This is a genomic window from uncultured Ruegeria sp. (assembly GCF_947497005.1).
Taxonomy (GTDB): Bacteria; Pseudomonadota; Alphaproteobacteria; order Rhodobacterales; family Rhodobacteraceae; genus Ruegeria.
The window spans coordinates 172,608-230,278 of sequence record NZ_CANMFF010000006.1; the positions used below are offsets into that span (position 1 = coordinate 172,608).

Genomic DNA, 57,671 nt, shown 5'->3' on the forward strand with positions numbered 1-57,671 from the left:
TCGTGGGCTGTCGGCCCGATTTTTCTAAGCCGCAAAATGAAAAGAACGGGCGGAATGAAATGAGCCACAACCAGGCTGTCGGTGCGACGCACGACGAACCAAAAATCGAGGGATTGCAGCCAGGCGCAAAACTGTTGCGCGGGCAATATGAAATTCTCCGCTATCTTAGCAACGGTGGATTTGGGATCACCTATCTGGCGCGCGACAGCCTGGAGCGTGACGTTGTGATCAAAGAGTGCTTCCCCGGTGCGCTGTGTCGCCGCAACGGTGATCTGGTCGAGCCGAATGACCCCTCCTACAAGGACGACTTGCGCGCCATCATTGATCTGTTCATTCAAGAAGCACGCAATCATGCGCGTCTGGTACATCCGAACATTGTCGATGTGCATCAGGTGTTCGAAGACAACGACACAGCATATATCGCAATGGATTTGATCCGCGGTTGCGATCTGTTGGACTACGTCGAAAACCCGGAAAACGACGGGGGCCCTAATTTCATCGTTCAGGTCACCGAAAAGATGCTGTCTGCGGTTTCGTTCATTCACCAAAGTGGCATGTTGCACCGGGACATTTCGCCGGACAACATCCTGATTGATGAAAACGGAGATCCGGTTCTGATCGATTTCGGGGCCGCGCGTGAACAAGCAGCAAACAAGTCGGCGGCTCTGCTCACCCTGCGTGTCATCAAGGATGGATACTCACCGCACGAATTCTATGTTCGCGGCGCCGATCAAGGCCCCAGCAGTGACCTCTATGTTCTGGCAGCTACTCTTTATCACGCAATCAGTGGCGAGCGGCCAATCGACGGCCAAACCCGGCTGAACGCATTCAACAATGGCCAGGATGACCCCTACACGCCTTTGGCTGGCCGTTTCGAAGGATACCCCAAGGGGTTCCTGGAAGCGATCGACAGAGCAATGGAAGTACACGCAACGGATCGTCTGCAATCCGCATTGGACTGGTTGCGCATGTTCCGTGGGCCTGGCGTCATGTTCGATACTTTTGCGTATCGTCCAGTGTCCGTGATTGTTGGTATGGACCGGAAGGACAAAGAGGAAGAAAGGGCCCGGATCAAAGCAGAGAGTGAAAACGCAGAAGCGGTCGTGACTGCCCTTTTGGCAGGGAATTCAGATATTGTTCTTGGCAACGACGACAAAAAAGATGACGACCTGGCCAAAATCTCAGCGAAAGAAGAACCTGCTGTAGCTGTGGATACCGTCGTCCAGAGCGGTTCAGGTGGCAGTGGCAAGCTCGTCGCCGGAGTGGCGGTTGTTGCAGTTGCTTTGGCCGCTGGTGGTTTCCTTGTGATGTCCGGCGACAAGGCTGAAAAACAGGCAGAGACACCTGTTGTGCAGCCCGCAGCGGAAGTGCAATCCGCAGAGGCAGGGTCGGCCGTCACGGAGACTTCCGCCACAGAGACACTCGAGCCGGAGCCTGAAGTGGCTGCCGCGCCTGAAGCTAAACCAGAAGAGCCTGTCGAGCGGGCATTACCAGTACCTGCGGAGCCAGCTGCCACAGAAACAGCCTCCGCAGACACTGAACCTTCTGAGGTTCAATCGCAATTGGCGGTCGCTTCTGATGTTGCTGCAGAACCGGAGATCGAAGAGCCTGCAACCGAAGCTATTGCAGACGCCGGGGTTCCGGCGGATCAGCAAGTGTCCTTTACCCACTGGGATGTCGAGATCCCATTCCAGACTTCCCGCCGTCGCGGGTCAACCGGTGCCACAATTGCGGTTACAGGGGTGGACGCTGACCAAGACATGAGCGTGATTGGTGATTGGGTGCAGCGTGGCGCAGTCATCTTTACCCTGAATGGCAAGCCGGTACGTCAGGACGCGCCCTTCGCCGCACAGGTTCTGGACAATTTGAACGTCGACTCCGACGGGTTCACCCGGGTTGCGGCCCGCTATCGCCCGCTGGGTCAAACCCGGGCGCAAAACGGTCTTCTGGCCCTTCCCGTCATGCGGTCAGTGGGTTTGGAAAACGGCTACGCCTTTACCGTCAGCAGCGATGGTGACGGCGGATGGCAAACAAAGGTGAACGCGGTTCCGGTGGAAGCGGCGGGAAATCTGCAGAAGGGGGATGTTCTGCTGAGCGAAGACCAAACCGGCGCGACATTTGATAGCTCGGAAAGTCTTGATGAGACGCTGGCCGCACTTGTTTCAAACGAGCAACCCGAAGCAAATTTGACAGTGTTGCGCAACGGGGCCGAGACGGCTGCGATAATGCAGCTTGCACAGGAGTGATCTGACCGGTTCGTATGTGATTTGCCAGTGTGTGTTTGTTGAGGGTGGCGTCCTTTTTTTGCCACTCCGGCGGGAACCGGCCCGCCGCAGAATGTACCAGTTTCCATGAGTAACCATTGAGTGTCTCTGTGTTGATGCACAGAGAAAGTTGCAGCCCACGGCACAGTCTATCTGTGCCAATAATTCGAAGGTGTCGACACCATGTTCAAATACAAAAGCCCTCTGAGCCGGCTTCTCGAAGGTGCCGGCAAATCCAAAGAAGAAGATGTTGCTGAGAACACAACCGCAGTAGACGGCCCCGCGACCGAAGAAGAAAAGCAGGAGCCAATTGCGGATTTCAACGCACTGCGTGCCGCATTGGCGGGTGGGAACATGACGTCCGAATCCTATGAGGAAACGGATGAGCTGATCCCCGAAGAGAAAATGCCCGAGTTCGACAAGGCCGAGGCCGAAAGTGCGGAAGAACCAGTGGAGTCGATCTTCGCTGAGGGCAGCTCCGAAGAAGATGATACACCGACAGAAGTTTTGACGGCAGAGCCCATCGAAGAACCGGTTGAGGTCGAACAGGTTGTCACCTTGCATGTGACCGAAGCACCTGTGGAAACACCGTTGTACGAAGAACCTACGGAGGTTGTGCCTGAAACGACCGAGCCGGAAGTCTCTGAAGTTGAGATCGCGGAAACCCCGGTGCAAGAACCGACGCAAGTCGAAGTGATCGTTGAACCGGTGGCGGAACAGGTTCAACCTGCCCCTCCTGAAGATCGCCGTTCGCGGGTCAAAACGACCTTCCTGGGCTTTGAACGTGCGGATACTCATGTACAAGATCTGATCGAAACAACAGAACCCGTAGCAAAAACGGAAGCCGCACAAGAGAGCTACCCCGTGGGTTGGCTGGTTGTCACGGCGGGTCCGGGGCGCGGCGCAAGCATAACGTTGACTGAAGGCCTGATGCAGATTGGTCGTAATGACGACCAGGCCATCCAGATGGACTTTGGCGATACCGGAATTTCACGTTCTAACCATGCGGTGATCGCATACGATCCGGAAGACCGTAAATGCTATCTGGGGCATGGTGGCAAGGCAAATCTTGTACGCTTGAACGGCAAACCTGTGCTCAGCACGGTGGCTCTGTCCAACGGAGATCTGATCCGCATCAGTGAAACGTCCATTCGGTTCATGGCATTTTGCGATGATGGATTTGATTGGCGGGATTCCTGATAGATGCTGGCAACACCGGCATACGACGTTGCGCTGATCCTGAATCAGGGTCAGCGGGAAACGCAGGAAGACGCGATTGCGGCTCGCATGTTCGACGCGTCGGATGCGGGGTATGTTGTGATTGCCGACGGTATGGGAGGTCACGACGCCGGTGAAGTTGCATCGGAGATGGTGATCGCGGCCTGGCGCGACGCGCTGGACGCCGAGCTTGAAGCAGAAACCCGGAGCGAAGGAGCCATAATTGATGCGCTACCTTTGGCCGCCATGCAGGCTAATGCCGCGATTGCCAGCCATAACGAGGCACAGGGCAAAGGTTTCAACATGGGATCAACCATGTTGGGCGTCCTTCTTTTGGGGCAGCGTGTGTATTGGATTTCGATCGGTGACAGCCCTCTTTACCTGTTTCGCGACGGAGAACTGACACAGGTTAACGAAGATCACTCGATGGCGCCCGTGATCGACGCAAAAGTGGCTTCGGGGGAGATCACTGAAGCCGAAGCTCGGGATATGGATTCAAATCAACTAACCTCAGTCGTCATGGGTGGCGCAATTCCAAAAGTGGATTGTCCGGAAGACCCATTGATCGTGTCACCTTCCGACGTCCTGATCCTTGGAAGTGACGGGTTACAGTATATCAGCGACGCCGAAATTCAATCCATTCTGCGCGATCATCAACAGGGCTTGGCTCAAGACATAGCCGAGGCCGTGCAGCGGGCCGTGCAGAGCAAGGGCGATCCCGATCAAGACAATCTGTCGATCGCAGTCGCGAAACTCACAAGAACCTAAACAGGCAAAGCAACAGGACCCATGAGAAAGCACTTATTCATATCAAGCCTTGCCCTTGCTGCCGCAACAGGCGCAGCGTCGGCGCAAGAGGCGTGTTCAAGCTATGAAATTCAGCGCGGCGACAGCCTGCGGGAATTGGCAATCGAGGTTTATGCGACCGAGGATTTCCGTATCATTTTTGACGCGAACAGGGATGTTATCGGCTCTAACCCCAATATCATCCGTGTCGGTGATGTTCTGGAACTACCGTGTCTTGAAGATGTCGGACGTGCTCCGGTTCTTGCAGATACCGAAGCAGAGCGGCTGGCAGCCGAAATGGCGTCAGAGCTGGTGAAGGCCGCAGAAGAACGTGCTGAAAAAGCAGTAGCCGACGCGGAAGCCCGCGTGGTGGCCGCGGAAGCTGAAGCAAAGAAGGCGAGTGAAGAGGCCGTTGTCGCAGCACGGGCGGCAGCGAAGGAAGAGATTGAAGCCGCCCGGTCGGAAGCTGCGGCTTTGATCCGGAACGCAGGAACCGGAGAACGGCCTGAAATCCGTGACCGTCAATTGCTGCTGATCACCGGTGGGGACTACGCTCCGTTTACAGATGAATCGTTGCCGAACCGGGGTCTTTATACAAATCTGGTTGAGACGGCGATGTTTCGCGCCGCTCCTGAACAGGCCTACAAAATTCAGTTTGTGAATGACTGGTCATCGCATCTGGATTTGTTAATGCCAACGCTTGCATTTGATGGAACCTTTCCTTGGTCGCGTCCCAATTGCGAGGAAGCCGCAGCACTGTCGGAAAGTGATCGTAATCGGTGCGAAACCTACAACTTCTCAAACCCGTTCTATGAGGTCGTGGATACCTTCTTCGCTCGTGACGGTTCAGGATACGAGCAGACACTGACCTATGCCGATTTCGCCGGCGCAACGATTTGCCGTCCGGAAGGCTGGTCGTTGTCCCATATGGACGCGGTAAGCCTTTACGAACCGGTTATCAAACTCATGCGGCCAACTTCACCGGACGATTGCTTTCATGCCGTGATGGAAGGCACCGCTGATATTGTAGCAATCGAAGCGCATCTGGCGGCCGAAGCAATCGACCGGCTTGGGTATCAACACCGGATTATCGAAAACCCCAACCTGGCGGCCATTAAGTCGCTTAACGTCATGACTCACAAAGATAATCCTGATGGGGAAGCGATCCTTGAAACGCTGAATCAGGGTCTGGCGATCATGCAACAATCGGGCGAATGGCGTGACATCGTGTCAACCGCCCTGCGTCATCAAATGGAAAATGGATAAGGCCCCGGTTTGGCCTGACAAACTAAAAGTCTGGAGGAAGTGGACATGTTTAACGAGAAAATGAAAAAGATAGCGCTTTCGGCAACCGCTATCACCGCACTGAGCGCAGGCGCTGCTGCGGCACAGGAAGCTTGTACCAACTATACCGTACAAGACGGTGACACGATGGCGACCATTGCGATTGCTGCGTACGGCACGTCGAACTATCAGCCGATCTTCAACGCGAACCGGAACGAAATTACGAACCCCAACGCGCTTGAGCCGGGTTTGGTTCTGGCCCTGCCTTGTGAAGATGGAAGCCTGCCAAATGGTCAGAGCGCACAGGAAATCATCCAGGCCGAAGAACAGCGCGCGGCCAGCGTCAAACGCTCAAGCGTCTACCAGCCGCCAATCAAGTTGGTAACCGGCAATGGCTGGGCACCTTTTGCGGACGAATCGCTGAACGGTGGCGGCGCAATCACACGCCTGGGCACCACAGCGTTGCAGCGTGGTGGAAACGCGCGTGATTATTCTGTCAGCTTTGTGGATGACTGGAACTCGCACCTCGAAACCCTTCTGCCGCTTGGTGCCTTCGACGTTTCCATGGCATGGAACATGCCGGATTGCACAAACCGCACATATGAGTGGTCATGGGAAACCGAAGTGCGCTGCACGCAGTTCGATGCATCGGTTCCGGTCTATGACATCGTGGTCGGCTTCTATACCATTCCAGAAAGCGACTATGCTGGTGCGACCACTTTTGAAGAGCTGAAAGGCGCCACGATCTGCCGTATGGATGGTTGGTTCATTCATGACCTGGAACAAGAAGGTTTGCACAATGGTGAATCCATAACATTAATGCAACCGATCACCGCGCGCGAATGTCTTGATGCGGTACTGACAGGCACTGCGGATGTTGCAACCTTCGAGGTTCAGCTGTTCTCGGACACCATGGTTGAAATGGGCCTGAACCAGAACGATCTGGTCGAAAACCCATTCGTGACTTCGCTGTCTTCGCTGCGCTTTATCAGCCATCGCAGCAATCCGTTTGGCAAACAATATCTGGCGATGTTGAACAAAGGCCTGAACGAAATGCGCGAATCCGGTGAATGGTATGCGGTCGTTTCTGACACGCTGCGTGAACACAATGAAAAACTGATGGCAGCTTCGAACTGATCCCTCGGTTCAGCTGAAACTCTGGGGCCGGTTCTTCGATCGGCCCCTTTTTTTTGCTTGCGGGAAATCAAAGTTTTCTTGAGTTGACAAATTTTGGCCTCCTATCTGCTTCACAAAGGCCTCATATACGCAGCACTTTCTAACCTTGAGCACTACCATCTTTCAATTTTTGCTGCTGAAAGAGCGTGATTTACATATGATACAGGGTGCCTTCGATCTTCAAAAAAGTTCGCTGACGCAGATTCAACGTTTGGATCTGGAGATCGCCGTGATTTTGCCTTGCTACAATGAGGCAATCGCCATTGGCGAAACCGTTCGGCAATTCCGAGAAGCCCTGCCAGATGCCGTAATTTACGTGTTTGATAACAACTCTACAGACGACTCCGTCAGAATTGCGCAAGAAGCAGGGGCGCTTGTCTATTCCGAAACATTTCAGGGCAAAGGCAACGTTGTCCGCAGGATGTTTGCTGACGTGGATGCGGATGTCTATGTCATGGCTGACGGGGATGCGACCTACGACAGCACGGCGGCACCCGAACTTATCGACCTGCTTGTTTCACAGAATCTGGATATGGTTAACGGCGCGCGGGTGAATGAAGAAACCGAGGCTTATCGGCGCGGCCACAAATTCGGGAACGCCTTGTTCAGCGGACTTGTGAAGTTCTTTTTCAAAAGTAAAATTAGTGATTTGTTGTCTGGATATCGTGTTTTTAGCAGGCGCTTTGTCAAAAGCTTCCCTGCCGTTTCGAACGGCTTTGAAATTGAGACAGAGCTGACAGTTCACGCGATGCAGATGCGAATGCCAATCGGTGAGATACAAACAAAATACTCTTCACGTTTACCGAACTCGAATTCCAAATTGGCAACTTTCTCGGATGGTTGGCGAATTCTCAAAATGATTGGTCTGTTGATCAAGGACGAAAAACCCGTCGCGTTTTTCCTGTCATTGGCCTTCCTGATATTTTTGCCATCGCTTTTCGTGTTTGTGTCTGTCTTTAGGGAATTCTTGGTGACAGGGCTTGTTGATAGAATCCCGTCTGTTGTCGTGGCAGTATCCGGGTTTGTCGCAACCATGCTGTCAATTGTCTGCGCACTGATTCTGGACTCTCTGGCTCAGGCGCGGCGGGAAGCACGACGCCTTTCGTATTTGCGGCATAAAGGTGTAGCTGCGTCGGCGGTCAAACAAATGCAACCGTCGCTTGTAAAAACTGAAACCCGTCGGTTCGGTTAACTAGAAAAGCGTATTACGGCTTTCTTTCAGACAAACAAGCAATCTTGCTATTTCATTCGTCAGCGAATGAACAAGATGACCTATCAGAAGACTTCTCCAGACTGAAAAATGTAAATGGCCAGCACCCCAAATGCTGGCCATTTTCTGAGTGAGTGATATAGCCCTAAGGCCTCACCAGTGAAATTCTTTGTCTCCACATAACTAAGGCAGGCTGAAGTTACGCGCTATTAGGGGAATCCCGTAAATTTTAAATTTATTGCCTAAGCATTTGAAAAGTATTGGATTATTTTTTCGACCCATCCAACTCTTTCGTCAGGTATCATTTCTGACAACAAAATCGCGACACAGAACATAGGAAGTAAAGCTGAGATATTGGCGATCTCTGCGTGCTTTTAAGTCATCTCACCGTTTCTGGAAAAAAAGGACCGCACAACGGCGGTCCCTTCTTGCCTTCTCGAACGGGCGACATTCGCCTGTCCGTTCACCGCTTCTAGCCAATGATCGCATTGAGCGTGGTGCTGGGGCGCATCACGGCTGCAGTTTTGGCTGGGTCGGTGTGATAATAACCACCCAAGTCCGCAGCCGGTCCCTGAGCGGCGGCCAGCTCCGACAAGATTTGCTCTTCCTTGCCCGCCAGCTCGGCGGCCAATGGTGCAAACTCTGCCGCCAGCTCGGCATCATCAGATTGTGCAGCCAGAGCTTCGGCCCAATACCGTGCGAACCAGTAGTGGCTGTCGCGGTTATCAGGTTGGCCGACTTTACGGCTGGGCGAACGGTTGTTGTCCAGAATGCCCTGAGTTGCCGTTTCGGCCGCGGCCCCAAGAACACCTGCTTTCGCGTTGCCTTTGCTGTCGGCCAGGAAGTTCAGAGACTCACCCAAAGCACAGAACTCACCCATCGAATCCCAGCGCAGGTGGCTTTCCTCAACCAGTTGCTGCACGTGTTTCGGGGCCGATCCCCCTGCCCCGGTTTCGAACAGGCCACCACCATTCATGAGCTTGACGATAGACAGCATCTTGGCCGAGGTGCCCAGTTCGAGGATCGGAAACAGATCGGTGAGATAGTCCCGCAGCACGTTGCCGGTGATGGCGATCGAATCATTACCGGCTGTGATGGTCTCCAGCGATTGACGAGTGGCCTCGCGAGGGGCCATGATCCGGAACTTGTCAGCCGCGTCAGCGACCTCAAGCGTCGGTTTGACGTATGCAATCAGTTCGGCGTCATGGGCGCGGTTTGCGTCCAGCCAGAAGATCGCCTCGGAACCGGTCAGGCGTTGGCGGTCCAGAGCCAGCTGAATCCAGTTTTCGATCGGTGCCTTTTTGACAGTGCAAGACCGCCAAATATCACCTTCTTCCACATCATGGCTATGCAGTGTCTCGCCATTGGCCAGAACAATGCGGATCGAGCCGTCAGCAGGGGCCTGGAATGTGGTCGGGTGTGAGCCATATTCCTCAGCCTTCTGCGCCATCAGACCGACATTGGCGACAGCGCCTGCGGTCGCAGGGTTCAACGCGCCATTGGCTTTGAAGAAGTTGATCGACTCGTCATAGACGGTTGCATAGCAACGGTCGGGGATGACGCAGTTGGTGTCTCCCTTGGCACCGGCCTCGTCCCAGCCCTTGCCCCCAGCGCGGATCACGGCAGGCATCGAAGCGTCGATGATCACATCCGACGGTACGTGCAGGTTGGTGATACCTTTGTCGCTGTCGACCATGTACATCGCCGGACGGTCGCCTTTGATCGCGTCTATCGCGGCCATGATGTCCGCATTACCCTGAACGCGATCCAGCAAGTCTCCCAGACCAGAGTTCGGGTTCACACCCAGAGCGTCCAGCTCCGCACCGTATTTCTCGAACACCGGAGCCAGCCATGCCTTGACCGCATAGCCGAAGATGATCGGGTCACTGACCTTCATCATCGTGGCTTTCATGTGCAGCGAGAACATAGTGCCGTCTTTTTTGGTATCTTCGATGGCATCCGTCAGGAAAGACGACAGCGCTTTGACCGACATGAATGTTGCATCGGCCACTGTGCCTTCGTCCAGCGTCCAGCCGTTTTTCAGGACGCTCACACTGCCGTCTTTGCCAACGAATTCGATCTTGGCATCGCCCGCCTGTGCTGCTGTGATGGTGCCCGATTTCTCATTAGCATAGAAATCATTGCCCGTCATCGACGACACTTTGGTTTTGCTGTCAGAAGCCCAGGCACCCATCGAATGCGGGTTCTTCTGAGCGTAGTTCTTGACGGCCTTGGCCGCTCGACGGTCGCTGTTGCCTTCGCGCAGCACCGGGTTCACGGCAGAACCCTTGATGGCGTCATACCGCGCGCGGGTCGCCTTTTCTTCATCCGTCGAAGGCTCTTCGGGATAGGTGGGGATGTCATAGCCCTGCGACTGAAGCTCTTCGATCGCCGCGACCAGCTGCGGGACCGAGGCTGAGATGTTCGGAAGCTTGATCACGTTGGCGTCGGGCGTCTTCACCAGTTCACCCAGCGCAGCCAGATCATCAGTGATGCGCTGATCGTCGGTCAGGTTTTCCGGGAAGGTCGCAAGGATACGGCCAGCCAACGAGATATCCTTGGTTCCGACACTCACACCAGCAGCCGAAGCGAACTTGCGAATGATGGGCAGAAACGAGGCGCTGGCCAGTTCGGGCGCTTCGTCTACAATGGTATACAATATGTCGAAGTTCGATTTATCTGCCATATTCTTTTACCTTTTTAAGCCTTTCAGGGGCGTGCGATCCAAGAGTTAAGGCCACATCAGTGCGGCACGGGAGGGACGCGATCACGATACCGCCCCTGGGTGACTCTGTTTTGACAGGGCTTCCCATAAATCACGATGGGCTAGGAATCAATCGTATCTAGACGCGCGTTTTGCCACGGGTCTTGGATTTGCACTTGGGTGCGTGGGATCAACCTGATTGTGGACCAAGGTTCGAAAAGCCCAGTTTCTGTTCGATGTGGCGGATATGGTCATCAATCGCTTTGTTGATATGTGCCGTTGATCCCGCGCGGGCCTGCGGGTCAACAGGCACGCCGGCTCCCTCTATAATATCAAGATGGAGTTTTGGGGCATGGAGGCCACCTTTTTCCAAGAATTGATGGTATTCTGCGCGGGCGAGATCTGTTGCACCCAACGCTGCGAAAGTATGGCTTCGCGTTATCCACTCAGTACCTTGCCCATAGATTACGTATCCGAGTAAAAGATCAATCGTTCTTCTGACAGAACCTTTATCTCTCCACTGAATTTTGTTCTCTGCTTTCGCATAGGCTTCGGCGTACTCAATCCCTTTTTTCTCATCGCCAAGTTTCATGTGTATCAGCGCAAAAAGCAACAAGTCTGCTGATGGGTTGGGTGCAATCGCCATTCTTTTCTCGATCGCGTTCAAGGCTTTTTCCAGATCATAACGATGACGCAGTTCATATGAAACTCGTATATCATGAGCCCACGGTTGACCCGGCCATTTCACTTCGGCCTCCGCCAAGTAACGTTCAAATTCTTTGGGCGATAATGTGTCATACAGCAAATTCAAGTACCGGGAACCGGCATCTCCAAAACCCGGTTCAAGTTCCAAAACGCTTTCATAGCCTTCCAACGCAAGGGGCACATCACCCCATGTTTGCATCTGTTTTGCCACGTTGAACAAAACATATGTGCTGTTGGGGCTTATCTTTTGTGCTCGTTCCAAATCAGCACGGGCACCGGTTTTGTCCGCCAAGGCATTCTTGGAATAGCCCCGCCATACGAGTGTAACCGCTTCCTCATCGTTCAAAACCAGCGCGCGGTCCGCATCGTCTATTGCCTGCTCGTATTTCCGAATTCGATGCAAGGCCTGGGCCCGTTTGGCGTGGTAATCCTGACGCTCATCCAAAGCCTCAGCATCACGACTGAGCAGGTCTGTACAGGCGCGGAAAACCATTTCTGACCCACCGCCCGTCTGACAAGCTGCCCGTTGATTGGCGTATTGCGTTTCCGATTTTGAAGGCGTGTTGAACGATAGCAAAAGCGCCGTGCAAACGACAATCAACGCGGCAATACGAATGCGCATAATGGCTTCAAAACAAATCTCTTTCTACTATGAGTAGTTGCTTATCAGGTAGCAAACAAGCTTAACGGGTCAGCCAATATCCCAGTTTTTATCGAAACCTTTGCCCCGTCTCGGGGTCAAACATCATCGCGCGGTCTGGCTGGATTGAGATGCCAATCCGGTCGCCTATTTTGCTGCGTTGATCGTCCCGTTCTTCTACAATCAATTTGTCACCATTGGGCGTTAACAGATACGAATAAGAAACGCCCCCAAGTGCTTCGGTCAGGTCCACGGAGCAGGTGTCTGCCGCGCGATCGATGTGAATGTGTTCCGGGCGCATCCCTAAAGTCACCTTGGTCACACCGGCGGGCACGGATGCCGAAACATGCAGGGGCTGCCCAAGCGCGGGGTGAGTGACGTGGCCGTCGGCATAGTCGCAGTCCAGAAAGTTCATGGCGGGTGAGCCGATGAAACCTGCAACAAACCGGTTGTCGGGATCGCGATATAGATCCATTGGTGCCCCCACCTGCTCGATCCGACCATCGCGCAGCACGACAATCTTGTCGGCCATAGTCATGGCTTCAACCTGATCATGGGTCACATAGATCATGGTCGCACCGATTTCCTGATGCAGACGTGCGATCTCCACACGCATTTCCACGCGTAATTCGGCGTCCAGATTGGACAACGGTTCGTCGAACAGAAACACTTCGGGTCCACGAACAATTGCGCGACCAATAGCAACGCGTTGCCGCTGACCACCAGACAAGGCTTTGGGTTTGCGTTTAAGGTACGGGTCAAGCTTCAGGATGTTTGAAGCTTCCTGAACTTTGATTTTTATCTCATCCTTTGCAACACCATTCATACGCAAGCCAAAACCCATGTTTTCAGCTACACTCATGTGCGGATAGAGCGCATAGGTCTGGAAAACCATCGCCACGCCCCGCTTGGCGGGGTCCATATGGGTCACCTCGCGTGCACCTATGTGAATCTCGCCTTCCGAAGTTTCTTCAAGCCCTGCGATCATCCTCAGCAAGGTGGATTTTCCGCACCCCGAAGGTCCGACAAAAACGCAGAATTCGCCATCTTCGATCTGCAGGTCGATCCCGTGAATGACTTGGGTCTGTCCATACCTTTTGATCGCCTGGTTCAGAGTTACACCTGTCATGTCACTTGCATCCTGTCGTTTCTGGGGTCAGGGCGGGTTTCGGGAAACCGCCATGCTTGTGCCTCGGCTCCAATTTGTTCGGCCACACGCTGTACACGTGGCACCCAGGCTTCGAGTTGTTTGAAATCCATACGTTCGGTAGATCCGGTCACCGAAATCGCGCCTAGTATTCGGCCATTCGATGTCAGAACCGGACATGCGATACAAATGATGCCTGGCTCGTGTTCTTCGTCATCAATGGCAAATCCCCGGGAGCGAATCCGGTCAATATCTTCCCGCAGCACCTGTTCAGAGGTCAGAGTCTTGTCGGTGAAACGGTGATAGCTTTGCTGGGATATTGCCCTGTTCAGCGCGTCTTCGTCCAGATACGCCAGCATCGCTTTGCCGACACCCGTACAATAGGCCGGACCAACTTTACCTGCCTGTGAATACATCTCAATTGGCTGCGCTGCATTGCGTTTGTCGACATACAGGACCTGGCTTGAATCGAGCTGCGCCAGATGCACAGTCTCGCCCGTTTCGCGGCTGAGCATGTCCAGAAATGGTCTTGCTATGGGTGCCAGAGAGCTTTGGGTCCATGCCGCATGGGCCAACCGCACCAGTCGCATCCCGGGCGCATAGGTCTGCCGATCACGATCGTAGGACAGCATTCCCTGATTGGTCAGGGATTGCAGGAATCGGTATAAGGTGGCCTTTGGAAAAACACTGCTTTCCAAAAGTTCAGCGAATCGAACAGGGCGTCCAAACGACGCCACTTGATCCAGCACATCACATGCTTTGCCTATTGTTCCGTCACCTGACACGGTTCAGCGCTCTCCTCCATTTATCCATAGCCATCTTCACGAGGGTCTTGACAAGACTAACCGACTCGATGTGTAGTTTTCAATATATAAAACTAGGTTTCAATATTTGGAACTAAAAATGAAAGCTAAGGGAGGAAACCATGAAATCCATGTTCAGGCACACTGCGGCTGCTCTGGCGGTCGGTGTTGCATTTGCTGCGCCTGCTGCCGCTGAGCTGACCGGCGAGTTGCGCATTTTTCTCGACACATCAAACCCGGCACCGCGTGCGACGATGGAGGCGATGATCGATCGGTTTCAGCAACAGCATCCTGGTCTGGAAATCGAAACCACAGTGATCGATCGTGAGGCATACAAGACCCAGATCCGCAATTTCCTGACCGCAGACACCCCCGACGTTGCCACATGGTACGCGGCCAACCGGATGAAACCTTATGTCGAGGCTGGCCTGTTCGAAGACGTATCCGATCTGTGGGCCGAGCCTGAGATTGCCGACAACCTCGCTTCGACCAAAGGTGCGATGACCATTGACGGCAAGCAATGGGGCGTGCCGTATACCTACTACCAGTGGGGTGTCTATTACCGCAAAGACATCTTTGACGAGCTGGGCCTGAGCGAACCGACCACTTGGGAAGAAGAGCTGGCCAACTGTCAGAAGATCGTCGATTCAGGGCGTGCCTGCTATACCATTGGCACCAAGTTCCTTTGGACTGCTGGTGGCTGGTTCGACTATCTAAACATGCGGACCAACGGGTTTGACTTCCACAATCAGCTGGCAAACGGCGAAATCAGCTGGGAAGATGACCGGGTCAAGCAGACCTTTGCTAACTGGAAACAGTTGATCGACATGGGTGCCTTCATCGACAACCATCAGACCTATAGCTGGCAGGAAGCCCTGCCCTTCATGGTCAACGGTGAGGCGGCAGCCTATCTGATGGGTAACTTTGCTGTGGCACCGCTGCGCGACGCCGGATTGACAGATGATCAACTGGACTTCTACCAGTTCGTCGCTATCAACCCTGATGTCGAACTGGCCGAGGACGCGCCAACCGACACATTCCACATTCCGGCCAACGCCTCGAACAAAGAGGCCGCGCGCGAGTTCTTGCGTTTTGTAGTATCCGCGGACGAGCAGACCGAAATCAACAATGGAGCGAACCTCGGCCAGTTGCCGGTGAATGCCCAGTCCGCAGTGGATGAAGACAAGTTCCTGCAGCAAGGATTCGAGATGCTCTCGTCGAACAGTCCTGGGGGCGTTGCCCAGTTCTGGGATCGCGACGCACCGGCAGAGATGGCGAAGGCATCGATGGAAGGCTTCCAGGAGTTCATGGTCAAACCCGACAATACTGACCGTATCCTGGCCAAGCTGGAACGCGCCCGTCAGCGTATCTACGATAACTGATCAGGCATGGGCCGGGCTAAAGCCCGGCCTGCGCTCCCGTAAAACGTAAGGCGGGTTTCAGCCCGCCTTGCCCCAACAAAACCCGAGTTTCCCATGACAGCTGCCGTCGACGCCCCAGATCAGGAAAGCTGGTTCCACCGCAACCAACAGCGCCTCGCACCGTGGTTCTTTCTGGCCCCGGGTCTGCTGTTCTTCTTGGTCTACGTGATCATCCCAGTGTTCCAGTCCTTCAACTTGTCGCTCTACGAATGGGATGGTTTGGGCGCTGCAGAATATGTTGGCTTTCGCCATTACGAAGACCTCTATTGGGAGTGGGTCGACCGGGACGCGTTTTATACTTCGCTGAAAAACAACCTGATCTGGCTGCTACTCTATTTGTTGGCCATTCCGGCAGGCTTGTTCATCGCGCTGTTCCTAAATCAAACGGTCTGGGGCATTCGCCTATATAAGTCTTTGTTCTTCTTTCCATTTGTTATTTCTCAGGTCGTTGTTGGGCTGGTGTTTACATGGTTCTACGATCCGACCTTTGGGTTGTTGAATGAATTCCTCGGCGTCTTCGGCCTCGGCCCGCTGAACGTGTTGGGCGACGAGCGTTTTGTGACCTACGGTATCATCTTCGCAGGTCTCTGGCCGCAGACGGCGTATTGCATGATCCTTTACCTCACCGGTCTGAACGCCGTGGACCCCGAGCAAATCGAGGCCGGACGTCTGGACGGCGCAAAAGGCGCGAAGATGTTGTGGCACATCATTTTACCGCAACTGCGTCCTGCTACTTTCATCGCCTTCGTTGTCACCATCATCGGCGCACTGCGCAGCTTCGACTTGATCTCGATCATGACCCAGGGAGGACCGTTCGGTTCGTCCCGTGTGCTGGCTTATTACATGTTCGAAGTCGCGCTTTCCGAATACGGCTTCCGCATGGGGTACGGCGCAGCCATCGCGGTAATCCTTTTCCTGATCATGTTGTGCTTCATCGCCTATTTCCTGTGGTCGATGTACCGTGAAGAGAAGGGGCACTGAGATGTTTCCCAAACCCATCGAAAAACAACCTCGCGCGGCACAGATCACCTATCAGGCCATGCTTCCCTTGGCACTGCTGTTGTGGTTGGGGCCATTGCTGGCGGTTGCCCTGTTCTCGGTCAAACCGGCAGCGGACTTTACCAACGCGAATTACTGGGGCATGCCGTCCAGCTTCGAGGGCGCGTTCAATTACGGGCAGGTGTTCTTCAATTCGGACATGCCGCGTTACCTGCTGAACTCGTTCATGATTACCGTCCCGACCGTGATCGGAGCCGTGGCGCTCAGTTGCATGACGGGGTTTGCGCTCGGCATCTACAAGTTCAAATCTAACCTCTGGATCTTCTTTATGTTCGTGGCAGGCAACTTCGTGCCTTTCCAGATCCTGATGGTGCCGGTGCGTGACCTGACACTGGAACTGGGCCTCTACAATACCAAAACCGGCCTGGTTCTCTTCCACATCGCCTTCCAAACAGGGTTCTGCACGCTCTTCATGCGCAATTTCATCCGTGCCCTGCCCTTCGAGCTGATCGAGGCCGCTCGGGTCGAAGGCATCAGTGAATGGCGCATCTTCTGGTATGTGGTTCTGCCGCTGATGAAGCCCGCAATTGCGGCGCTCAGCGTACTGATTTTCACTTTTATCTGGAACGACTATTTCTGGGCCGTCGTCCTGACACAAGGGGCCGAAAGCCAACCTGTCACCGCAGGGATTACCAGTTTCAATGCGCAATTCCGCGCCGCCTATCAGTTGATGAGCGCCGGTTCCATTGTCGCGGCCCTTCCGCCTGTCGCGATGTTCTTCCTGATGCAAAAACACTTCATCGCAGGTCTGACATTGGGGGCTGTGAAATGACGAAAATAACGTTCATCGGTGCGGGTTCCACGATTTTCATGAAAAACATCGTGGGCGACGCGCTGCTGACTCCGGCACTGGCGGACAGCCACTTCGCACTCATGGATATTGACGCGCAGCGTCTGACTGAAAGCGAAGCCGTTGCCAGAGCGATGATCCGCTCAGCTAGCACCGGTGCGACTGTTACCACTCATACGGATCGCCGCGCGGCGCTGGACGGGGCCGATTTTGTCATCACGGCGTTTCAAATCGGCGGGTACAAACCCTGCACAGTGACGGACTTCGATATACCCAAACAGTACGGGTTGCGCCAGACCATCGCCGACACGCTCGGCGTTGGGGGTATCATGCGTGGCCTGCGAACGGTGCCGGTTCTGTGGGATGTGGCGCAGGACATAATGCAGCTCTGCCCGGACGCGACATTGCTTCAATATGTAAACCCGATGGCCATCAACACGTGGGCATTGTCAGAACAGTTCCCGGCATTGAAACAGGTGGGCCTCTGCCACTCGATTCAAAACACAGTCGAGGAACTGGCCCATGATCTGGACCTGCCTAAGGACGGGTTTCGCTACAAGGTCGCAGGCGTCAATCATGTCGCATTCTTCCTGCGTCTCGAACACGAGGGGCGTGACCTCTATCCTACATTGCGGCAGGGATATGCCTGCGGGCGTCTCCCGAAACCGCCGTTGCTGATGCCTCGCTGCCCTAACAAAGTCCGTTACGAAGTCATGGATCATCTGGGCTATTTCTGCACAGAAAGCTCGGAACACCTGGCGGAATATGTCCCCTGGTTCATCAAGGGCGGGCGGCAAGACCTGATCGAGCAGTTCTCTATACCATTGGATGAATACCCGACCCGCTGTGAGGAACAGATAACTAAATGGAAAGACGAAGCCAGAACCATGACCGATGGGCGCGAATTAGACGTCATCCGCAGCCACGAATTCGCTGCGGATCTGATGAACGCAATCATCACCGACACGCCCTATGCGGCCTATGGCAACCTGCCAAATACTGGTCAGATCCCACAGCTACCGCTGGGATCAGCGGTTGAAACACCCTGTTTGGTCGATGCAAACGGTGTTCAACCTTCAATCGTCACAGATATCCCTGCGCAATTGGTCGCCTTGATGCGCAGTCAGATCAACGTTCAGGAGCTGACGGTTCGGGCATTGGTCGACCAGAACCCTGAACACATCTATCATGCCGCCATGATGGATCCGCACACCGCTGCCGAGTTGGACCTTCGCCAAATCCGAAGCCTGGTTGATGACCTGCTTGTTGCTCATGCCGACTGGTTGCCCGACTGGTGCCGCCCAGCGCGCGCCGCCTGATCTTCATCTTTTTTCAAATACTCAAACCCGACCCTTGCCCAGAAAAGCTCCAAAAAAAATGACAAAACGCCGCTCACAACATTGGTACGGAAAACTCGACAAGGATGGCTTCATTCATCGGTCCTGGATGAAGAACCAGGGTTTTCCCGATCACGCCTTTGACGGGCGGCCCGTCATAGGCATCTGCAACACATGGTCAGAACTTACCCCTTGCAACTCGGGCCTGCGCGATCTGGCCGAAGGCGTCAAACGCGGCGTGTGGGAGGCCGGAGGTTTCCCGGTCGAATTCCCGGTCATGTCGCTGGGCGAGACCCAGATGAAACCCACCGCCATGCTGTTCCGAAACCTGCTGGCAATGGATGTCGAGGAATCGATCCGCGCCTATGGCATTGACGGCGTCGTGTTACTGGGCGGCTGCGACAAGACGACACCGGGGCAGTTGATGGGCGCAGCCTCGGTCGACTTGCCCTCAATCGTTGTTAGTTCCGGCCCCATGCTGAACGGCAAGTATCGCGGACAGGATATAGGCTCTGGCACTGATGTCTGGAAGTTTTCGGAAGCCGTCCGCGCCGGAGAGATGACCCTGCAGGACTTCATGAACGCCGAGTCCGGCATGTCACGCAGCGCCGGAGTTTGCATGACCATGGGAACGGCCAGCACCATGGCTTCGCTGGTCGAGGCGATGGGTATGTCGCTGCCCACTAACGCCGCCTTGCCCGCGGTTGATGCTCGCCGCATGGCGCTGGCACATCTGACCGGCATGCGGATTGTCGAGATGGTGGACGAAGATCTTAAACCGTCAGACATTCTGACCAAGGAAGCCTTCGGGAATGCGATTTTGGCCAATGCCGCCGTGGGTGGATCGACCAACGCGGTAGTTCATTTGCTGGCGTTAGCCGGTCGCGCAGGCGTGGACTTGACCTTGAAAGACTTCGAAATCGGATCTGAAATCCCGTTGTTGGTCAACTGCATGCCGTCGGGAAAATACCTGATGGAGGATTTCTGCTATGCAGGTGGTGTCCCCGTCGTGCTGAACGAACTCAAACCTTTCCTGCGTCCGGCAAAAACGGTGCTGAATAAGGACATCTCGGCCCATTACGAAGGGGCTGAGTGTTTCAACACGGATGTCATCCGCCCCTTCGACGATCCGGTTAAACCTGCTGCAGGTTTGCGCGTTCTGCGCGGCAACCTTGCGCCGAACGGGGCCATCGTAAAGCCGTCGGCGGCAACAGATGCCCTTCTGGAAACCGAAGGGGAGGCCTTCGTTTTCGAAAACATCGAAGACCTGAAAGCCAATATCGACCGCGAGGACCTGCCAGTCACGCCCGAGAGCATTCTGGTGCTCAAAGGCTGCGGCCCCAAGGGCTATCCGGGGATGCCTGAGGTCGGCAATATGCCGATTCCAGCCAAGCTGGTGAAAGACGGCGTGCGCGACATGATCCGCATCTCGGATGCCCGCATGTCGGGAACTGCTTATGGCACCGTCATTTTGCATGTCAGCCCCGAGGCGCAGGCGGGCGGCACCCTGGCGCTGGTCAAAACCGGCGATCGCATCCGAGTTTCCGCCAGTAACGGAGAACTGGAATTACTAGTGGACGAAGACGAACTGGGCGCCCGCCGCGCCGTGTGGCAACCGGATGATCCGCATTACACCCGCGGCTACGCGAAACTTTACATCGACCACGTGTTGCAAGCAGATCAGGGCGCAGATCTCGATTTCCTTGTTGGCAAAGATACCCGCCTCGTGACCAGAGAGAGCCACTGATGACCCAATCAGCAACATTCCATGATCTGAACGGGGCGTCGGTTTATATCACCGGCGGTGGCTCGGGCGTCGGTGCGGCGCTGACAGATGGATTCATGGCTCAGGGCGCCAATGTGGCCTTCATAGGCCGTTCCGAGGCCAGCGGATTTGTCGAAGAGATGCGCGACAAGCACGGCCGCGCGCCGCTGTTCCTGCAGGGGGATATGACGGACACCGAACTGCTGCATTCAACAATGGTCAAAGCCGCCGATACGCATGGCCCACTGAATGTGTTGGTAAATAACGCAGCCAATGATCAACGCCATTCGCTGGAAGAATCTACAACCGAGTTCTGGGACCGGATGATCGAAGTGAACCTGAAAGCCTACTATTTCGCCTGTCAGGAAGCGGCCCGACAAATGAAAGATGGTGGAGCGATCATCAATTTTAGCTCGATCAGTTATATGATGGGCAATGCAGGCTATCCAATCTATACGACGTCGAATGCCGGGATTACGGGGATGACACGTTCATTGGCACGCGAATTGGGACCCAGGAAGATCCGTATAAATGCGCTGGCACCTGGTTGGGTTCTGACGCAAAAGCAGCTGGATATGTGGGCCACGCCCGAGGATTTGGCTGCGCATTTGGACCGGCAATGCCTAAAAGAACACCTCAAGCCCGAGGATATGATAGCTCCAACACTATTTCTGGCATCCAATGCCAGCCGCGCGATGACCGGACAATGTATGGCCGTTGATGGCGGCGTCGTGGTTTCGGGGTGATAGGATGAAAACAGACTGGATCGCCGTTGATTGGGGAACATCTCACCTGCGGGCCTGGGCCATTCAGGGGACTGCCGTGTCGGATCATGCGCAATCCGACAAGGGTATGGCGCGCGTCGGACCTGACGGGTTTCAAGCCGCCCTGTTGGAATTGATCTCAGACTGGATAAGTGGCGGCCCCGTTGACGTGATCGCCTGCGGTATGGTCGGTGCCCGGCAAGGCTGGGTCGAAGCACCCTATTCGACCGTCCCGTCGGACCCTTTGCCGGATGTCCCAATCCGTGTACCTGACACTGACCCACGCATCCGGGCATTTGTCATACCCGGTTTGAAACAGTTGACCCCGCCGGATGTAATGCGGGGTGAGGAAACACAGATTGCAGGATTTCTGGGCGCGCGTCAGAACTGGGACGGCGTCATCTGCCTGCCCGGCACCCACACGAAATGGGTTCAGGTGAGCGCTGGCGAGGTTGTGAGCTTTCGTACCTTCATGACGGGTGAGTTGTTCGATCTGCTGTGCGGGCAGTCAGTGCTGCGACATTCAGTAGGTCGGGGCTGGGACGACACCGCATTCGTCGACGCGGTTGCAGATACGTTGTCCAAGCCCGAACAGCTGGCCGCTCGCCTCTTTGGCCTGCGGGCGGCGGATCTGCTGCAAGGAGAGGACAAAGGCACTGCACGCGCCCGGCTTTCGGGTTTGTTGATCGGGGCAGAACTAGCGGCGACACGGCCTTATTGGCTGGGGCAGCAACTGGCCATTATTGGCGCGGAAGGCGTGTCACAGACATATGCAACAGCACTGCAACTGCAAGGCGCGTTTGTTGAAACTGCAAATGCCACCGAGGCCACACTGGCCGGGCTGGCGCTGGCGCGAAACATGACAAGGCAAACCGCATGAGTCGTCCTATCATCGCCATTCTGCGTGGATTGAAACCTCAGGAAGCCAAGGCCGTCGGGCGTGCTCTCATTGATGCCGGGATCGATCGGATCGAAGTGCCACTCAATTCACCGGACCCGCTCGACAGCATCGGCATATTGGCGGAAGTTTTTGGAAGTCAGGCTCTGATCGGTGCGGGCACTGTTTTGACGGTCGATCAGGTGGACACTGTCTCGGCTGTTGGCGGCAAGCTGGTGGTGTCGCCCAACTATGATGCGGGTGTGATCCAACATTCCGTTGCGCTGGGTATGCAAAGCTGGCCGGGTGTTTACACCCCAACCGAAGCCTTTGCAGCCCTCAAGGCCGGAGCCACAGGGTTGAAGCTGTTTCCGGGTGTGATGGCCGGTCCGACGGGATTGGCCGCATTGCGTCCGGTTTTACCCACGGACACACTTGTCTTTGCAGTCGGTGGGGCCGGGCCTGAGAATTTCGGACAATGGATAAAAGCCGGTGCGAATGGTTTCGGGATAGGATCGGCGCTTTATAAACCCGGCATGGATGTCGCCGAAATCGCAGACCGCGCCCGGCAGATCGTAACGGCCTATGACGAGGCTGTTGGATGAGCACGATCTTTGACGACCGCCCCTGCAAGCTGGGCGAAGGCCCGTTGTGGCACCCTGAAAGACAACAGCTTTTCTGGTTTGATATCATCGGCAAACGCCTAATGACTCGTGAAGGCGATAAGCCAAAAAGCTGGTCCTTCGACGAATATGTCTCTGCCGCAGGTTGGGTCGATTACGATACATTGTTAATGGCTTCGGAAACCGGTCTTTGGCGTTTTGACTTGCTGTCCAGTGAACGGATTTTGATCGCGCCTGTGGAAGCGGATAACCCCGTCACCCGTTCAAATGACGGACGCGCCGATCCGTGGGGGGGATTTTGGATCGGAACAATGGGCAAGCAAGCTGAGTCTGGGGCTGGATCAATCTATCGCTTCTGGAAAGGTGAACTGAGGCGCCTGATTGCGGATGTGACAATCTCGAATGCGATCTGTTTTGCCGCTGATCGTTCGGTTGCCTATTTCTGTGACACGGCAACAAAGCACGTCAGACGATGGCGTCTGAACCCCGAAACCGGATGGCCGGAGGGGGACAGCAGAGTTTTTCTGGATTTACGCGAAGAAGGCCTGAACCCAGATGGGGCGGTCGTTGATGCCGAGGGGAATATCTGGATTGCACAATGGGGCGCTGGACGGGTCGCGGCATACACAGCCGACGGTCAGTTTCTGAGCGCTGTTTCCGTAGACGCATCACATACGTCGTGCCCCGCTTTCGGTGGCAGAGATCTGACGACGCTGTTTTGTACGTCGGCGCGTCAGGGGCTGAGTAAGGAGGCAATTAGAAGCCAACCAGAAAACGGCATGACTTTTGCCGCGCCAAACGCGGGGCAAGGTCAGGCAGAACACCAGGTCATCCTATGAAGCCGGAACTTGGCGTTTGTTACTACCCCGAACACTGGCCTGAGACGATGTGGGCGGAAGATGCCGCACATATGGTCGAAACAGGCTTGACCTGGGTGCGCATTGGAGAATTCGCATGGAGCCGTATGGAGCCGCAACCCGGTGATTTGCAGTTCGAGTGGCTGGATCGCGCGATTGAGACACTTGGGTCAGCCGGGTTGAAGATTGTGCTTGGCACCCCGACGGCTACACCGCCGCGGTGGATGTTGGACAAGCATCCGGACATGCTGGCCGTGGACCAGCGCGGAAACACGCGCAAATTTGGGTCGCGGCGACATTATTGCTTTAGCCATCAGGGCTATGTCGATGAATGCACCCGCATTGCAGTGATAATGGGTGAGCGTTACGGCGAAAACCCGCACGTTGCTGCCTGGCAGATTGATAACGAATATGGGTGTCACGACACCACGGTCAGCTACAGCACCCCTGCCCTTCAGGCGTTTCGCCACTGGCTAGCCGCTCAATACGCAACCATCGATACGCTGAACGAAGCATGGGGCAATGTGTTCTGGTCGATGGAATATCGCGACTTCGAAGAAATCGATTTACCCAATCAAACCGTGACTGAACCGAACCCTGCCCATGTATTGGCTTTCCGGCGTTTCAGCTCGCAGCAGGTTGTGACGTTCAACAAGGCTCAGGTGGATGCGCTGCGGCCATTGACCGACGCGCCGCTTTTGCACAATTACATGGGCCGCACTCTGGATTTCGACCATTTCAAGGTCGGAGCAGATCTGGATATCGCCACCTGGGACAGCTATCCGATCGGTTTCTTATCGGACCGGCTGGAAGGCGGCGAAGCGCATAAGATCGCCTTTCTTCAGCAGGGCGATCCGGACATGCAGGCGTTTCACCATGATCTCTACCGGGCCGTTGGACGTGGCCGATGGTGGGTTATGGAACAACAACCCGGCCCGGTGAATTGGGCACCGTATAACCCGGCACCTTTGCCGGGAATGGTACGCCTGTGGTCTCTTGAGGCTGTGGCCCATGGCGCAGAAGTGGTGAGCTATTTTCGTTGGCGACAAGCCCCCTTCGCGCAAGAACAAATGCATACAGGTTTGCTGACATCGAATAATCGCCCGGCACCTGGGTTGGCCGAAGCCCAGCAGGTTGCGGATGATCTGGTCAGGTTGGGCGAGGTGCAACAGGTGCAAGCCAAAGTGGCAATTCTGTTCGACTATGCTTCGGACTGGGCGTGGTCAACACAGCCGCAGGGCGCAAGTTTTGATTATTTCCGGTTGGTCTTTTCGGCATATCGCGCTCTGCGTCGTGCCGGTTTGTCCGTTGATTTTGTTTCGACAAATGAGAATTCAGCACATTATGCACTGATCCTGGCACCCGGCTTGGCAACAATTGATCCAGATTTGGAACATCGCCTAGCCAAAAGCTGCGATCTGGCAATCCTTGGGCCGCGCAGTGGCGCGATCACTCACGATTTTCAAATACCCAACTCGGGCCGACCCGGCCTGTGTAAATTAGATTGCGATGTTGATTTGGTTGAATCTCTGCCGTCCACAAGTGAACGCGCGGTTCATGGGGGCGGCGCGGCGCGGCATTGGATCGACCGGCTATCAGGACAGGCTGAAGACCTTCTGAGCTTTGAGGATGGGACGTCCGCACTCAAGGCAGGAGATGGAATTTGGTATCTGGCAGGTTTCCCGGACGAAACGCTTTGGGATCGAGTCATCGCCATGGCTGCGAAAAAAACTGGGTTAGATCTGCAAAAAACACCGCAGGGACTGCGACTTCGCGAGACGGCCAACCATGTATTCCTGATCAACTACAATGCTGAACCCGCGGTCTGGAACGGGCACACCGTCCAAGGCTGTGACGTTGAAATCCTGAAACGCGATCCGTCCGAACCGACCTGAAGTCCGTCCGGGCGGATGCCGAGGTTATGGCCCTGCGCCGCTATTCGTCGCCTTGCAGGCTGTTGGGGTCAAACACCCCCCCAAAACCACTGTTGTTTGATGGAGCGCTTTCTGGTTCAGAAACGCCATCTTCACCTTCGGTTTCACTGCCATCCAGCGAGTTCGGCGCGAACACATTGCCAAAGCCGCTGTTATTCGATGGTTTCGGAGCAGTTTGCGCGCCGCCTTGTTCGGCTTCTTCAGCTTCACGCTGCTTGCGGCGCTCCTCGCGCTGTTTGCGCAGTTCCTGAATGCGCTGTTCCGCTTCCAGCTGCTTTTGCTCGCGAATATCAGCGATACACTGCCCCGGATTGTAGGTTGCCGCCGTTCCCACAACGGTGATCGTGGCGACGGCAAAAACAACCAGCAGAACAGCAGCCATGTTACCAGCAAAGAAGCTGGGCAGTTTGATCTTGCCTGCCAGTTCCTCAACCGTTGCATTCTTGCGCGCAACAGCCACCAGTTCCTGACGCTTCAGCTTGGCTTCGTTCATTAGTGCGAAGAACACTGTCAGCGCTACGATGATAAAGGCCAGTGCCGAAATAGCGGGCGTGATGCCATAGCGGACTTTTTGGGCCAGCTCAATCGTCAGCGTCGGGTATTCACCAAAGGTGAACGTCGTGGTGTTATAGTTCTCGAATGATGCGAGAAACGCCAAGACCGCTGCCGATGCAATCGCCGGGCGCATGAACGGCAACAGGATCTTGCGGAAAGCCTGTGCGTGGCTGGCACCAAGGTCCAGCGCCGCCTCGGTCAAGGCAACATCATAGCGCTGCAACCGCGCCACCAGCACCAGCATACAATAGCTGGCGATAAAGGTGGATTGGCCGATCACTGTCAGGAAGATACCATTCGACAGGAAGCTGTCCGCCCCCAGCCCCAGCATGCGGTTGATCCGGTCCCAGAACACCAGTGTCGAGATACCCAGAACCACGCCCGGGATCAGGATCGGTGCGATGATAATCGTATAGTACGTCGCGCGCAGCTTGGGCCAAATCTGTGTCAACATCAGCGCGCCCGCCAGGCCCATCGCCACGGAAAGCACAACCGTTCCAAGACCGATGATCAACGAGTTCTTGATCCCGTTCAGGATACGCTGATCCTGAAACAGCTCGCCAAACCACTGGAAGGTCAGACATTCCCATGGGCTCATCCGAGGGAACCCGGACGAGTTGAAAGCGGTGATCGACATGATCACCAGCGGACCCAGCAGATACAGGAAGAAGATCGCCAGATAGACCCAGATGCTTATGCGGAGGAAGGAATTATTCATTTCCCGATGTCCCCCATGTTCACTTTGAACAGACGCATCACTGCAAGGACGAACAGGATACAGGTCACCAGCAGCACGATCGCGTATGCAGCCCCCTGCGGCCAATCGTTGTTGTCATTGAACTGCTGATAGATCAGTTGGGTGAACCACAGGCTGGACGGACCGCCCAGAATCTGCGGCGCAGCCAGCGCACCGGCGGACAACATGAACACCATTGTACAACCCGAGCTGATACCCGGCTTGGCATAGGGAATGACCACACGCCAATGAATCCGCCACCAAGGCGCACCAAGGTCGCGCGCCGCTTCGATCTGGTTTTTGTCCAGACTTTCAATGACGTTGTACATCGGGAAGATCATCAGCAGGATATAGGCATAGCCCAACCCGGCGTAGAGCGCGATGTCGTTACGGATGAAATCAAACGGCGTATCCCAGACACCCAGTCCCAAGAACAGTGTGTTCAGCACCCCTGTCTCACCGAAGATGATGCGCAACGCAAATGCGCGCAGGATTTCGTTGATCCAGTAAGGGATGATAAGCATGATCGCAAAAATGCGGATATGGCTACCTTCGGATTGCCCCAGATAGTAAGCAATCGGATAACAAATGATCAGGTTGAAAATCGTGACGCACACGGCCGCCACGAGGGTGCGGAAGAACACCCTCAGGTCGACTGTGTTATAGTCCTGACTGCCTCCCTCGGGGCCGTAGATCAGGTATTTGTAGTTCTCTAGCGTATAGACGTCCTTTGGTCCGCCAATTTCTGGCGGTGGCAGGTTCGGACGGAACGAAAAGTCCAGCATCGACAGCTGCGGCAGGATGATCAGGCCGATTGTCCAGAACAGGACCAGGCCCAGGATTGCTAACCCCATACCGGTGCCGTTGCGATTGAAGAACTCCTTCAGAAACTGGGGCATGAGTTGGTCCCCTTATTCTGCGGCCAGTTCACCCGCCGGGACGATGACGGCGTTATGCGTCTCGTATTCCAACGTGATGTTCTGTCCGGTGTGATCGTCGAAAGACTGTCCGTGATTCGGGATCGACACTTTGATCTCTTTCCCACCTTCCCCTTCGGTAAAGATGTTGAAGGCGTTGCCTTCGAACTCTTCGTGGTTGACACGCGCCGTGACGAAATGATCGCCTGAGGCGCCATCGGGTGCAATGGCAAAGGCTTCGGGGCGTACGAACATCATTGCGTCGTCGCCTTCCTTCATCTTGCCTTGATTGGTTGTCGAAATCCGCGCCACCAGATCGCCCGAGCGATTGGTCGCAATCAGAGCCTCATTGCCCATGATTTGTTTAACTTTGCCGCGAAACACGTTGTTTTCGCCCACAAAAGAGGCCGCGAAAGCCGTATTGGGATCATTGTAGATGGTCTTGCCATCGGCAATCTGATCGATCACACCCGCGCGCATAACAGCGATATTGTCCGACATGGTCAACGCTTCTCCCTGGTCATGGGTGATATAAATGAATGTGATGCCGACGCGCTTTTGAATTTCACGTAGCTCGGTCCGCATGTGTTGGCGCAGTTTTAGGTCAAGTGCCGACAGCGGTTCATCCAGCAACAGAACGTCAGGCTCGGCGCACAAAGCACGGGCTATAGCAACACGTTGGCGCTGACCGCCTGACAATTCGTTAGGCAGTTTGTCCCCCTGATCCGGCAGCGCGATCATGTCCAGAAGCTCATCGGCGCGCTTGCGGCGTTCGGCGCTGCTGGCACCTTTGATTTCCATCGAAAACGTGATGTTTTCCCAGACCTTCATCAACGGGAACAGCGCGAGGTTCTGAAAGATCAACGCCGTAGGCCGCTTGTTGGGCCCGATGCCCCGCATGTTATTGCCACCAATCAGAACATTGCCTTCACTGGGCTCAAGGAACCCTGAAACAGCCCTTAGGATGGTTGTTTTACCGCAGCCGGACGGCCCGAGGAACGAAAAGAAATCTCCCCCGTTGATTTTGACGTTTGCATCGCGCACGGCGACGAAGTCACCGAAACGGATCCACAGGTTTTCCAGATCGACTCCGACCCCTGCACTCATTTTTGGTATCTCCCTGAGGCACGCACTTTCACCGCACCACATAACTGTCCGTTACGCCGGAGCGGCGCACAGATGATTGCCCCTCGCAAATCGCGAGGGGCCAGGTTTCGAAACGCTTAAGCGCTCTTGAACTTATTGACGAACTCGGTCCGGGTTTCCGCATACCAAGGCGCTTCGGCCGGCCATGGGTTGAGGTTGGCCAGAGAGTCGCCCGGATAGGCCTCTGCAAAGTTCTTTTTGTAGGTGTCGCCCGAGTATTGGTCTGCGCCCAGAACAGGTGAGTTGTACCCGTGGCTGTCGATGGCAACACCAGCAGGCTTGGCCTGATAGGCGAAGTCGATGAAGGCGTAGATCTGATCGATGTTCGCCGCGCCTGTTGGAATCGACATGCCGTCAACCCAAGCCATCGCACCTTCAACAGGTGCCTGATAGTGCACAGGCTCACCAGCAGACTTCAGCGCCAATGGCGGGCCGTCCCAGGTTTGACCTACGATGACGCCTTCGTTCAAAAGACCGTTTTTCTGAGTGTCGGCATCGTTCCAGATCAGCTTGATGCGATCCTTGCGTGCGACACACCAGTCGGTGATCTGACCCCAAACTTTGCGCATGGTGTCTTCGTCACCATAAGCGGCCCAGACCGAACCGGGCTCCATCTCGCCAACGCTCTCCATGTAAAGACCGGCACCCAGCATCATCGAATGCGCGCGGCCCATGGTTTTGCCCGCATTCGCTTCCGACCACACATCGCCGTAAGATGGCGCGTCACCTTCCGGTAGCCACAGGTCAGTTCGGTATGCGATTCCTTCAGTACCCCAGATATGCGGCAGCCAGTGTGCACCAGAACCACCAAAGTCCCAGGCGTCGGTGCCGATCTTGGCCATGGCAGGATTCACCAGATCGATTGGAACCTTGTTCATGTCAAAGGGCTGGAGCAATTCCAGTGGCTCCCACTGCAGCGAGCGGTTGTTGGTGGGTGAGACGATGTCAAAGCCCTGGCCCTTGGTGGCCTTCATCTTGTTGATGATCTCTTCATTCGAGCCGATACCGGTATAGTTCACCTTGATTCCGGTAAGAGTCTCAAACTCTTCGATAAAGCTGGGTGGCAGATAGTCCGACCACATCAGAATGTTGATTTCGCCCGACGAAGCCAGAGCGCTCTTGCTGTACAGAGGCGCTGCAAGAGCCGCAGCACCTGCGCCTTTCAGCACAGTGCGTCTCGAAAGTGTCGAATGTTTAGCCATAGGTGTTCTCCCAATGTTGGATTAGTTTGTTTTTGTTTTTTATTCATAGGACTTTCTGTGCCCGTTCGTCAGTCCAAAAGTGACAGTTTGCGGAATTCTTATATCCAGATTTGATTTTTGACACGTTTTGGTTGCATTTCAGGGCGTTAGTTTTCCTTCCAGACAGTGAAATCGCGTGCGTTGACTGGATCAGAGCCAATCAGGATGCGCCGCGGTCCACCAGCAGGCAGGGGTTTGGACATGTCACCAAAATTGAAGGCAAAATGCAATGTTCCGCGTCGCGCTACGCGCATGTCGGGGTCGCAGTCCAGAAGATCCAACCCAGCCCATTCCAAGACATTGCACATAATCACATGCAAAAGCGCACCGCGCGGGACCATGGCCAGATACGTTGCACAATCCGAACGGATGATCGCAGGGCTGGCGTCGCAGTAGGCGCTTTTGAAACGTGCCAGGACATTTGCTTCGGTCTCGACGATTTCTCGCCAGCCTGTGAAGTCAAACTTTTGACCGTCCAACAGCCGCACAGATTCTTCCGCGATATCGGGAAGCGATTCGACCCGCACAACACGAACGCTAGTCAAATCCGTCAAAACACCTGGGGCCAGGTTCGAAGGGGTGCGCATCTGGGAAGTTTTGCTGCCAGAACGGGCGCCGATCAAGAGCTTGGCCCCGGAGCCCTCGAGTTTGGCGGACAAATCCGTCGTCACAATCATGCTTTGCGGCAGAATGATGAGCGCGTAGCCATGCAGTTCATCTTCAGGGCCCACAAAATCAATTTCGACCCCCAGCACGCGCAATGCGGCGTACCATTCACGGAAGATATGGGTGTTGGGGAAGTCATTGTCATGCGGAAGGATATCCGCAGCCCAGATCGAAGTGTAATCCAGCAGCATGGCCACCGAGGCTTTCTTGCGCGTCGTCGGCGGCAACGTTGCTCGGTCTTTCACAATCTGGGCCAGTTCAATAGCGGCTTGATCCGGGCTGTCATCCGAGCGCAACAAGGCGGTATGGTATTGTTCTTGTGCGAAATTTGCTTGCCGCCAGCGAAAGAACATAACAGCTTGCGCACCGTGTGCGAAGGCGGCCCAGGTCCAAAGCCGAACCATCCCTTCTGCCGGAGAAGGGTTCTTGGCAGCCCAGTCCACCGGCCCCGGCTGCTGTTCCAGTATCCACATCCGACCGCGCCCCTGACTTCGATACAGGTCGCAGTGGAAACCTTGGTAGTCAGGCGCGCCAGTCCGCAGATAGCGACGCTTTTCTTCGTCTGACAAGGTTGAGCCCATCAGGTTGCCCAGCGGGTAACTGTCGAACCCAACGATATCCAGATCGGTGGCCACTGCGTGGTGATCAAACTCGAAACTGCCAGCCATGAAATTGTGAGTGATATCCCGGCCCGGCGCGTGCTCACGCAGAACATCCACCTGAGTCTTGTTGAACAGTCGCACCCGATCCGAGGAATAGCGCGCAAAATCCAATGCATGCGTCGGGTTGGGCGTGGCGACGAGTCCGTTGGGTAGTTCAATCTGAGCAAAGGCAGAATAGGTCGACCCCCAGAACACTGTACCCCACGTTTCGTTCAAGGCATTGATTGTGCCATACTTGGTCTCAAGCCAGCGCTGAAAACCCGTGCGTGCGGCATTGGAGAAGCTGAGCACTGAATCGTGGTCGTTGTATTCATTGTCGATCTGCCACGCACAGACAAAGGGGTTCTTGCCATATCGACAGGCATATTCCTTTGCTATCCGCTGTGCTTCCGCCAGATAGATATCGCTGGAAAAACAATAATGCCTGCGGGATCCAAAGCCCCTCACCCTTCCATCCGGACCCACAGGCAAAATATCTGGGTATTCGTCGATCAACCATTTGGGCGGTGCTGCCGTGGGTGTGGACATCATGACCTTCAGACCAGCCTGCCCCAATACATCGATTATTTCATCCAGCCACTCCCATTGGAACTGTCCGCGCGAGGGTTCGATTAAGCCCCAGGTGAATTCGGCAATTCGAACCCAATCCAGCCCCATCTCAACCATCCGCGCAGCATCATCGCCCCAACGGGACGAGTCCCATTGTTCAGGGTAGTAACAAACCCCCAATTCCAGTTTGCTCATCGATTATCCTTTGCGGTGCGTCGCTCGATCCACTTCAGGAAACTGGCGCAGGCGAGTGTGAGGACGACGTAAAGGATCGCTGCTGTATTGAATGGGGCAAAGGGCAGGAAACTTGCGGCCTGAAACTCTCGCATTCTTTGGGTCATGTCCCGAACGGACAGAATGGACAGCAAAGATGTGTCCTTGATCATCGCGATAAACTCATTGCCCAAGGGTGGTGTCACGATCCGCAGCGCCTGAGGCAGGATAATCAATCGCGCAGTTTGCCACCGCGACAGACCCAAAGAGCTGCCCGCCTCCAGTTGGCCTTTCGGGATAGCTTCAATTCCTGATCGGAAAATTTCGGCCATATAAGCGGAGTACCCAACCGAGATAGCGATGATACCGCGCGTCATGTTGGTCATGTCGATACCGCCGCTTGTTACATCCTTGACCGCACCCGCCAGCGGCAGCCCGATGTAAAGAATAATCACCAGCATTGGAATGCCACGTATTGTGTCCACAAAGAACTCCGCCCCGACGGCCAGAGGGTGCAATTTGTGCTGGGCTCCACCAATGGTCAGTGTCAGTAGAAGAAACCCGATCACGGCGAATGCAAGTGCCGGGTTTCTGTATTTGTCAGGTAGAAAACTGGTCTGCCACAGAACCGGATAACCTTGCGTGTTTGCCTCGACCGGGACAAAGGCACCGGAAACGCTGTCGACGGATTCAATCTGCTCCAGCGCAGTTGCTGCATCAGTGGCGCTACGGATGCGGTATTGTTGGTCTCCTGAACCTTCGAACTCGCCAAACCGGATGATATCAGCTTGCGCCTGAGGGGTACCGCGCATGATTGCGATGCGCCCTTCGGTGCCGCCGACCAAAACATAGTTAACTTGCGGTTGCATGAAGAAAAAGGCCGATATTGCCAGCAACGTCAGGCTGATCGAGCCATAGATGATCGTTGTGCGCGCCCGGGGTTTGAAGGATTGCAGCCCGACCCAGATCAGGCCCAGAATGGCCGAGAAGATATAGGCAAAGATGGCGGCGCGAAATGTAATGGCGACGCCTGTTGCAAACTGCCAATGCGCCATGAACATCAGATAAAACAAAACAGCGCCGGTCAAACATTCCAGGCCAAGAAGAATTCGGCCACGCCAGGGGGGCCGCAATCGGGCTGAAAAAAAACAAAGTGCCATAACGGCCGTGTAGATTGCCAAGTGAATTTGCAGGCCTGTCTGGACCTGATCAACGACGTCAGGAAACAACACCCAAGTCTGACTCGACCTGTCTATGAGGGTCGAGGTGTTTTCGCTGAGCGCATAAAAGAACACCGACTCGGCGAAGGGCATCAGGAGATGAGGAAAAACAAGGCTGATGACCAAAAGCGCAACCGATGCCGGGAACGCAGTAAGAGCACAAATCCGCAACCAACCAGGCGCCTGATCTGCAAACCGTGCGTGGCGGGCGCTGAGATACCCAAGGATTGCCACGGTCGCGACAAGCAGAAAGCCCACAAAGATAGGGCCCGCATTGTTGCCGATCCCCAGAATGGCGGTCAGAGATCGCAAATATTTCGAGGAAGTCGCGAACAGGTAGATGATGAAAGGTGCGGCTGCAAACAACACAAGGTTGCTCGGGCGGATCGTACTGAGGCGCAACATGGAACTTCTCCGCTTATACAAGGTCCGGCAGAGAACGCTGCCGGACCAAAGGGACGCTATAGGATCAGTTGGTGCCCCAGTACTTGGCTTTTAGTTCGTCCAGCGTGCCGTCCTCCTGAATGGCCGTCAGGCCGGTATTGATCGCGTCCACCGTCGGGTCGCCTTCCTGAAAAACGATGCCCAGAGGGTCGGATTGCAGGCCTGTGATGCCGACGGTCAGCTCTCCTGCAAACTCCTGCTCGTAGGCCGCCGCCGATGTCCCGTCGATGATCACGCCCTGAACATCTGCGTTCTGCAGCGCCAGAATTGCCGCCGAGAAATTGTCATACAGGCTGACATTCTCGCGCCCGACAAGTTCCTCCGCCAATTGGGCATTGGTGGTGGCTGTTTGCGCCGCCAATTTCTGACCACCTGCTTTGAAATCATCTAGCGTCATACTCGCATTGTCGACCTGCAGAAGAATGGCTTGGCTGACAACGATATAAGGTTCGGAAAAGTCCATGGTCTCTTCGCGTTCCGGTGTGATCGATACGCCCGAAATGACCAGATCGAACTCACCCTGCTGAAGAGCCGCGAAAATGCCGTCCCATGCTGTGTTTACAAAGTTTGGGACACAATTGACCTTTTCGCAGATCGCATTCATCACGTCGACGTCAAACCCTACAATCTCTCCGGTCGCTTCATCCACGGTTTCCATCGGCGGATAAGTTGCATCGGTTCCGATCTTCAGAACGCGACCGTCCAGATCGGCGGCGAATGCCGCTGGTGCTGTCAATGTGACCAGAGTAGCGGCGGCAAGTAGGTGTTTTAACATGTTCGGTTTCTCCTTTGTTGGATCAGGTGGTCTGCGCCATACCCGGCGCTGGGGTGTCAGGTTGCCGCTCGATCAACGTGGCCCTGATCTTTTTTTGTGTCTCTGACGGGTCGACCCCGTCCAAGGTTTTCAGCATGAACTCACCCAACAGACGGCTTGTTTCGGCAATCGGCAGGTAATAGGTGCTGGGCGGTGGTACGAAATACTGGCTGAGTTTCAGATCGTCATTTGAAATTACCACAACATCCTCGCCTACCCGAACTCTGGTCTTGGCCGCGGCGGACAAGGCACCAAGGGTCATTGCCTCGTTGGCGCAAATGATGGCGCTTGGTCGGTTGGGCAATTGCATGAGCGCACCAAAGGCTTTCTGGCCGGTTTCTGCAGTAGTTGGGCCGGTCAAAATGAGAGTGGGGTCAAAATCCGCGCCATAAATTGAAAGAGCGTCGACATAGCCCCGGCGGCGTTGTTGCGCATAGATCAGATCATCCGGGGGGTTTACCAATGCAATCCGGCGATGCCCAAGGCCGAGCAGCCGAGAAGTCGCATCATAAGCAGCAGTCTGACTATCGAGGTCCACGTAAGGATGCTGTTGGGCACTGTCGCTCATGCCATAGGTGACAAAGGGAAATCCCTCGTCTTGCAGATAGGCGATACGCTGGTCATTCACACGCGTTCCGGAAAAGATCACTCCATCAGCCAAACCTTCCTGCACGATGGATTTTAGGGTCTGCAGCGCCGTGCCCCCATCAGGTATACTGAATACGGTCAATTGATAGCGCGACCGCTGAACCGCATTGGATATTCCGGCCAGGATACGTGTAAATTCCACTCCCTCCCATTCTTCGGCGGCAGCATCGGAAACGCCGACCAACACGGCGATCCTATAGGATTTGTTTGTGCGCAGTTTCAGACCATCCAAATTCACCCGATATCCCAGTGCGGTTGCTGCATTCTGGATCTCTTCCCGTGTTTCGCGCTTGACCGAAGGGGCCCCGCGCAGGGCATTTGACACAGTGCCAACTGAATACCCGGTTTTTCGGGCGATCGATTTGATCGTTGCTCGTGCCATCAGCCGATCCCAGCCAATTGGTCAGTCAAAAATGACCGGCCCATTTGCAAGGTTTGCCTGTGATCTGCGGTTTCATCATGTTCGACAAAAAGGTCAGTACATTCGGTTTGTGCGAGCGCTTGCAATGTACCATTCCAGTCGACGACGCCCTCTCCCAGATTGCGCCAACGCTCATCTTCTGATCCGCCTTCCGGGTCCACATCAGTAGCGTGGACAGACAGGATGCGTTCAGAATGGCGGGTGATCAAATCTGCCGAGTTCAGCCCTGCTGCAGCCAGCCAGCCGATGTCAGGCTGCCAATAGATGTTTCCTTGTGCGAGAATCTGATCGAGAGGGGTCTCGCCCGGTGCGCCGATCAGATCAAAATCATGATTGTGGTACGCAAGACTGATGTCGTGATCAGCAAGTCGACCAGCCCATTCGGACAACTGGCCTGACACCGTCTTCCATCCCCGGGCAGTGTCGGGCCGCGCCTGAGGCGCCAGCCAAGGCATGACGGCCACCCGGCATTCCAAAAGGTGCAAAACTTCGACGATATCGTTAAAGCGCGTGTCGAACTCTTCCCAGTCGAAATGTGCAGAACGAAGGTTAAGACCAGATTGACGAATGGTGCACGCCATCTGATTTGGGCTCATCGCGTGCAGGCCAGTGGTTTCAACATCCAAGAAACCGCAGTCGGCAACCAACTGCAACTGATCAGCCAGATTGCCGCATTGCCGCACAGTATAGAGTTGGGCGGAAACTCGCATTTATCACCACTGAAACGTTTCAAATATGGTGGAATGCGACCCCTAACGTTGTCAAGCGCCTTGTTGGGATGTTTCAGCTATCACATTCGCATCGAAACGCCGTTATGAAACAGATGCACTTTTTCCGGAGCTGCGGTGACGGAAACGGTTTGGCCACGCATATCTCTCTGAACACCGGGGAGCTTGGCAATTGCTGCATCACCTTCCGGGTTTTTTTCGAAATACAAAAGCGTAACTTCACCCAGCGCTTCGGTGAAATCCACGATCCCCGTCAGGATCGCGCTATCATCTGTTGTGGCAAAGTCTTCAGGGCGCACGCCGATTTTGACCTGTTTTCCCAAATCATTTTCATCGGTTGGAACCGCGGATACTGCAATGCCGCCTGACGCGAGTTCAACAGTTGTCATTGCACCTGTCCCAGTGACTTTCCCGGGCAGAAGGTTCATGGATGGGGAACCGATGAATTGCGCTACGAACTCGTTGTCAGGCGTTTCATAAAGCTCAAGCGGTGTCCCAACCTGCGCGATGCCCTTGTTGGCCAAGACGACGATCCGGCTGGCCAATGTCATGGCCTCGACCTGATCGTGGGTCACATAGATCATGGTGCTGTCAGGCATAGCCTCTTTCAGGCGCGCGATCTCGATACGTGTGGCAACCCGAAGCGCTGCGTCGAGGTTCGAGAGGGGTTCATCGAACAGGTACACTTTTGGGTCACGCACAATCGCGCGCCCAATGGCAACCCGTTGACGCTGGCCGCCGGACAGAGCCTTAGGCAGGCGATCCAGAAATGGATCCAACTGAAGAATTTGAGCGGCCCGTTCTACTGCAGCATCAATCTCGGTCGCTGGCATCTTGGCGATCTTCAGCGCGAAAGCCATGTTTTCCCGCACGGTCATGTGGGGGTACAAGGCGTAGCTTTGGAAGACCATCGCGATGCCACGTTGCGCAGGCGGAACATCATTCATGACCTGCCCTTCGATTTCCAGCGTTCCGCCTGTAATCTTTTCCAGACCGGCAATCATCCGCAACAAAGTGGATTTTCCGCAACCGGACGGGCCGACAAAAACGATCAACTCGCCCTGCTCGATATCAAGATTGATGTTTTTCAGAACGTCGACCGGACCATAAGACTTGGCGACATCCGTGAGGTTGAGTTCAGACATGCCTTATCCCTTTTTCCTGACCAACAGACAGAATTGCGAAGCACCCAGAGTGATGCCGTTTGCACCTTCGATGCCACCCAAGCCCTGACCAATGGTCTGCCAATTGCCGTCCGGCAGCTTAACTTCGGTCGCGTCCGGACCGAGATTGAAGGCACAGAAAACTTGCTCCGAACTGTCTTCACGCAGGAAAGTCAGAACCGAGCCTGTTGCGGTCATCTCGGATTGCGCCCCCGATGCCAATGCAGCGTGCGCGTGCCGAAGCTCTATGGCGCGACGATAATGGTTCAATATAGATTGCGAATCCACTTCCAGCCGGTCTACCGCCTTTTCAGCTTGCTGGATGCTTACAGGCAGCCAGGGTTCTGCGGTGCTAAAGCCCGATTGCGCATCCTGAGCTGCCCAAACCATCGGCGTGCGGCAACCGTCGCGGCCTTTAAACTCCGGCCAGAATTCAATGCCATAAGGGTCTTGCAGTTTCTCAAACGGTACATCTGCTTCGTGCAGACCCAATTCTTCGCCCTGATATAGGCAAGCAGAGCCGCGCAGGCACATCATTAGAACCGCGTGCTGACGGGCCGCCGCCTCGTTCAGATTCCACCGTGAGGCGTGGCGCTGGACGTCGTGGTTGGAAAACGCCCAACATGGCCACGCATCACCGGCTTTTGCCTCCAATTGATCAAAGACATGCTTGGTGTAACTGGCGGTCAGGGCGCGTTTTTCGAGAAACTCGAACGCATAGCACATATGCATCCGCTTATCGCCGGACGTGTACTCTCCCATGATTTCAAGCCCGCGTTGCGCGTCCCCAACCTCGCCCAGACAGGCGCGGCCCTCATATTCGTCCGTCAACGCCCTTAGTCGCTCCAAGAAAGCGATGTTTTCAGGCCGACTTTTCGAGAACAGATGATCCTGGTGATTATAAGGGTTCACCGCAGGAGCGATCGTGGCATTGCGTTGATCCAACGGCAGGGCAGGATTGTCGCGCAGGTCTTTATCGTGGAAGTAGAAGTTTATGGTGTCCAGCCGGAACCCATCCACCCCCAGATCCAGCCAGAACCGCGCCACGTCCAGCAATGCATCCTGAACGTCCGGGCAATGGAAGTTCAGATCCGGCTGAGACGTCAAGAAGTTGTGCAAATAGTATTGAAGGCGACGAGCGTCCCATTGCCAGGCCGAGCCGCCGAAAATCGACAACCAGTTATTCGGCGGCGTGCCATCTGGCTTGGGGTCAGCCCACACATACCAGTCGGATTTCAGGTTTTCACGATTGCGGCGGCTTTCGCTGAACCAAGGGTGCTGATCCGATGTATGCGACAAAACCAGATCGATCATGATCTTCAGACCTTTCGCGTGGGCCTGATCCAGAAGCTCTTTGAAATCGCCCAGCGTACCAAACATGAGATCGACATCGCGATAATCGCTGACGTCATAGCCAAAGTCTTTCATCGGCGACTTGAAAAACGGTGAGATCCAGATCGCATCAACACCCAGAGACGCGACATAGTCCAGTCGTGCGGTGATGCCTTTAAGATCACCGATCCCGTCCGCGTTGCTGTCCTGAAAGCTGCGCGGATAGATTTGATAGATCACCCCGCCTTGCCACCAGTCCGAAGACAGTTTCTTTGCTTTGCTTTGTTCAAAGTTGCTCTGCACGTTCATCAGAAGCCTCTATTTGACGGATCCGGCCAACAGGCCCCGGACCAGGTATTTTTGCATTGCGAAAAAGACGACCAGCGGCACGAAAATCGACACAAAGGCGGCGGTCGCCAGGATTTCCCAATTGCCGCCGCGTGTGCCCAAAAGCTCAACGATGCGGTTGGTCATAACAGTCGTTTGCCCGGTTGCATCAATCAGAAAGACCTTTGCGACGAGCAAGTCGTTCCATGTCCATAGGAACTGAAAGATCGCAAAGGATGCCAAGGCCGGGAAGCTGAGTGGCAGGATCAGCTTGGTAAAAATCTGGAACTCTGTGGCCCCATCAACACGGGCATTCTCGATCAAATCACGAGGCAATCCGGCCATGTAATTGCGCAGCAGGTAGATTGCTAACGGCATCCCAAACCCGGTATGTGCCAGCCAGACGCCCAGATAGCCTTTGCCAATCCCGATGCTCAGGTGAAACTTCAGCAACGGGATCAAGGCCAATTGCAACGGAACCACCAAAAGCCCGACAACGGCCGCAATCAATAGTGCCCGGCCGGGGAAGTCCATCCATGCCAGCGCATAGGCCGCGAAAGCTGCCACCAGAATAGGGATGATCGTCGCCGGGATAGTCACGGTCAGCGTGTTGAAGAACGCCCTTGCCATACTGTCCGTACTGCTTTGGTCCAATAAAACTTTTTGGTAATTTCCGAATGTGAATTCAGGCGGCAACTCAGCCGTTACGAAGATGCGTGCGCCGCGTTTGCCGGTGAATTCTTCGGTATTCTCCATCCGGTAATTGCCGGCCGCATCCACGGTGATCGTGCCACCCCGGCGCAGGTCGGTCGTTTGGCCGGGCTCAAACGCATCAACCTCGCGCGAACTGATACCCCATCTGGAAATCGTGGCCTGCTTATCTGCACCAAACAACTCACCCTGGATTACATACACGCCGTTTTCCAGCACCTGCGTCTCGGGTGCCGCACCACGCAACGTCAGGTTTTGCTCGGACGGGAAAAGTGACCGCCACCATCCGCTGGACGAGATCTGATCTGCAGTTCGGAAGGACGAAATCAGCAAACCGAGCGTGGGGATCACCCACAGGGTAACAAGGAAGATGACTGACAGGTGTACGACCCATCTGAGCGCCGGTTTTGTTCCTGCTATATCGCTCATGACTTACTCCATCTCCTTGCGCGCATTGCGCACGTTCCAGACGAGGATCGGAGCAACCAGCAGCATGATCACCATGGCCGAAGCGGATCCAACGCCCCAGTCGTTGGCGCGGAACAGCTTGTCGTACATGTAGTTGGCAAGCACCTGCGTTTCCCATTGGCCGTTGGTCATCGCAAAGACGATGTCGAACACCTTAAGAACGGTGATCGTGATCGTTGTCCAAACCACAAGGATTGTGGTCTTGATTTGTGGCACCTTGATCTTAAAGAAAATCTGAAAGGGGTTTGCTCCGTCCAAAATGGCCGCCTCGATGGTTTCTTCGGGAATACCGCGCAGGGCTGCCGACAGGATCACCATGGCAAAGCCAGTTTGAATCCAAACCAGCACGATCATCAGAAAAAAGCTGTTCCAGAACGGGACAGTCAGCCAGGTCTGGGGCTCTGTCCCACCAAAGAAGATATAGAGTGCGTTCAGGATGCCGATCTGGTCCTGCTCGGCTGGTCGCGCATCGTAAACCAATTTCCAGATGACCGAGGCGCCAACAAATGAAATTGCCATCGGCATGAAGATCAGAGACTTGGCGAAATTGCCCCAGCGGATGCGGTCAGTCAGTTGCGCCACAAGAAGACCAAAACCCGTGGACATGGCGGGCACAACGATCAGCCAGAACATGTTGTTGCGCATTGCTTCCCAGAATTTCGGCTCTGCCGCCATTTGGGAATAGTTGTCCAATCCAACCCATCTGTACCCACCACCAGGCACACGCTCCGTGAGAGAAAGCCGCAAGGTTTCAACCACCGGGTAGGCCAGATACAGCCCCAACGCAGCAAGCGCCGGGAACAGGAACAGCCATGGGCGGATCATGTTGGCCCGGTTGATATTGCGACCTGCGTTCGGCCCACGCGGCGGGAACAGGACTGTGTCCAGAAACTGGTTGGAGAGGTAGAAATAGCCCACGCAACCCGATACGCCGATGGCGATCGTCAGCAGGCCTTGGAGTGCCGGTGTCATGGTGCGCTCATCCGTTTGGCAAGCGGGGCGATCCTAAGACCGCCCCATGTATTGGTCACTTGGCTGCATCCCAGGACGACTGGATTTCGCTGGCCACGGTGGCTGCATCTTTCGCACCCGACGAGTAATCGACCATCCCGGTCCAGAAGCTGCCCGCCCCAACCGCACCCGGCATAAGGTCAGAGCCGTCAAAGCGGAATGTCGTTGCGTTGGTCAGAATTTCACCCTGCCCGCGTTGCGTGTCGTTCGAATAATTCGCAGGGTTTGCGCCTAGATGAGGTGTCAGGAAACCGTCCTGCGACATCATGATCTCATGGGCAAACGGGGTCCTGAGAAACTCCATGAATGCTTCAGCCGCCGGGTTCGGATTCGTTATGGTGAACAATGTTCCCGCCCCAAGTACCGGCGTGCCCAGGTCTTTTTCCGAATAAGCCGGGAAGTAGAAGAAATCCGCGTCTGCACCCAGTTCGGTCCCTTCAGGGAAGTAAGCCGGTATGAACGACGCCTGACGGTGCATCATGCAGGCTGGCGGGCTGTCGAACAGGCCTTTAGGGCTGTCTCGAAAGTCGATCGCGGCAGTATCATCGGCGTTGCCCACAACATAATCGTCATTGCGGGTAAAGCTGCCATATTCTTCGATTGCAGCGATCACCTTCGGATCGTCGAACTTCATCTCGTTCGACACCCATTGGTCATAAACTTCCGGGGGTTGGGTACGCAGCATCAGGTCTTCAACCCAGTCGGTCGCAGGCCACCCGGTTGCGCCACCCGACGCCAGACCGACGCACAGAGGCGTTTCACCATCTTCGACAATCTGATCCATCAGAGCCTTAAACTCTTCCATGGTCCCAGGCACTTCGTAGCCAAAGTCTTCGAAATTCTCGGGAACGTACCAGACCAACGATTTGACGTTCACGTTGAAGAAAAAGCCATAAAAGTTGTCAGCGCCGTCAGCGTTTACAAACGTGCCCAGATCCACCCAGGACTGACCAGCCGCGAAGTTTTCCTTGATCCACTCTGCCGAGCCCTCTGCAAGCGGTGTCAGGTAACCCTGCTTTGCGAGGTTTGCCGCAAGACCAGGCTGGGGAAAGACCGTCAGGTTCGGCGCTGAACCTGCTGCCGCATCGATTAGGATTTGCTGTTCCAGCGAGTCAGAGCCTACATAGCTGGAATTCGCGCCAGTTGCCTCGTCGAAATAGGCCACAAGATTTTCGAAGGATTTGCCTTCACCCGCTAACCAGGGGCCAAAAATGGTCAGGCTTTCGCCAGACAGGTCGTGAGCATCGGCAAAGGCCTGAAACCCATCCCAGTCAAAATCACCTTCACCCGCGGGGTGGATCAATTCACCCTCCGCCTGAACAGATCCGGCCATCAGCGCGAACATCGCTACACCGGCAAAAAGCGAGTGTCTCATCAATTCCTCCTCCCAACATGTCACACGCCAGAAAGACTCACTTTTCAAAGCGCTTTGGATGAATGTTGTTATCCGCTAACAATCAAGGCTTGTCAACAATAAGCCTTCAAATGCCCCACAAAATAATATTTAACGGAATGAGGGCAAAAAAAGTTGACGGATGCTTCAATTGCCCACAAAACGAACAAGAACACTCTTTTGAAGGCGCTTTGAATAGCAATGAACCTGAAGCAGCTCTCGGAAATCTTAGGTCTTTCGCAGACAACGGTCAGCCGAGCGCTGAACGGTTACCCTGAGGTGAGTGAAGATACGCGCACGCGCGTTCAGGCCGCGGCACACAAACATGGCTACCGCCCGAACAGCCGGGCCAAAGGTCTTGCGACGGGACGGTCCATGGTGATTGGTCACGTGATCCCCAGCTCATCCCAGCATGAAATGGTGAACCCCATATTTGGTGACTTTGTTGCCGGTGCCGTTAAGAAATACTCGGAAAACGGTTATGACCTGATGTTCACCAGTGCAGATGACACCTCGATTGAAAGAGCATATCGAAGCCTCTTTCAGCGCGGTGCAGTGGACGGTGTCGTGCTGCAGGGGCCAAAGGTCAACGAGCCACGAATTGAGGTCCTGAACCGTATGGGTGTGCCTTTCATAGTGCATGGGCGCTCGACAGGTGTGGATGTTCCCTACGACTGGGTTGATGTGAACAACAAAAGCTCGTTCCTAAGGGCCACGCGCTTTCTGATTGATCTTGGCCATCGCCGCATCGCCCTGATTAACGGTCTGGAAGATATGGACTTCGCTCAACGCCGCCGTGACGGTTACCTTGAGGCGTTCGGCCAAGCCGGGCTTTCACCGGATACAAACCTGATGCGAAGCGCTGAAATGACCGAGGTCTATGGCCACCACGAAACGCAGAAAATGTTATGTCTGGACGATCCCCCGACTGCTATCTTGTGTTCGTCGATGATCTCGGCCATTGGCGTACGGCGTGCTCTGTCTGAAAACGGGTTGGAGATGGGCGCGGATGTATCTGTCATCGCCCATGACGATGACCTGTCATATCTTAAAAACGGACAGGATGTTCCGATCTTTACGGCGACACGCTCATCTGTCCGTCAGGCAGGTGAAATAGCGGCGGACATGTTGATCAAGCGGATCAAAGCCCCGGATGACCCGGTCAAAACTAGATTGCTGGAGGCCGAACTGGTAGTTGGCAGGTCAACCGGCCCTGCGCCCAACAGGTTGTTGTCATGAAACACTCTCGCGCTGATTTCCCCAAAGATTTCCTCTTTGGTGTCGCAACCTCTGCTTATCAGATTGAAGGCCACGCGCAGGGAGGTGCCGGGCAAACTCATTGGGATACGTTTGCCGCATCACCGGGCAATGTCGTACGCAGAGAAAACGGCGACGTCGCCTGCGACCACCTGAACAGATTTGAGCAGGATTTCGATCTGGTGCGTGAAGCGGGGTTTGACTGTTATCGTTTTTCGACCAGCTGGGCGCGTGTGTTGCCGGAAGGTCGCGGTCCGGTCAACCAGGCAGGACTGGATTATTATGATCGGCTGGCAGACGCATTACTAGAACGCGGCATCCGCCCCTGTGTGACGCTTTATCATTGGGAGCTGCCATCTGCTCTTGCGGATCAAGGGGGGTGGTGCAATCGCGACATCGCAGGTTGGTTCGCCGATTTTACTCAGGTCATCATGGGGCGGATTGGCGACAGAATGTTCAGCGCCGCGCCGATCAACGAGCCCTGGTGTGTTAGCTGGCTGAGCCATTTCGAAGGTCATCATGCGCCCGGTTTGCGCGACATCCGAGCTGCCGCCCGGGCGATGCATCATGTTCTGTTGGCCCATGGGCGGGCTATTCAGGTCATGCGCAGTCTTGGCATGAGCAATCTGGGTGCTGTGTTCAACCTCGAATGGTCTGAACCTGCTGACGACAGCGCCGAAGCGAGGCGCGCAGCGGATCGATACGATGCAATCTACAACCAGTTCTTCCTGAGCGGTGTTTTTAAGAAAGAGTACCCACAGGACGCGCTGGAGGGGTTGGAGCCGCACTTGCCTTCGGGATGGCAAAACGACTTTGAAACGATAGGCACACCGGTCGACTGGTGCGGGCTGAACTACTATACTCGCAAGATGATCGCGCCAGCCGCCACCGCCTGGCCCAGCCTTCAGGAGGTTCCCGGACCTCTGCCCAAAACGCAGATGGGATGGGAGATCGAGCCCTCCGCCCTTACTCGTTTTTTGGTCCGGACAAGGAAAGACTATACGGGCACGCTGCCAATCTATATCACCGAAAACGGTATGGCGAGCGCGCAGCGTCGGCAGGACGATGATCGTATCGATTATCTTGACCGACATTTTGCAGCCGTGCAGGACGCTTTGGCACAAGGTGTTCCGATTAATGGCTATTTTGTCTGGTCGCTGTTGGATAATTACGAATGGGCCTTCGGATACGAGAAGAGGTTTGGACTGGTGGACGTGGATTTCGAAACACTTGCGAGAACACCCAAGGCGTCGTTCATGGCGCTTAAATCCGCTCTTTCCGATGGTCAAAGCGTCTCTCAGCCGTTAGCGCAACCATTCGGAGCGGTGCATGAGCATTGGAATCTTGTTGCAGATATCGGCGGCACGAACACGCGTCTGGGCGTGGTTACAAACGGTGAGTTGACGGATCTTCGGAAACGCCCGACTGGCACGTTGGAAGATCTGCTGGAGGCATTGCATTCACTCAGGGACGAGATTGGGACAAATCCGCAGGCAGTGGTTGCTGCAGGCGCTGGTCCTGTCAGAGATGGGACAATCCAGCTAACCAACGCGAATCTGGACCTGTCAGAGGTTGAGCTTGCGAAAGCTACCGGTGCGCAACATACATTTGTGATCAACGATTTCACGGCTGCGGCGTGGTCAGTCGCGGACGTGACGCAGGATGACATCGTTGTGTTGCAGGGTCAGGCGATCCCACCTGTTGGCACGCGACTGGCGGTTGGACCCGGCACCGGGCTGGGTGTTGGCGCATTGCTGTATTCCGAGGGCCACTATCACACGGTTTCCGGTGAAGGCGGACATGTGGGCCTGTACCCGCGCCATCGCGACGAGGTTGACATTTTTGAGGCGGCACAACGCATAGCACCAGATTGCTTTTTTGGAGACAGCCTGGCGTTGGAGGCAGAGATGTTCCTGAGCGGAACCGGACTGCCCATCCTGTATCAAGCGGTGGGATTGGCGGCTGGCGATGTTCGGATACAGGCGCGTTCTGCGAAAGATATTTTGCAGGATGCCCGCGAAGCCTCGGACTCCATAGCAGTACGAACCGCCCAGATGTTTACCACTCATCTTGGCGCGCTGATCGGCGATATGGCTGTGACACTGATGCCTGAAGGAGGCGTATTTCTTGTTGGCGGTGTGGCGGAAAAGAATCGCTGGCTCTTTGACGATAACTTCAAGGATGCGTTCAACGGCGGCGGCCGTTTCAGCGATTTGCGCCGTTCCCTGAGCCTGTATGTGTCCAAGCAGGCCGAGTTCGGAATCGTCGGCGCAAATAACTTCTGCAAAAACGCTCTTATGTGATTGCCGGACCAACAGACTTTTAAGAGAAGGACCAAGGAATGATCCTGTGCTGCGGTGAAGCCCTGATCGACATGATTTCAGAGCCAACAGTGTCGGGTGCGCAGGGCTTCGTCCCGCATACGGGCGGCGCGATCCTGAACACGGCCGTTGCTGTGGGCCGCTTGGGGGTGCCTGTAGGAATGTTGACAGGCTTGTCTTCTGACATGTTTGGCCAGCAGTTGAACGATGCGCTGAAGGCAAGCCATGTCGATACGTCGCATGTCATTGTCACGGACAGGCCGTCCACACTTGCCTTTGTGCAGCTTAAGGACGGACAGGCGACCTATAGTTTTGTCGACGAAAACACGGCAGGGCGAATGTTGCAGCCCGACGATATGCCAAACCAGCTTCCAGCGGTTTCTGCCTTGTATCTGGGGGGGATAAGCCTTGCGTGCGAACCATGTGCGGACGCCTACGCCGCCCTACTGGATCGTCATGGATCCGAGCGCGCAGTGATGCTGGACCCGAATATCCGCCCGGACTTTATTAAGGACCAGACAAGATTTCGAACACGCCTGAACCGCATGATCGCTCAAGCAGATATCGTCAAAGTGTCAGACGAGGATCTGGATTGGATCATTCCCGGCGCAGAGCCCGAGGCTGCAAAGGCCGATCTGTTACTGCAGGCCGGACCTTCGGCCCTCATTGTTACCCGTGGAGGCGACGGGGCGAACGGGTATTTGGCCGACGGAATAATGGTCTCTGTACCCGTGAAGCCAGTTAAGGTCGTAGATACGATCGGTGCAGGCGACACATTTAATGCAGGTGTTCTGACGGAACTCAGCCGCGCCGGGCATCTGACCAAGCCGGGCCTGCAAAACCTGACCGCAGAAAACTTTCGGGCAGCTATGGCGCTGGGCGCTGATGTCGCCGCTGTGACCGTATCCCGGGCCGGTGCAGAGCCGCCCTGGGCACATGAGCTTTGATCCGCAAGGATAGCAAAATGAAACGATCTGAAATCAACCGTGTCAAAACTGAGGCGCAGACGTTCATTCAATCCTTCGGCGCTGTTTTGCCACCTTTTGCAGATTGGTCCCCTGAGCAGATACGCAGCCCGCTGGCCGGGACAATCCGCAGTCGCGGGTTGGGGTGGGACATTACCGATTATTCCCAGGGTCGGTTCGATGAGCTTGGTCTGTTCCTGTTCACCCTTCGCAACGGCGAAGTGAATAATCTCTTATCCGGACGCGGGATGCTTTATGCAGAAAAACTGTTGATTTCGAAAGACAAGCAGCTCTCGCCCATGCACCGGCATATCGTCAAAGCAGAAGACATCATCAACCGCGGCGGTGGCGACCTGGTTCTGGAAATCTATGCGTCGGACCCCAACGGTAGGATCGATCGGGATAACCCGATCACGGTGCCAAGCGACGCGTGCCCTGTTACCTTGCAGCCCGGTGCGCATTTGCGGCTGAAACCGGGGCAAAGCGTGACCCTGATGCCCGGTGTCTGGCACGCCTTCTGGGCGGAACATGGCGATTGCCTCATCGGTGAGGTTTCGACCGTGAACGACGACCGGACGGACAACGTGTTCGAAGACCCGATCCCTCGGTTTTCTAAAATCGAAGAAGATGTCGAACCGGATTTCCTCCTTGTATCAGACTATTAACACCAGCTGGGTTTGATCTGCGCAAACAGGAAAGCAGTCGCGACAAACGCAACCCGCTCCCGTGCGCCGTTCCTTCTGCCGCTTGACAAGTCTTGCAGTACCAGACTAGCTGAGCTGGATGGTTCCGTAAGGGATGAAAATGGGAATACGGTGCGGCGCTGTAATGCGCCAAGTCCGTGACTGCCCCCGCAACTGTAAGCGGTGAGCGACGCCACTTTACCACTGACCCGCAATGGTTGGGAAGGTCGGCCGAGCTATGACCCGCAAGTCAGGAGACCTGCCATCGCATGGTAAACCAACCCGGGGCGGGGCGTCTCGGAAGGAGGCTTGATGGCGTGGTTGCATAAAAATTCTGTATTTGCCCTCTGTCTGCATCTGACAAAAGACGGAGACGGCGATGACCTGCTATTCTGATCACTACGTTCTGATCTGTTCTACCTGTCAGGGGCCGATTTCAGCCGAAGCCGCGCAAGACGTGCTGGATACTAAGCTACCGGACGGTTTTGAAACCCGCATGATTGCTTGCATGGCAGGCTGCGAACGGGCTATGACCGTTGGCTTCCAAGCCGCTGGCAAAACCCAGTACTTATTTGGCGATATTGAAACGGAAATCGACCTGACAGCTCTGGTCGATTTTGCAACCCAGTTTGGTGACAGCGACGATGGCTGGACCAGCGCGTCAGACAGGCCCCCTGCCCTCTTTTCAAAGACCTTGTCACGAATGCCTCACTTGCCATCGCCGGTGGTGCCATGAGTTTTTTGGTTGCGGAGGAACTGGAGTACTACGCGCTGAACGGCGACGTCTTGCTGAAGGACGTGTCCTTCAGTCTGGAAGAAGGTTCAATACTGGCAATTGCCGGGCCGAACGGTGCCGGGAAGACTACACTGCTGAAACTGCTATGCGGGATCGAACGGATTGCTCTGGGTGATGCACGGATTCGCGGCCAAAGCCTGCGCAGCCTGACAGCCCGTCAACGCGCCCGATCCATTGCCGTGGTTGGTCAACAGGAAATGCCGGACGGTCGCATGCGCCTGCACGACTATGTTGCTCTGGGACAAATCCCGCTTCAGGGTGACCGATCGGCCGCTCAGCACAAGGCTGATCTCGAACGGGTGCTGACGACGACCGAGCTGCTGCCCTTCGCCAACAAGCCGATGAGCCAATTGTCGGGCGGTGAACGTCAGCGTGCGCATATCGCCCGCGCTCTGGCTCAAAACCCGTCTTTGCTGTTTCTGGACGAACCTACAAACCATCTGGACCCGGACGCCAAGGGGCACATGCTGTCGCTGGTCGCTGATCTGGGGGTAACGGTTGTCATGATCGTCCACGATCTGGTTATGATCCCGGAATTCGCCACCCATGTGGCGTTGATGAAAGCCACGCGCCTGACAGGGTTCGGATCTGTTAGCGACGTGCTGACCCCGGATCGGGTGCGTGACACCTTTGGCGTGGATTACCTATGTTTTCAGCATGAAGGCCGGATGATCCCCGCGCTGGATATTCGAAAACGAAAACTGTCATCATAACAGGAGCTTACAATGATGCAGAGACTCTGGCCCGTGGCTCTTTTCACTGGCCTGGCAAGCAGCGCGGCAGCGGATGCTGTCACGGTGGACAATTGCGGAGAACCGCTGGTTCTTCAAACAGCGCCCGAGCGTCTGGTCGTACATGATATGAACATGACGGATATGGCCTTCGCACTGGGTTTGCAGGACAAGATAGTGGGCCTGACAGGCATCACTGGTTGGTACAAGACAAGCCCTGATTTCGACGCGCAGCGCGGCGATATCCCAGAGCTGGCGCCAAAATATCCGACCATTGAAAACCTCGTTGCCGTCGAACCCGACCTGTTCTTTGCCGGATGGTACTATGGTATGAAGCCCGGCGGCGATGTAACACCGGACACTCTGGAACCCTTCGGTATCAAGACTATGGTTCTGACCGAAAGCTGCGTTCATCTCGACAAGGACCGCCCCGAAGCCAGTATGGACTTGTTGTTTGATGACGTCCTGCGTCTGGGTCAGGTCATGCAGGTTGAAGACAAGGCCGAGATGCTGGTTGCTGGCTGGAAAGAACAGCTTTCCGCCATTCAGGCGAAAACGAACGATCTGGCCAAGCCACGCGTCTTCCTTCTGGATGGACCGGCCGATGCTCCGTTCACTGCTGGTAAGTTCGCTATTCCCGATGCGATGATTGCAGCTGCCGGGGGTGAGAACGTGACCCATGATCTGGACGCAAGCTGGGGTCGCACTTCGTGGGAGGCCGTGGCCGCTTCGAACCCGGAGTTTCTGGTTCTGCTCGACTACCAATCCGGCAATGGTGCAGAAGACACCTTCCAGTTTCTGAAGGATCACCCGGTGATGTCTCAAACCGATGCGGTCAAGAACGAGCGCTGGATTGGACTGCGTTACGAAGAATTGACGCCCGGTCCGGCAAACATTGAAGCGATCGAAAAGATGGCAAACGCAATGCACCCGGATGCCAACTGAAATGGTCCATTTGGGCCGTTTGATTTTGCTCGGGGCGGTTATTCTGACCGCCCTTTTGCTGCTGTCCATTGTCTATGGGACAACGCAGATCCCTTTGCGTGATGTATTTTCTGCCATCGGTCTCGGAACCGGTCTGACCGAAGGCGAGATGTCGCCCTTGCACCGGATCGTATTCGACCTTCGCTTGCCGCGTGCTTTGTTCGCGGCTGTGATTGGCGCAGGTCTTGGTGTAGTCGGTGTCGTCCTTCAAACCACAACACGCAACGATCTGGCAGATCCGTTCCTGTTCGGTTTATCCTCTGGCGCTGCTGCCGGGGCGGTTCTGGTGATCACCGTCACAGGTGATGTGTTGGGTATTTGGACGTTGCCGTTGGCGGCGTTTTGCGGTGGCCTGATCGCCTCTGGCATAGTGTTGGCTCTGGTTCAGGGCTTGCGCACAAGCGCGCCGGAAAAACTGATTCTGGCCGGTTTGGCGGTGTCCTTTCTGTTTTCCGCGATCACCAACTACCTAATTTTCTCTGGCGACAATCGCGCCGCCCATTCCGTAATTTTCTGGATGCTGGGTGGCTTGGGTCTTGCCCGGTGGGAGACGTTTCCCCTTGTCCTGATCGGCTTGGGCCTGATCCTGAGCTATTCGCTTTATCGAAACCGATGGCTCGACGCTTTGCTGACCGGGGACTTCACCGCCTCATCGCTGGGTATTCCTGTTCAGGGCCTTCGGTTCCGCATGTTCTTCGTTGCAGCTCTGGCGACGGCCAGTTTCGTTTCCGTGGCCGGTGTCATCGGGTTTGTCGGGCTGATGGTGCCGCATATTGCACGTGGTATCGCCGGAACGCTGCACCGAAACCTGCTGGTCGTCTCAGCCATCGTGGGTGCGATCCTGCTAACGCTTTCAGATATCCTGTCACGCCTTCTACTGGCCCCCCAGGAATTGCCCGTTGGGATCGTCACAACATCGATCGGATCGCTGTTTGTCTTTCTGTACCTGTTCAAATCGGATCGCGGGAGTTAGCTCCTAAGGCTCGTTGGAAGTGCAAATCAAAACTATCGCACTAAAGAGTTGGCAAACCTGCCCTTTCCACCGCTCGGCGCAACGCGGAGGTTTTCTAGGTATTGATGAGGTCAAGCAGTTCGGAATGCAATTCCGGGGTCGCGGCAGAAACAACCGCGCCATCGGAATCCAGTGTCAAAGCATGCCCTTGCCAATCGGTCATCACGCCACCAGCCGCTGCAACAAGGGCTGAAACCGCCAGATAATCATAGGGTTGTAAATCGTAATCGACCACAGCGTCCACATGCCCGGAGGCAAGCAAAGCATGTGGGTAGCAGTCATAGGCAAAACGACGCGTCTGCCCGGCCTGCATCAGGCGACTGAACAGGTCAGGATGGTCACGATAGATCTTGTCTCCTTCATTCACATACAGAACCGATTGATCCAGTCGGGTTGTTTGAGAGGTTTGAATGGGTTGCCCGTTCAGTGTGGCTGCTTCGCCGTTGATGCCCATATAGGTTTCGTTCAAGGCGGGCATTCCAACAAGGCCCAACTGGGGTTGACCCTCCACCAGATGAGCCAACAGAAATCCGAACAGGGGATGGCCCGACAGAAACGAGCGGGTTCCGTCGATTGGATCAATGACCCACATATGGCGTCCATCGCCAACCTTTTGACCGTGTTCTTCGCCGAAGATGCCGTGGCCCGGGAAATGCTGGTTCAGATAGGATCGTACGTCTGCTTCGACTGCCTTGTCGGCCTGCGTCACGGGGCTTTCGTCCTGCTTGAACTCAATGCCCAAAGACCCTCGGAAAAACCGCATAGCGGACCCGGACGCAATATCAGCAATCTTCCTTGCGTGCTCGGTCAACGCATGTGAGGTCGCCATTTCCGGTCCTTTCCATTGAAGGCATCCGCTTTACGACAGATGCCGGTTTTCTTGGCCTGAACACTGGCCAAACTGCAACTCGGTTCGGACTTCTGGCATAGGCGCGGTACAACATTCGCGGGCTTAACTAACAGGTCACGCATCGCTAACAGCCGGGCCCGGCGAACTTTCGGAGTCCCGAGTGGGCCGGCCGTGAGCGTCGGATTTTCTTACGGGTACTGATCGCTGATGCTTTTTGTCGGTTAAGCGGATTTTGCATGCAGAAATCAGATTTTCACCCGACTCATCTGCGGATCGTAAAGCGGTTGCAGCGTTACTTCACAAGGAACCCTCTGAGTGGCGACTTCCAATTCATATATCCCGGAAGTGACGTATTCCGCATCGACACCATTGGGGTTACGTATGTACCCGTAACCGATTGATTTTCCGACAGTGTAGCCATAGCCGCCCGAGGTCAGCCATCCAACTCTCTCACCATTCCGGTAGATGGTTTCACGACCCAGAAGAACAACGCCCGGATCAACCACGAAACACGCCAGCATCTTTTTGACGCCCTCGGATTTTTGCGTTTCTGAAGCGGCGCGCCCCTTGAAATCGATATTCTTCCGCAGCTTCACGGCCCAGCCCAATCCGCTTTCGAACGGTGTATGATCAGGGCCGATATCCGCACCCCACGCGCGATAGCCTTTTTCAAGGCGCAGCGATTCAATGGCCCTGTAACCAGCATTGACTAATCCATGCGGCTGCCCGGCCCCCATAATCGCATCATAGACTGTCTGGGCGTATTCCACGGGCAAATGCAGCTCCCATCCCAGTTCACCTACATAAGTCACACGCAGCGCTTTGACCGGGCACCCGGCAATGCCAATGGTGCGGATCGTGCCGAACTTGAAACCATCATTTGAAACATCGTCGCGCGTCACTGCAGCGAGGATGTCCCGCGCCTTAGGCCCCATCAGCGACAACACTGCATTGGACGAGGTGATGTCGAACAGCTGACAATTCATGCCTTCAGGGATATTACGACTGATCCAGTCGAAATCACGGGTAGCAAAGCCGGTGCCAGTGACGATGTAGAACTCATCATGCGCTACACGTCCCACGGTCAGGTCACACTCGATCCCGCCCTTGTCGTTCAGCATCTGGGTGTAGACCAGAGCGCCAACCGGCTTTTCCACGTCATTGGCGCAGATCCAGTTCATCGCTGCCAGTGCATCCGGGCCTTTCAGCGCGAATTTGGCGAAAGATGTCTGATCGAATACCACCGCTGCTTCGCGCGCCGCTTTATGTTCGCGCCCTACGGCATCGAACCAATTCTGGCGGCCAAAGCTGTATTCATCCTTAGCCGTCTTGCCCGATGAAGCATCGGCATACCAATTCGGACGCTCCCAACCCAGTTTCTCACCAAAACACGCACCCTGGTTTTTCAACGCGTCATAGAGCGGGGACTTTCGGCAAGGCCGGCCTGAGTCATGCTCTTCATGCGGCCACCCCATCGTGTAGTGCTTGCCATAGGCTTCGACGGTGCGGGTGCGCACCCAATCTGTGTCGAAATGCGGGCTGCCAAAGCGGCGAATATCGGCGGACCACAGGTCAAAAGGCGGCTCGCCCTTATGCACCCATTCAGCCAGCGCCATGCCAGCACCACCGCCTGCCGCGATTCCAAAGGCGTTGAAGCCCGCGCCGACGAAGAAGTTGTTAAGCTCCGGGGATTCACCGATGATGAAGTTGCCGTCCGGAGTGAAGCTCTCAGGCCCGTTGGTGAGTGTCTTGACGCCTGCGTTTTCCAACGCAGGAACGCGACCCAGCGCCATTTCCATCAGCTGTTCGAAATGATCGAAATTGCTGTCGAGCAGCGTATAGTGGAAGCCCTGCGGAATACCCTTGGTGGCCCAGGGGATTGGGTTGGGTTCATAGCCACCCATAACCAGCCCACCGACTTCTTCCTTGTAATAGGTCAGCCGGTCCGGGTCGCGCAGTGTGGGCAAATCCGAGGGGACATCGATAGGTTCAGTGACCATGTACTGATGTTCCATCGGCACCAGAGGAACGTTGACGCCGTATCGACCAGCAAAAGTTCGGGTCCATTGACCGGCGCAGCAGATTACCTTTTCACACTCGATCCGGCCATGTTCAGTGATCACCGCGCGAATTTTGCCATCCTCAATCTCGATATCGGTGACTTTGGTGTCTTCGAATATCTTCGCGCCAGCCATGCGGGCGCCCTTGGCCAATGCCTGCGTGATATCCGATGGATTCGCCTGACCATCGGTTGGCAGATAGGCCGCGCCAATCACGTCCGAGATATCCATCAGCGGCCACAGCTCCTGCGCCTCGGACGGGGTCAGCAATTGCATGTCCAGACCGAAGGAATGCGCGGTTGTGGCCTGCCGTTTGACCTCGGTCCAGCGTTCTTCGTTGCAGGCCAGGCGCAATCCGCCATTCATTTTCCAACCGGTACCCAGACCGGTCTCCTCTTCGATCTTGTTGTACAGATCGACCGAATAGCCGAGCAATTGTGTGATATTGGCGTTCGAACGCAATTGCCCCACAAGCCCTGCCGCGTGGAAAGTGGTACCTGAAGTCAGTTTCTTGCGCTCCAGCAGCACCGTGTCGGTCCAGCCCAGCTTGGCCAGGTGATACGCGGTCGAGCAGCCAATGATCCCACCGCCGATAATGACGGCTTTGGCTGTATTCGGAAGGTCGGTCATGTCTGTCCTCAGGTGTTTTTGAAATCGGTCAGGGTCGCGCGGAACCGCGCGAGGTTCTCGGCTGTGTAGGCCGCGTAGTCGAAATCGATATCCGAGGTAATCTCGGACACCATGCTCCACATAGTTTCCCGCAGCAGCGAGGCGCATTTCATCGCTGTATAGCGATGGCGCAGGTCGTCGGTTACGGAGGTCTGGAAATAGGTTTCCAACATCCAGTCTTCCTGTTCGAACGAAAGACCATTGTTCGAAGCCAGCCCGCCCAAATCGAACAGCGGTGAATTGAACCCGGCATAGTCGAAATCGATCAGCCACAGGCGTTGACCATCATCCAGAAAGTTGCCGCACAGCAGGTCATTATGGCCGAAGACCATGTCATAGGGTCCAGCCTCGGCTTCGAGCGTGTTGCCGGTTTGAACCAATTCCGGGATCAGGCCCGCATGGGTGCTGCCGCGTTCGGTCAGAGTGGCGGCATAATCTCGGATGACGTGGAACACCCAGAACACCAGTGACGGGCCGCGCAAGTGCTTGGGCACTTCGGTATGGCATGCCTTCGCCAGATCCAGCACGCGAGGCAGCATGTCAGGGTGGCGCACTGCTTCTTCTGTCAGGGTGCGGCTTTCAATGAATTCCAGCACGGTTAGGTCACCTGAGGAATGGACTACGGTAGGAGACAAACCAGCCGCATGGGCCGCCTTGCTGGCAGCTAGTTCGTTGAACCGCATCACCTGATGCAGCGGGATGTCGTCGCCGATGCGGACAACATATGCTCCACTGTCATCCGTGACCTTGTAGTTCACATTGGTGATGCCGCCGGTCAGCGGTGTGGCCTCGATTCCCCCCTGCCAAATTGGGAGGGCGCTGATAAGGGTCATCAGATCGGATTGGCTCATTTCAACTCTCCAGTCCAAAACGGATGCGGGCCTGACGGGCACCTGCGTTAATCAACCGGTCGGCGATGATTGCGATAAATGCGATCGACAAGCCTGCGACCAGCCCTCGTCCGGTGTCAGCCTTGGTCAGAGCGATATAGACTTCTTGCCCAAGATCGCGGGTACCGACAAGCGCGGTAATCACCAGCATCGACAAGGCCAGCATGATGGTTTGGTTGATGCCCAAGAGAATCTCAGGCAAGGCCATAGGCAGTCTGATATGGCGCAATAGTTGCCTGCGGGTACAACCCGACACCAGACCGGCCTCGATCAACTCTTCGCTGACCGACCGTATACCATGGGCGGCGTAGCGCACTGCTGGGGCCAGCGCATAGAGGACGATGGCGATCAGGGCAGTGAAATCACCGACCCGGAACAACATCACAACCGGGATCAAGTAAACGAAGCTGGGAAGTGTTTGCAGTGTATCGATCAGCAGGTTGATGGCGGTTCCGGCTCGTTTGTTCAGCGCGGCCAAAACGCCCAGAGGGACTCCGATCACAGTGGCCAGAATGACGGATGCACCGCACAAGTACACCGTCACCATCGCCTTGGACCACAAACCTGAAACGAGGATCAACGAAGCCATCCCACCGCATAGCAACGCCAGCCTCCAACCACCCGCTTGCCAGCCCAAAAGGGTCAGCATCGCGATGGCCCAAGGCCAAGGAATACCCAAAAGAACCGTCTTGATCGGGATCATGAACCACGTCAGGAAGAAGACCTTGATGGCTTCGAACGTGTCGAAATAGTTGACGTTCAGGTATTCGACAGTGTCGTCCCAGAACGCGCCGGTAGTTATGGTCTGGCTATCGGGGTATTCCAGCAGCAGAGGCGAGAACTGGCCCAGTACCCATGTCAGCACGAGCAGGATTAGCACCAGAACGGTGCGGCGATTGCGGGAAACCCAAGAGCCCGAAGCCTCGTGATACACCTGACCCATCCGCTCGGCAAAGGCTTGACTCAGACGGTCTACGGCGATGGCTAGCACTACGATGGCGATGCCAGCTTCGAACCCCGCTCCGATATCCAGACGGCGCAGCGCAGCAAGGACATCAAACCCAAGCCCTCCGGCTCCGATCATCGAGGCGATGATGACCATGTTCAGCGTCAGCATGATCACCTGATTTACGCCCACCATCAGGCTGTGGCTGGCTGATGGCACCAGTACCCGCCACATCAGTTGCCGCTGAGTAGTGCCCGCCATGCGTCCGAAATCAAGGATCTCGGGATCTACGCCTTTCAGGGCCAGCGTTGTAATCCGCACCATCGGCGGAGTGGCGTAGATGATCGTTGCGACCAGAGCCGAGATCGGGCCAAAACCGAACATAAACAGAATTGGCACAAGATAAGCAAAGATCGGGATCGTTTGCATCAGGTCCAGAACGGGCGAAATGATATTTTCGAACAGTGGATAGCGATAGGCGAGAATGCCCAGCAGCAACCCTCCGCCTGCTCCGATTGGCACTGCAATCAGGACCGACGCCAGCGTGACCATGGCGCTGTCCCATTGTCCGAAAACGGCAAGATAGATAAAACAGGCTCCGACCAGAGCGGCCAGCCCCCAGTCGCGGCAGTATTGCCCCAAGGCGATCACGGCTGTAATCACCACGATCCAGCTGACCGCCGGTACAATGACCTGTGCATCGTTACCCTGACCACTTACAAATCCATGTGCCAAAAGGGCCAGCACCAGATTATAGGGCTGTTCGATCAACCAGGCG

The 57,671-nt window shown here is 55.3% G+C and carries 46 protein-coding genes, 1 pseudogene and 1 riboswitch (1 of these 48 only partly in view); of the genes and pseudogenes, 25 read left to right on the top strand and 22 right to left on the bottom strand.

What is annotated here, in order from left to right; all coding sequences use genetic code 11:
• Positions 1–59 precede the first annotated feature (59 nt).
• From Q0816_RS10565 to Q0816_RS10590, 6 genes are all read left to right on the top strand, one after another.
• Positions 60–2,246 (top strand): protein kinase, encoded by a 2,187-nt coding sequence (locus Q0816_RS10565; RefSeq protein ID WP_298850173.1) that lies wholly within the window; start codon positions 60–62, stop codon positions 2,244–2,246.
• A 201-nt stretch (positions 2,247–2,447) separates the two neighbouring features.
• Positions 2,448–3,464, top strand: a complete 1,017-nt coding sequence (locus tag Q0816_RS10570; protein ID WP_298850174.1) for an FHA domain-containing protein — start codon at positions 2,448–2,450, stop codon at positions 3,462–3,464.
• A 3-nt stretch (positions 3,465–3,467) separates the two neighbouring features.
• Complete coding sequence (locus Q0816_RS10575; protein ID WP_298850175.1) at positions 3,468–4,250, top strand: protein phosphatase 2C domain-containing protein; 783 nt, start codon at positions 3,468–3,470, stop codon at positions 4,248–4,250.
• Between the two features lie 21 nt (positions 4,251–4,271).
• The gene (locus Q0816_RS10580; RefSeq protein ID WP_298850176.1) at positions 4,272–5,534 is read left to right on the top strand and encodes a transporter substrate-binding domain-containing protein; all 1,263 of its coding nucleotides are present in this window, start codon (positions 4,272–4,274) and stop codon (positions 5,532–5,534) included.
• 45 nt (positions 5,535–5,579) lie between these two features.
• Positions 5,580–6,689 (top strand): transporter substrate-binding domain-containing protein, encoded by a 1,110-nt coding sequence (locus Q0816_RS10585; protein ID WP_298850177.1) that lies wholly within the window; start codon positions 5,580–5,582, stop codon positions 6,687–6,689.
• A gap of 268 nt (positions 6,690–6,957) precedes the next feature.
• Entirely contained in the window at positions 6,958–7,920 is a 963-nt protein-coding gene (locus Q0816_RS10590; RefSeq protein ID WP_298850178.1) for a glycosyltransferase family 2 protein, read from the top strand.
• 490 nt (positions 7,921–8,410) lie between these two features.
• On the opposite strand, the gene Q0816_RS10595 is transcribed toward Q0816_RS10590, so the two are convergent.
• The 4 genes from Q0816_RS10595 to Q0816_RS10610 all read right to left on the bottom strand — a co-directional run bounded on the left by Q0816_RS10595 (position 8,411) and on the right by Q0816_RS10610 (position 13,919).
• On the bottom strand, positions 8,411–10,624 hold the full coding sequence (locus Q0816_RS10595) for an NADP-dependent isocitrate dehydrogenase (RefSeq protein WP_298850179.1): 2,214 nt from the start codon (positions 10,622–10,624) through the stop codon (positions 8,411–8,413).
• 208 nt (positions 10,625–10,832) lie between these two features.
• A complete protein-coding gene (locus tag Q0816_RS10600) occupies positions 10,833–11,969 on the bottom strand; it encodes a hypothetical protein (RefSeq protein WP_298850180.1) in 1,137 nt (378 codons plus the stop codon).
• Between the two features lie 88 nt (positions 11,970–12,057).
• Positions 12,058–13,116 (bottom strand): ABC transporter ATP-binding protein, encoded by a 1,059-nt coding sequence (locus tag Q0816_RS10605; RefSeq protein ID WP_298850181.1) that lies wholly within the window; start codon positions 13,114–13,116, stop codon positions 12,058–12,060.
• Positions 13,113–13,919: an IclR family transcriptional regulator gene (locus tag Q0816_RS10610; RefSeq protein WP_298850183.1), complete on the bottom strand. Its 807-nt coding sequence runs from the start codon at positions 13,917–13,919 to the stop codon at positions 13,113–13,115. Before Q0816_RS10610 ends, Q0816_RS10605 begins: the two co-directional genes overlap by 4 nt.
• A 140-nt stretch (positions 13,920–14,059) precedes the next feature.
• Here Q0816_RS10610 and Q0816_RS10615 point away from each other — a divergent pair, with 140 nt between their 5' ends.
• The 10 genes from Q0816_RS10615 to Q0816_RS10660 all read left to right on the top strand — a co-directional run bounded on the left by Q0816_RS10615 (position 14,060) and on the right by Q0816_RS10660 (position 25,325).
• A complete protein-coding gene (locus tag Q0816_RS10615; protein WP_298850185.1) occupies positions 14,060–15,319 on the top strand; it encodes an extracellular solute-binding protein in 1,260 nt (419 codons plus the stop codon).
• A 93-nt stretch (positions 15,320–15,412) separates the two neighbouring features.
• Entirely contained in the window at positions 15,413–16,339 is a 927-nt protein-coding gene (locus tag Q0816_RS10620) for a carbohydrate ABC transporter permease (protein ID WP_298850186.1), read from the top strand.
• Position 16,340: 1 nt separating this feature from the next.
• Entirely contained in the window at positions 16,341–17,189 is an 849-nt protein-coding gene (locus Q0816_RS10625; protein WP_298850188.1) for a carbohydrate ABC transporter permease, read from the top strand.
• Positions 17,186–18,526 carry an alpha-glucosidase/alpha-galactosidase gene (locus Q0816_RS10630; RefSeq protein WP_298850190.1) on the top strand — a complete coding sequence of 447 codons (1,341 nt, stop codon included), beginning with the start codon at positions 17,186–17,188 and terminating at the stop codon, positions 18,524–18,526. The genes Q0816_RS10625 and Q0816_RS10630 overlap by 4 nt, the downstream gene beginning before the upstream one ends.
• 58 nt (positions 18,527–18,584) lie before the next feature.
• A complete protein-coding gene (locus Q0816_RS10635; RefSeq protein WP_298850192.1) occupies positions 18,585–20,291 on the top strand; it encodes an IlvD/Edd family dehydratase in 1,707 nt (568 codons plus the stop codon).
• Positions 20,291–21,055: an SDR family NAD(P)-dependent oxidoreductase gene (locus Q0816_RS10640; protein ID WP_298850194.1), complete on the top strand. Its 765-nt coding sequence runs from the start codon at positions 20,291–20,293 to the stop codon at positions 21,053–21,055. Before Q0816_RS10635 ends, Q0816_RS10640 begins: the two co-directional genes overlap by 1 nt.
• Before the next feature lie 4 nt (positions 21,056–21,059).
• The gene (locus Q0816_RS10645; RefSeq protein ID WP_298850196.1) at positions 21,060–21,953 is read left to right on the top strand and encodes a 2-dehydro-3-deoxygalactonokinase; all 894 of its coding nucleotides are present in this window, start codon (positions 21,060–21,062) and stop codon (positions 21,951–21,953) included.
• Positions 21,950–22,555, top strand: coding sequence for a 2-dehydro-3-deoxy-6-phosphogalactonate aldolase (locus tag Q0816_RS10650; protein ID WP_298850198.1), 606 nt, complete (start codon positions 21,950–21,952; stop codon positions 22,553–22,555). The genes Q0816_RS10645 and Q0816_RS10650 overlap by 4 nt, the downstream gene beginning before the upstream one ends.
• Positions 22,552–23,412 carry an SMP-30/gluconolactonase/LRE family protein gene (locus tag Q0816_RS10655; RefSeq protein ID WP_298850200.1) on the top strand — a complete coding sequence of 287 codons (861 nt, stop codon included), beginning with the start codon at positions 22,552–22,554 and terminating at the stop codon, positions 23,410–23,412. The genes Q0816_RS10650 and Q0816_RS10655 overlap by 4 nt, the downstream gene beginning before the upstream one ends.
• Entirely contained in the window at positions 23,409–25,325 is a 1,917-nt protein-coding gene (locus tag Q0816_RS10660) for a beta-galactosidase (protein WP_298850202.1), read from the top strand. The genes Q0816_RS10655 and Q0816_RS10660 overlap by 4 nt, the downstream gene beginning before the upstream one ends.
• Positions 25,326–25,365: 40 nt before the next feature.
• On the opposite strand, the gene Q0816_RS10665 is transcribed toward Q0816_RS10660, so the two are convergent.
• The 14 genes from Q0816_RS10665 to Q0816_RS10730 form a co-directional block, all read right to left on the bottom strand.
• Complete coding sequence (locus Q0816_RS10665; RefSeq protein ID WP_298850203.1) at positions 25,366–26,637, bottom strand: ABC transporter permease; 1,272 nt, start codon at positions 26,635–26,637, stop codon at positions 25,366–25,368.
• On the bottom strand, positions 26,634–27,554 hold the full coding sequence (locus tag Q0816_RS10670) for an ABC transporter permease (protein ID WP_298850205.1): 921 nt from the start codon (positions 27,552–27,554) through the stop codon (positions 26,634–26,636). Before Q0816_RS10670 ends, Q0816_RS10665 begins: the two co-directional genes overlap by 4 nt.
• Before the next feature lie 12 nt (positions 27,555–27,566).
• Complete coding sequence (locus Q0816_RS10675; protein WP_298850207.1) at positions 27,567–28,679, bottom strand: ABC transporter ATP-binding protein; 1,113 nt, start codon at positions 28,677–28,679, stop codon at positions 27,567–27,569.
• Between the two features lie 116 nt (positions 28,680–28,795).
• Complete coding sequence (locus Q0816_RS10680; RefSeq protein WP_298850208.1) at positions 28,796–29,920, bottom strand: extracellular solute-binding protein; 1,125 nt, start codon at positions 29,918–29,920, stop codon at positions 28,796–28,798.
• 146 nt (positions 29,921–30,066) lie between these two features.
• Complete coding sequence (locus tag Q0816_RS10685; protein ID WP_298850209.1) at positions 30,067–32,031, bottom strand: beta-galactosidase; 1,965 nt, start codon at positions 32,029–32,031, stop codon at positions 30,067–30,069.
• Complete coding sequence (locus Q0816_RS10690) at positions 32,028–33,674, bottom strand: amino acid ABC transporter permease (RefSeq protein WP_298850210.1); 1,647 nt, start codon at positions 33,672–33,674, stop codon at positions 32,028–32,030. The genes Q0816_RS10685 and Q0816_RS10690 overlap by 4 nt, the downstream gene beginning before the upstream one ends.
• A gap of 64 nt (positions 33,675–33,738) precedes the next feature.
• Positions 33,739–34,488: a basic amino acid ABC transporter substrate-binding protein gene (locus tag Q0816_RS10695; RefSeq protein ID WP_298850211.1), complete on the bottom strand. Its 750-nt coding sequence runs from the start codon at positions 34,486–34,488 to the stop codon at positions 33,739–33,741.
• 22 nt (positions 34,489–34,510) lie between these two features.
• Positions 34,511–35,557 carry a LacI family DNA-binding transcriptional regulator gene (locus tag Q0816_RS10700; RefSeq protein ID WP_298850212.1) on the bottom strand — a complete coding sequence of 349 codons (1,047 nt, stop codon included), beginning with the start codon at positions 35,555–35,557 and terminating at the stop codon, positions 34,511–34,513.
• The gene (locus tag Q0816_RS10705; RefSeq protein WP_298850214.1) at positions 35,557–36,306 is read right to left on the bottom strand and encodes a sugar phosphate isomerase/epimerase; all 750 of its coding nucleotides are present in this window, start codon (positions 36,304–36,306) and stop codon (positions 35,557–35,559) included. Before Q0816_RS10705 ends, Q0816_RS10700 begins: the two co-directional genes overlap by 1 nt.
• An 80-nt stretch (positions 36,307–36,386) precedes the next feature.
• Positions 36,387–37,469, bottom strand: coding sequence for an ABC transporter ATP-binding protein (locus Q0816_RS10710; protein WP_298850215.1), 1,083 nt, complete (start codon positions 37,467–37,469; stop codon positions 36,387–36,389).
• Positions 37,470–37,472: 3 nt separating this feature from the next.
• A complete protein-coding gene (locus Q0816_RS10715) occupies positions 37,473–39,128 on the bottom strand; it encodes an alpha-amylase family glycosyl hydrolase (protein ID WP_298850217.1) in 1,656 nt (551 codons plus the stop codon).
• A 9-nt stretch (positions 39,129–39,137) separates the two neighbouring features.
• Complete coding sequence (locus tag Q0816_RS10720) at positions 39,138–40,286, bottom strand: carbohydrate ABC transporter permease (RefSeq protein ID WP_298850219.1); 1,149 nt, start codon at positions 40,284–40,286, stop codon at positions 39,138–39,140.
• A gap of 3 nt (positions 40,287–40,289) precedes the next feature.
• A complete protein-coding gene (locus tag Q0816_RS10725) occupies positions 40,290–41,297 on the bottom strand; it encodes a carbohydrate ABC transporter permease (protein ID WP_298850221.1) in 1,008 nt (335 codons plus the stop codon).
• 55 nt (positions 41,298–41,352) lie between these two features.
• Complete coding sequence (locus tag Q0816_RS10730) at positions 41,353–42,711, bottom strand: ABC transporter substrate-binding protein (protein WP_298850223.1); 1,359 nt, start codon at positions 42,709–42,711, stop codon at positions 41,353–41,355.
• 219 nt (positions 42,712–42,930) lie between these two features.
• Here Q0816_RS10730 and Q0816_RS10735 point away from each other — a divergent pair, with 219 nt between their 5' ends.
• The 9 genes and pseudogenes from Q0816_RS10735 to Q0816_RS10775 all read left to right on the top strand — a co-directional run bounded on the left by Q0816_RS10735 (position 42,931) and on the right by Q0816_RS10775 (position 51,439).
• A complete protein-coding gene (locus Q0816_RS10735) occupies positions 42,931–43,968 on the top strand; it encodes a LacI family DNA-binding transcriptional regulator (RefSeq protein ID WP_298850225.1) in 1,038 nt (345 codons plus the stop codon).
• Positions 43,965–45,266, top strand: a pseudogene (locus Q0816_RS10740) (GH1 family beta-glucosidase); the annotation flags it as partial. The gene Q0816_RS10735 and the pseudogene Q0816_RS10740, both read left to right, overlap by 4 nt.
• Positions 45,243–46,289: an ROK family protein gene (locus Q0816_RS10745; protein ID WP_298850342.1), complete on the top strand. Its 1,047-nt coding sequence runs from the start codon at positions 45,243–45,245 to the stop codon at positions 46,287–46,289. The pseudogene Q0816_RS10740 and the gene Q0816_RS10745, both read left to right, overlap by 24 nt.
• A 38-nt stretch (positions 46,290–46,327) precedes the next feature.
• Entirely contained in the window at positions 46,328–47,254 is a 927-nt protein-coding gene (locus tag Q0816_RS10750; protein ID WP_298850227.1) for a carbohydrate kinase, read from the top strand.
• Positions 47,255–47,271: 17 nt separating this feature from the next.
• Positions 47,272–47,937 carry a D-lyxose/D-mannose family sugar isomerase gene (locus Q0816_RS10755; RefSeq protein WP_298850228.1) on the top strand — a complete coding sequence of 222 codons (666 nt, stop codon included), beginning with the start codon at positions 47,272–47,274 and terminating at the stop codon, positions 47,935–47,937.
• A 102-nt stretch (positions 47,938–48,039) separates the two neighbouring features.
• Positions 48,040–48,237: riboswitch (cobalamin riboswitch) on the top strand.
• Positions 48,238–48,334: 97 nt separating this feature from the next.
• Entirely contained in the window at positions 48,335–48,691 is a 357-nt protein-coding gene (locus tag Q0816_RS10760; protein WP_298850229.1) for a DUF1636 domain-containing protein, read from the top strand.
• Positions 48,688–49,464, top strand: coding sequence for an ABC transporter ATP-binding protein (locus tag Q0816_RS10765; RefSeq protein ID WP_298850231.1), 777 nt, complete (start codon positions 48,688–48,690; stop codon positions 49,462–49,464). The genes Q0816_RS10760 and Q0816_RS10765 overlap by 4 nt, the downstream gene beginning before the upstream one ends.
• Before the next feature lie 12 nt (positions 49,465–49,476).
• Positions 49,477–50,427 (top strand): ABC transporter substrate-binding protein, encoded by a 951-nt coding sequence (locus Q0816_RS10770; RefSeq protein ID WP_298850233.1) that lies wholly within the window; start codon positions 49,477–49,479, stop codon positions 50,425–50,427.
• A 1-nt stretch (position 50,428) separates the two neighbouring features.
• Positions 50,429–51,439 carry an iron ABC transporter permease gene (locus Q0816_RS10775; protein WP_298850235.1) on the top strand — a complete coding sequence of 337 codons (1,011 nt, stop codon included), beginning with the start codon at positions 50,429–50,431 and terminating at the stop codon, positions 51,437–51,439.
• Between the two features lie 94 nt (positions 51,440–51,533).
• Here Q0816_RS10775 and Q0816_RS10780 read toward each other — a convergent pair whose 3' ends face one another.
• The 4 genes from Q0816_RS10780 to Q0816_RS10795 all read right to left on the bottom strand — a co-directional run.
• Positions 51,534–52,307 carry an inositol monophosphatase family protein gene (locus Q0816_RS10780; RefSeq protein ID WP_298850236.1) on the bottom strand — a complete coding sequence of 258 codons (774 nt, stop codon included), beginning with the start codon at positions 52,305–52,307 and terminating at the stop codon, positions 51,534–51,536.
• 266 nt (positions 52,308–52,573) lie between these two features.
• Entirely contained in the window at positions 52,574–55,018 is a 2,445-nt protein-coding gene (locus Q0816_RS10785) for an FAD-dependent oxidoreductase (RefSeq protein ID WP_298850238.1), read from the bottom strand.
• 8 nt (positions 55,019–55,026) lie between these two features.
• Entirely contained in the window at positions 55,027–55,908 is an 882-nt protein-coding gene (locus Q0816_RS10790; RefSeq protein WP_298850240.1) for a phosphotransferase, read from the bottom strand.
• A gap of 1 nt (position 55,909) precedes the next feature.
• Positions 55,910–57,671, bottom strand: the 3' portion of a protein-coding gene (locus tag Q0816_RS10795) for a proline/glycine betaine ABC transporter permease (RefSeq protein ID WP_298850242.1). Its footprint extends 230 nt past the window's final position; only the last 1,762 of its 1,992 coding nucleotides appear in the window; its start codon lies beyond the right edge, outside the window; the stop codon is at positions 55,910–55,912.

Bases quoted from the DNA above. Each gene is read 5' to 3' on its own strand.
- Q0816_RS10565 (WP_298850173.1), top strand. From the start codon at position 60: ATGAGCCACAACCAGGCTGTCGGTGCGACGCACGACGAACCAAAAATC.
- Q0816_RS10570 (WP_298850174.1), top strand. From the start codon at position 2,448: ATGTTCAAATACAAAAGCCCTCTGAGCCGGCTTCTCGAAGGTGCCGGC.
- Q0816_RS10575 (WP_298850175.1), top strand. From the start codon at position 3,468: ATGCTGGCAACACCGGCATACGACGTTGCGCTGATCCTGAATCAGGGT.
- Q0816_RS10580 (WP_298850176.1), top strand. From the start codon at position 4,272: ATGAGAAAGCACTTATTCATATCAAGCCTTGCCCTTGCTGCCGCAACA.
- Q0816_RS10585 (WP_298850177.1), top strand. From the start codon at position 5,580: ATGTTTAACGAGAAAATGAAAAAGATAGCGCTTTCGGCAACCGCTATC.
- Q0816_RS10595 (WP_298850179.1), bottom strand. From the start codon at position 10,624: ATGGCAGATAAATCGAACTTCGACATATTGTATACCATTGTAGACGAA.
- Q0816_RS10600 (WP_298850180.1), bottom strand. From the start codon at position 11,969: ATGCGCATTCGTATTGCCGCGTTGATTGTCGTTTGCACGGCGCTTTTG.
- Q0816_RS10605 (WP_298850181.1), bottom strand. From the start codon at position 13,116: ATGACAGGTGTAACTCTGAACCAGGCGATCAAAAGGTATGGACAGACC.
- Q0816_RS10615 (WP_298850185.1), top strand. From the start codon at position 14,060: ATGAAATCCATGTTCAGGCACACTGCGGCTGCTCTGGCGGTCGGTGTT.
- Q0816_RS10620 (WP_298850186.1), top strand. From the start codon at position 15,413: ATGACAGCTGCCGTCGACGCCCCAGATCAGGAAAGCTGGTTCCACCGC.
- Q0816_RS10625 (WP_298850188.1), top strand. From the start codon at position 16,341: ATGTTTCCCAAACCCATCGAAAAACAACCTCGCGCGGCACAGATCACC.
- Q0816_RS10630 (WP_298850190.1), top strand. From the start codon at position 17,186: ATGACGAAAATAACGTTCATCGGTGCGGGTTCCACGATTTTCATGAAA.
- Q0816_RS10635 (WP_298850192.1), top strand. From the start codon at position 18,585: ATGACAAAACGCCGCTCACAACATTGGTACGGAAAACTCGACAAGGAT.
- Q0816_RS10640 (WP_298850194.1), top strand. From the start codon at position 20,291: ATGACCCAATCAGCAACATTCCATGATCTGAACGGGGCGTCGGTTTAT.
- Q0816_RS10645 (WP_298850196.1), top strand. From the start codon at position 21,060: ATGAAAACAGACTGGATCGCCGTTGATTGGGGAACATCTCACCTGCGG.
- Q0816_RS10650 (WP_298850198.1), top strand. From the start codon at position 21,950: ATGAGTCGTCCTATCATCGCCATTCTGCGTGGATTGAAACCTCAGGAA.
- Q0816_RS10655 (WP_298850200.1), top strand. From the start codon at position 22,552: ATGAGCACGATCTTTGACGACCGCCCCTGCAAGCTGGGCGAAGGCCCG.
- Q0816_RS10660 (WP_298850202.1), top strand. From the start codon at position 23,409: ATGAAGCCGGAACTTGGCGTTTGTTACTACCCCGAACACTGGCCTGAG.
- Q0816_RS10665 (WP_298850203.1), bottom strand. From the start codon at position 26,637: ATGAATAATTCCTTCCTCCGCATAAGCATCTGGGTCTATCTGGCGATC.
- Q0816_RS10670 (WP_298850205.1), bottom strand. From the start codon at position 27,554: ATGCCCCAGTTTCTGAAGGAGTTCTTCAATCGCAACGGCACCGGTATG.
- Q0816_RS10675 (WP_298850207.1), bottom strand. From the start codon at position 28,679: ATGAGTGCAGGGGTCGGAGTCGATCTGGAAAACCTGTGGATCCGTTTC.
- Q0816_RS10680 (WP_298850208.1), bottom strand. From the start codon at position 29,920: ATGGCTAAACATTCGACACTTTCGAGACGCACTGTGCTGAAAGGCGCA.
- Q0816_RS10685 (WP_298850209.1), bottom strand. From the start codon at position 32,031: ATGAGCAAACTGGAATTGGGGGTTTGTTACTACCCTGAACAATGGGAC.
- Q0816_RS10690 (WP_298850210.1), bottom strand. From the start codon at position 33,674: ATGTTGCGCCTCAGTACGATCCGCCCGAGCAACCTTGTGTTGTTTGCA.
- Q0816_RS10695 (WP_298850211.1), bottom strand. From the start codon at position 34,488: ATGTTAAAACACCTACTTGCCGCCGCTACTCTGGTCACATTGACAGCA.
- Q0816_RS10700 (WP_298850212.1), bottom strand. From the start codon at position 35,557: ATGGCACGAGCAACGATCAAATCGATCGCCCGAAAAACCGGGTATTCA.
- Q0816_RS10705 (WP_298850214.1), bottom strand. From the start codon at position 36,306: ATGCGAGTTTCCGCCCAACTCTATACTGTGCGGCAATGCGGCAATCTG.
- Q0816_RS10710 (WP_298850215.1), bottom strand. From the start codon at position 37,469: ATGTCTGAACTCAACCTCACGGATGTCGCCAAGTCTTATGGTCCGGTC.
- Q0816_RS10715 (WP_298850217.1), bottom strand. From the start codon at position 39,128: ATGAACGTGCAGAGCAACTTTGAACAAAGCAAAGCAAAGAAACTGTCT.
- Q0816_RS10720 (WP_298850219.1), bottom strand. From the start codon at position 40,286: ATGAGCGATATAGCAGGAACAAAACCGGCGCTCAGATGGGTCGTACAC.
- Q0816_RS10725 (WP_298850221.1), bottom strand. From the start codon at position 41,297: ATGACACCGGCACTCCAAGGCCTGCTGACGATCGCCATCGGCGTATCG.
- Q0816_RS10730 (WP_298850223.1), bottom strand. From the start codon at position 42,711: ATGAGACACTCGCTTTTTGCCGGTGTAGCGATGTTCGCGCTGATGGCC.
- Q0816_RS10735 (WP_298850225.1), top strand. From the start codon at position 42,931: ATGAACCTGAAGCAGCTCTCGGAAATCTTAGGTCTTTCGCAGACAACG.
- Q0816_RS10745 (WP_298850342.1), top strand. From the start codon at position 45,243: ATGGCGCTTAAATCCGCTCTTTCCGATGGTCAAAGCGTCTCTCAGCCG.
- Q0816_RS10750 (WP_298850227.1), top strand. From the start codon at position 46,328: ATGATCCTGTGCTGCGGTGAAGCCCTGATCGACATGATTTCAGAGCCA.
- Q0816_RS10755 (WP_298850228.1), top strand. From the start codon at position 47,272: ATGAAACGATCTGAAATCAACCGTGTCAAAACTGAGGCGCAGACGTTC.
- Q0816_RS10760 (WP_298850229.1), top strand. From the start codon at position 48,335: ATGACCTGCTATTCTGATCACTACGTTCTGATCTGTTCTACCTGTCAG.
- Q0816_RS10765 (WP_298850231.1), top strand. From the start codon at position 48,688: ATGAGTTTTTTGGTTGCGGAGGAACTGGAGTACTACGCGCTGAACGGC.
- Q0816_RS10770 (WP_298850233.1), top strand. From the start codon at position 49,477: ATGATGCAGAGACTCTGGCCCGTGGCTCTTTTCACTGGCCTGGCAAGC.
- Q0816_RS10775 (WP_298850235.1), top strand. From the start codon at position 50,429: ATGGTCCATTTGGGCCGTTTGATTTTGCTCGGGGCGGTTATTCTGACC.
- Q0816_RS10780 (WP_298850236.1), bottom strand. From the start codon at position 52,307: ATGGCGACCTCACATGCGTTGACCGAGCACGCAAGGAAGATTGCTGAT.
- Q0816_RS10785 (WP_298850238.1), bottom strand. From the start codon at position 55,018: ATGACCGACCTTCCGAATACAGCCAAAGCCGTCATTATCGGCGGTGGG.
- Q0816_RS10790 (WP_298850240.1), bottom strand. From the start codon at position 55,908: ATGAGCCAATCCGATCTGATGACCCTTATCAGCGCCCTCCCAATTTGG.